The sequence below is a fragment of the Bradyrhizobium rifense genome, from assembly GCF_008123425.1.
Taxonomy (GTDB): Bacteria; Pseudomonadota; Alphaproteobacteria; order Rhizobiales; family Xanthobacteraceae; genus Bradyrhizobium; species Bradyrhizobium rifense.
Genome location: NZ_VSSS01000007.1, coordinates 113,921 through 154,674 on the forward strand (window position 1 = coordinate 113,921; position 40,754 = coordinate 154,674).

The 40,754-nt window shown below is 64.7% G+C and carries 37 protein-coding genes and 1 pseudogene; 19 read left to right on the forward strand and 19 right to left on the reverse strand.

What is annotated here, in order from left to right; translation table 11 throughout:
• Positions 1–123 precede the first annotated feature (123 nt).
• Entirely contained in the window at positions 124–960 is an 837-nt protein-coding gene (mazG, locus tag FXB40_RS02905) for a nucleoside triphosphate pyrophosphohydrolase (RefSeq protein ID WP_148770709.1), read from the reverse strand.
• Between the two features lie 126 nt (positions 961–1,086).
• On the opposite strand from mazG, the gene queC reads away from it, so the two are divergent.
• A complete protein-coding gene (queC, locus tag FXB40_RS02910) occupies positions 1,087–1,800 on the forward strand; it encodes a 7-cyano-7-deazaguanine synthase QueC (RefSeq protein WP_148770710.1) in 714 nt (237 codons plus the stop codon).
• Positions 1,801–1,897: 97 nt separating this feature from the next.
• Here the strand turns inward: queC and FXB40_RS02920 are convergent, their stop codons facing one another.
• Genes FXB40_RS02920 through nthA form a run of 3 tightly spaced genes read right to left on the reverse strand, consistent with a single transcriptional unit; the run spans position 1,898 to position 3,563 of the window.
• Positions 1,898–2,275 carry a nitrile hydratase accessory protein gene (locus tag FXB40_RS02920; RefSeq protein ID WP_187436624.1) on the reverse strand — a complete coding sequence of 126 codons (378 nt, stop codon included), beginning with the start codon at positions 2,273–2,275 and terminating at the stop codon, positions 1,898–1,900.
• The gene (gene nthB, locus FXB40_RS02925; protein WP_148770712.1) at positions 2,275–2,934 is read right to left on the reverse strand and encodes a nitrile hydratase subunit beta; all 660 of its coding nucleotides are present in this window, start codon (positions 2,932–2,934) and stop codon (positions 2,275–2,277) included. The genes FXB40_RS02920 and nthB overlap by 1 nt, the downstream gene beginning before the upstream one ends.
• Entirely contained in the window at positions 2,931–3,563 is a 633-nt protein-coding gene (nthA, locus tag FXB40_RS02930; RefSeq protein WP_148770713.1) for a nitrile hydratase subunit alpha, read from the reverse strand. The genes nthB and nthA overlap by 4 nt, the downstream gene beginning before the upstream one ends.
• 121 nt (positions 3,564–3,684) lie before the next feature.
• On the opposite strand from nthA, the gene FXB40_RS02935 reads away from it, so the two are divergent.
• The 4 genes from FXB40_RS02935 to FXB40_RS02950 all read left to right on the forward strand — a co-directional run bounded on the left by FXB40_RS02935 (position 3,685) and on the right by FXB40_RS02950 (position 8,094).
• Entirely contained in the window at positions 3,685–4,491 is an 807-nt protein-coding gene (locus FXB40_RS02935) for an enoyl-CoA hydratase/isomerase family protein (RefSeq protein WP_148770714.1), read from the forward strand.
• Between the two features lie 107 nt (positions 4,492–4,598).
• Positions 4,599–6,074, forward strand: a complete 1,476-nt coding sequence (locus FXB40_RS02940) for a DASS family sodium-coupled anion symporter (protein WP_148770715.1) — start codon at positions 4,599–4,601, stop codon at positions 6,072–6,074.
• Positions 6,075–6,320: 246 nt separating this feature from the next.
• The gene (locus FXB40_RS02945; RefSeq protein WP_430646476.1) at positions 6,321–7,439 is read left to right on the forward strand and encodes a methionine ABC transporter ATP-binding protein; all 1,119 of its coding nucleotides are present in this window, start codon (positions 6,321–6,323) and stop codon (positions 7,437–7,439) included.
• Positions 7,429–8,094 (forward strand): methionine ABC transporter permease, encoded by a 666-nt coding sequence (locus tag FXB40_RS02950; RefSeq protein WP_148770716.1) that lies wholly within the window; start codon positions 7,429–7,431, stop codon positions 8,092–8,094. The genes FXB40_RS02945 and FXB40_RS02950 overlap by 11 nt, the downstream gene beginning before the upstream one ends.
• 8 nt (positions 8,095–8,102) lie before the next feature.
• On the opposite strand, the gene FXB40_RS02955 is transcribed toward FXB40_RS02950, so the two are convergent.
• The gene (locus FXB40_RS02955; protein WP_148770717.1) at positions 8,103–9,083 is read right to left on the reverse strand and encodes a helix-turn-helix domain-containing protein; all 981 of its coding nucleotides are present in this window, start codon (positions 9,081–9,083) and stop codon (positions 8,103–8,105) included.
• A gap of 183 nt (positions 9,084–9,266) precedes the next feature.
• Between FXB40_RS02955 and FXB40_RS02960 the strand changes: the two genes are divergently transcribed.
• A complete protein-coding gene (locus tag FXB40_RS02960; RefSeq protein WP_148770753.1) occupies positions 9,267–10,463 on the forward strand; it encodes a serine hydrolase domain-containing protein in 1,197 nt (398 codons plus the stop codon).
• 14 nt (positions 10,464–10,477) lie between these two features.
• Positions 10,478–12,472 carry a primary-amine oxidase gene (locus FXB40_RS02965; protein WP_148770718.1) on the forward strand — a complete coding sequence of 665 codons (1,995 nt, stop codon included), beginning with the start codon at positions 10,478–10,480 and terminating at the stop codon, positions 12,470–12,472.
• Here FXB40_RS02965 and FXB40_RS02970 read toward each other — a convergent pair.
• Both FXB40_RS02970 and FXB40_RS02975 read right to left on the reverse strand, forming a co-directional pair.
• Complete coding sequence (locus tag FXB40_RS02970; protein WP_148770719.1) at positions 12,469–12,861, reverse strand: cupin domain-containing protein; 393 nt, start codon at positions 12,859–12,861, stop codon at positions 12,469–12,471. The two genes, FXB40_RS02965 and FXB40_RS02970, sit on opposite strands and share 4 nt — an antisense overlap.
• A 107-nt stretch (positions 12,862–12,968) precedes the next feature.
• Positions 12,969–13,508 (reverse strand): helix-turn-helix domain-containing protein, encoded by a 540-nt coding sequence (locus FXB40_RS02975; RefSeq protein ID WP_148770720.1) that lies wholly within the window; start codon positions 13,506–13,508, stop codon positions 12,969–12,971.
• A gap of 200 nt (positions 13,509–13,708) precedes the next feature.
• On the opposite strand from FXB40_RS02975, the gene FXB40_RS02980 reads away from it, so the two are divergent.
• On the forward strand, positions 13,709–14,524 hold the full coding sequence (locus FXB40_RS02980; protein WP_148770721.1) for a hypothetical protein: 816 nt from the start codon (positions 13,709–13,711) through the stop codon (positions 14,522–14,524).
• A 51-nt stretch (positions 14,525–14,575) separates the two neighbouring features.
• Here the strand turns inward: FXB40_RS02980 and FXB40_RS02985 are convergent, their stop codons facing one another.
• Positions 14,576–15,757, reverse strand: a complete 1,182-nt coding sequence (locus FXB40_RS02985) for a calcium-binding protein (RefSeq protein ID WP_148770722.1) — start codon at positions 15,755–15,757, stop codon at positions 14,576–14,578.
• A gap of 165 nt (positions 15,758–15,922) precedes the next feature.
• On the reverse strand, positions 15,923–17,116 hold the full coding sequence (locus tag FXB40_RS02990) for a M24 family metallopeptidase (protein WP_148770723.1): 1,194 nt from the start codon (positions 17,114–17,116) through the stop codon (positions 15,923–15,925).
• Positions 17,117–17,410: 294 nt separating this feature from the next.
• Here FXB40_RS02990 and FXB40_RS02995 point away from each other — a divergent pair, with 294 nt between their 5' ends.
• Positions 17,411–19,069, forward strand: coding sequence for a carboxylesterase/lipase family protein (locus FXB40_RS02995; protein ID WP_148770724.1), 1,659 nt, complete (start codon positions 17,411–17,413; stop codon positions 19,067–19,069).
• A 12-nt stretch (positions 19,070–19,081) separates the two neighbouring features.
• Here FXB40_RS02995 and FXB40_RS03000 read toward each other — a convergent pair whose 3' ends face one another.
• Positions 19,082–20,059, reverse strand: coding sequence for a LysR family transcriptional regulator (locus tag FXB40_RS03000; RefSeq protein WP_148770725.1), 978 nt, complete (start codon positions 20,057–20,059; stop codon positions 19,082–19,084).
• A gap of 228 nt (positions 20,060–20,287) precedes the next feature.
• On the opposite strand from FXB40_RS03000, the gene FXB40_RS03005 reads away from it, so the two are divergent.
• The 7 genes and pseudogenes from FXB40_RS03005 to FXB40_RS03035 all read left to right on the forward strand — a co-directional run bounded on the left by FXB40_RS03005 (position 20,288) and on the right by FXB40_RS03035 (position 29,566).
• A complete protein-coding gene (locus FXB40_RS03005; protein ID WP_148770726.1) occupies positions 20,288–21,496 on the forward strand; it encodes an ABC transporter substrate-binding protein in 1,209 nt (402 codons plus the stop codon).
• Positions 21,493–22,050 (forward strand): annotated as a pseudogene (locus FXB40_RS50085) (nitroreductase); the annotation flags it as partial. The gene FXB40_RS03005 and the pseudogene FXB40_RS50085, both read left to right, overlap by 4 nt.
• Before the next feature lie 171 nt (positions 22,051–22,221).
• Positions 22,222–22,761, forward strand: coding sequence for a 4-hydroxylaminobenzoate lyase (locus FXB40_RS50090; RefSeq protein ID WP_148770727.1), 540 nt, complete (start codon positions 22,222–22,224; stop codon positions 22,759–22,761).
• Positions 22,762–23,264: 503 nt separating this feature from the next.
• Positions 23,265–24,284: a TRAP transporter substrate-binding protein gene (locus FXB40_RS03020; RefSeq protein WP_148770728.1), complete on the forward strand. Its 1,020-nt coding sequence runs from the start codon at positions 23,265–23,267 to the stop codon at positions 24,282–24,284.
• A gap of 27 nt (positions 24,285–24,311) precedes the next feature.
• The gene (locus FXB40_RS03025) at positions 24,312–26,195 is read left to right on the forward strand and encodes a TRAP transporter large permease (protein WP_148770729.1); all 1,884 of its coding nucleotides are present in this window, start codon (positions 24,312–24,314) and stop codon (positions 26,193–26,195) included.
• 24 nt (positions 26,196–26,219) lie between these two features.
• Positions 26,220–27,869 (forward strand): acyl-CoA synthetase, encoded by a 1,650-nt coding sequence (locus tag FXB40_RS03030; RefSeq protein WP_187436626.1) that lies wholly within the window; start codon positions 26,220–26,222, stop codon positions 27,867–27,869.
• A 245-nt stretch (positions 27,870–28,114) separates the two neighbouring features.
• The gene (locus FXB40_RS03035; RefSeq protein ID WP_148770731.1) at positions 28,115–29,566 is read left to right on the forward strand and encodes an autotransporter outer membrane beta-barrel domain-containing protein; all 1,452 of its coding nucleotides are present in this window, start codon (positions 28,115–28,117) and stop codon (positions 29,564–29,566) included.
• 3 nt (positions 29,567–29,569) lie between these two features.
• On the opposite strand, the gene FXB40_RS03040 is transcribed toward FXB40_RS03035, so the two are convergent.
• Genes FXB40_RS03040 through FXB40_RS03065 form a run of 6 tightly spaced genes read right to left on the reverse strand, consistent with a single transcriptional unit; the run spans position 29,570 to position 36,189 of the window.
• On the reverse strand, positions 29,570–30,367 hold the full coding sequence (locus tag FXB40_RS03040; protein WP_148770732.1) for an MBL fold metallo-hydrolase: 798 nt from the start codon (positions 30,365–30,367) through the stop codon (positions 29,570–29,572).
• Between the two features lie 13 nt (positions 30,368–30,380).
• Complete coding sequence (locus FXB40_RS03045) at positions 30,381–31,157, reverse strand: TatD family hydrolase (RefSeq protein WP_148770733.1); 777 nt, start codon at positions 31,155–31,157, stop codon at positions 30,381–30,383.
• Between the two features lie 12 nt (positions 31,158–31,169).
• Positions 31,170–33,152, reverse strand: coding sequence for a methionine--tRNA ligase (metG, locus tag FXB40_RS03050; RefSeq protein ID WP_148770734.1), 1,983 nt, complete (start codon positions 33,150–33,152; stop codon positions 31,170–31,172).
• Between the two features lie 42 nt (positions 33,153–33,194).
• Positions 33,195–34,241: a DNA polymerase III subunit delta' gene (locus tag FXB40_RS03055; RefSeq protein ID WP_148770735.1), complete on the reverse strand. Its 1,047-nt coding sequence runs from the start codon at positions 34,239–34,241 to the stop codon at positions 33,195–33,197.
• Complete coding sequence (gene tmk / locus FXB40_RS03060; protein WP_148770736.1) at positions 34,238–34,924, reverse strand: dTMP kinase; 687 nt, start codon at positions 34,922–34,924, stop codon at positions 34,238–34,240. Before tmk ends, FXB40_RS03055 begins: the two co-directional genes overlap by 4 nt.
• A 2-nt stretch (positions 34,925–34,926) precedes the next feature.
• On the reverse strand, positions 34,927–36,189 hold the full coding sequence (locus FXB40_RS03065) for a D-alanyl-D-alanine carboxypeptidase family protein (RefSeq protein ID WP_187436627.1): 1,263 nt from the start codon (positions 36,187–36,189) through the stop codon (positions 34,927–34,929).
• A 152-nt stretch (positions 36,190–36,341) separates the two neighbouring features.
• Here FXB40_RS03065 and FXB40_RS03070 point away from each other — a divergent pair, with 152 nt between their 5' ends.
• Entirely contained in the window at positions 36,342–37,298 is a 957-nt protein-coding gene (locus FXB40_RS03070; protein WP_148770738.1) for an alpha/beta fold hydrolase, read from the forward strand.
• A gap of 10 nt (positions 37,299–37,308) precedes the next feature.
• Here FXB40_RS03070 and FXB40_RS03075 read toward each other — a convergent pair whose 3' ends face one another.
• The gene (locus tag FXB40_RS03075; protein WP_148770739.1) at positions 37,309–38,235 is read right to left on the reverse strand and encodes a septal ring lytic transglycosylase RlpA family protein; all 927 of its coding nucleotides are present in this window, start codon (positions 38,233–38,235) and stop codon (positions 37,309–37,311) included.
• Positions 38,236–39,050: 815 nt separating this feature from the next.
• Between FXB40_RS03075 and FXB40_RS49810 the strand changes: the two genes are divergently transcribed.
• On the forward strand, positions 39,051–39,179 hold the full coding sequence (locus FXB40_RS49810) for a hypothetical protein (protein WP_283812866.1): 129 nt from the start codon (positions 39,051–39,053) through the stop codon (positions 39,177–39,179).
• Between the two features lie 16 nt (positions 39,180–39,195).
• On the opposite strand, the gene FXB40_RS03085 is transcribed toward FXB40_RS49810, so the two are convergent.
• The gene (locus tag FXB40_RS03085) at positions 39,196–39,483 is read right to left on the reverse strand and encodes a hypothetical protein (protein WP_148770740.1); all 288 of its coding nucleotides are present in this window, start codon (positions 39,481–39,483) and stop codon (positions 39,196–39,198) included.
• Positions 39,484–39,588: 105 nt separating this feature from the next.
• On the opposite strand from FXB40_RS03085, the gene FXB40_RS03090 reads away from it, so the two are divergent.
• Positions 39,589–40,167, forward strand: coding sequence for a TIGR00645 family protein (locus FXB40_RS03090; protein WP_148770741.1), 579 nt, complete (start codon positions 39,589–39,591; stop codon positions 40,165–40,167).
• On the opposite strand, the gene FXB40_RS03095 is transcribed toward FXB40_RS03090, so the two are convergent.
• Positions 40,168–40,500 (reverse strand): DUF1476 domain-containing protein, encoded by a 333-nt coding sequence (locus tag FXB40_RS03095; protein WP_187436628.1) that lies wholly within the window; start codon positions 40,498–40,500, stop codon positions 40,168–40,170.
• Positions 40,501–40,754: the final 254 nt, after the last annotated feature.

Genomic DNA, 40,754 nt, shown 5'->3' on the forward strand with positions numbered 1-40,754 from the left:
TCGGGCAAGATCTACGAGCGGAAGCTGCCCCCGGATCACGCCGCATCGCGTATGTCTGGAGCGCCGCTCATTCCTGATTTGACGGCAGATATCGGGCTCTGATCCGACCACGGGTGATCTACCTCAGCGCGGATTGGCAGGCTTCTCCTCGCCCTTCGCCGCATTCCACAGCGCGTCCATCTCCGCCAGCGACGCCTGCTCCAGGGTGCGCCCCTGCGCCTCCAGCGCCCGTTCGATGAACGCAAAGCGCCGTTCGAACTTCGCGTTGGTCGCGCGCAGCGCGGCTTCCGGATCGGCGTCGACATGGCGGGCTAGGTTGACGAGGGCGAACATCAGGTCGCCGATTTCTTCCGCCATCTCCTGCTTGTCGTTGCGATCCAGCGCGGCCTCGATCTCGTCGGCTTCCTCGCGGATCTTTTGCAGCACCGCGCGCGGGTCGTTCCAGTCGAAGCCAACGGTGGAGGCCTTGCGTTGCAGCTCCATGGCGCGGGTCAGCGCGGGCTGGCCGGCCTTCACGCCTGACAGCAGCGATTTATGCGGCGGCGTTGCCTCCGGCGGCCGGCGCGCAGCGCGCTCGGCCTTCTCTTCGGCCTTGATGCGGTCCCAGACTTCCTTGACGTGGGAGGAGGCGAGATTGCCGTTCTTGTCGGCGAAGACGTGGGGATGACGCCGGATCATCTTGCGGGTGATGGCTTCGACGACATCGCCGAAAGCAAACGCGTTCTGCTCCGAGGCCATCTGGGCGTGGAACACCACCTGCAGCAGGAGGTCGCCGAGCTCCTCGCGGAGATCGTCGAGATCGCCGCGGTCGATGGCGTCGACCACCTCATGAGCTTCCTCGATCGTGTAGGGCGCGATGGTCGCGAAATTCTGCTCGAGGTCCCAGGGGCAGCCGGTCACCGGCGTGCGCAGCGCCGCCATGATCTCGATCAGGCGGGAAATGTCGCGGGAAGGGGTCATTGCGGGGCAGTCTCCTGGGTCCAAAACCTTATGCCAAAAGCGGGCCGCCGTTCCCAGCGGCGGCAGGCGGAACAGGCCGATTTCCACCGATTGGCTGATACGCTTCACAGTGCTAAAGCGCGGGCCATGAGTGACGGATTTTCATCACAAACCGCGCTGGTGCTGTTTTCCGGCGGCCAGGATTCCACCACCTGCCTCGCCTGGGCGCTGAGCCGCTTTGCGCACGTGGAAACGCTGGGATTCGAATACGGGCAACGCCACGCCGTCGAGCTCGATTGCCGTGACCGGCTGTTCGACGGCATCAGGGGCTTGCGTGCCGACTGGGCCGCAAAGCTCGGCGAGAGCCATACGCTGTCGATCCCGACGCTGGCGGCCGTGTCCGAGACCGCGCTGACGCGTGACGTCGCGATTGCGATGGGGGCCGACGGCCTGCCGAACACGTTTGTGCCCGGCCGCAATCTGGTGTTCCTGACCTTTGCCGCGGCGCTGGCCTACCGGCGCGGCATCACGCACATTGTCGGCGGCATGTGCGAGACCGATTATTCCGGCTATCCAGATTGCCGCGACGACACCATTCGCGCCATGCAGGCCGCGCTCTCGCTTGGCATGGCGAGAGCCTTCGAGCTGCATACGCCGCTGATGTGGATCGACAAGGCCGCGACGTGGAAGCTGGCGCAGGACCTCGGCGGCGATGGGCTCGTCGATCTCATCCGCGAGCAGTCGCACACCTGCTATCTCGGCGAACGCGGCGCGCAGCATGATTGGGGATACGGGTGCGGGGAGTGTCCGGCGTGTAGCTTGCGCGCGAAGGGGTGGCGGGAGTTTGTGGCGGGAAGGTAATTCCGCCGTCATTGCGAGGAGCTCTTGCGACGAAGCAATCCAGATGCCTCTGCGGAAGGATTCTGGATTGCTTCGCTGCGCTCGCAATGACGGAGGTCTACCGAAAATCCTCGTCCCGCAACTCGATCGGCCTGCCGTGCGGCGTCCGATCCGCGGCGTGGTCCCAGGCGTCGCGATATCGATGCAGCGTGTCGATCGACGCGACGCCCTTGCTTGCGACCAACCCTTCAAGCGTGGCAAGCCAGTGCAGATAGTAGGTCTCGCCCGTGTCAGGGTCGCCGGCGGCCTGCGCACGTCTGATCTCGGAGGCCAAGGCTGCGGCCCATTCCGGCCAGGTGAACACGCCGCGGTCATGCAACGTCAGCGCCATCGCAAAGGCGTGCGCCTCCCAAGGCGCACGGAACACCGGGCCGTCGGCATCTCGCGGGATGCTTGGAACGGCCGCTGTCGCTGCGGCGGCAGCGCTGCTGCTCATCACGCGGGGTCCAGATAGGGCTCGAACGCGTCGATCGACACCTTCAGGTTCGGATCACCGTCCGCGCCCCAGAGATCACGACCTTCGAACACCACGGTGTAGAGCCATTGCGGATTTTCGCCGAGCTCCATCGCCGCCGAATCCGGAAACACGTGGCAGCCGTGGTTCAGCTCGACCACGCCGACATGGCCGCGCACATAGCGCGGCAGCCGCGTGTGCGTGGTGGGATGAATGTTCTTGGCGCGGACACGATCGCCGATCTCAAACTTGGCCGCCGCGGGAGCAGGGCGGGCGAACTTGCCGCGCACCATGATGCGCTCGACATTGGCGAGGTCGAACTTGCCGTGCTTGAGCGCCTTGCCGGGCGTCGTCGCATGGCCGGCGGCGACTTCCTCGCGGGTGAGGTAGCCCTTCTCGATCAGCATCTCCTCGAGACCGAGGAACCACTTTTTGTAGTAGGAGCTGGAGAGGTAGACATGCGGCGGCAGCGTCTCGCGATAGAAGCGCGAAGTGTCGATGTTGAACGCGCCGGCAGCGCCCATCGCACGCACCATCGCCAGCACGCGCGACTCCCACACCTCGTGGAACACCGGCTCGTTCGGCTCGGGCTCGACCTTGCCGAAGCCGTCCATGCCGCCCATGTCGTGCACGCCGTTCACGACGGCGCTCCGGGTGTTTTGGGAAAGCCGGTACCGATCATCGAGTCGCGCGTCACGAGGTCGGCGAGTTGCTCCTCGCTCCAGCCTTCCGTGCCTGCGGGGCGCATCGGCAGCACCAGGAAGCGCGTCTCGGCGGTGGAATCCCAGACCCGGATTTCCATGTCCTTCGGCAGCGTGACGTCGAAATCGGCGAGCACGCCGCGCGGGTCTTTCACCGCGCGCGAGCGATAGGGCGAGGCCTTGTACCAGACCGGCGGCAGCCCGAGCATTTCCCAGGGGTAACAGGAGCACAACGTGCACACGACCATGTTGTGCCGCTGCGGCGTGTTCTCGATCACGACGAGATGGTCGCCGACGCGGCTGACATGACCGAGCGTGCCGATCGCCTTGCTGCCGTCCTCCAGCAGCGCCTGCTTGAACGCCGGATCGGTCCAGGCCTTGGCGACGACGCGCGCGCCGTTATGCGGACCGATCTTGGTCTCGTAGGCCTGGATGATGGCGTCGAGCGCGGCCGGCTCGACATAGCCTTTTTCGGTCAGAATCGTCTCGAGCGCGCGCACGCGCAGCTCGGTCTCCGACAATTCCGAATGATCGTGGTCGTGATGATGGTGGTCGTGATCGTGGCTCATGGCCAAAGATTAAGCGAATCCGTCACTGCCTGTCGAGGGTTCGTTGCAACGCAATCCAGCCACGTATTCGTGACGCCGTTTGTGCGCTAGCATCGCCGAAAATAGGCTTTGGAGATGCGCGATGAAAGACTTCGTCAAGATCGAGAAAGGCCTCGGTCCCGAGGGGCGGATCGCGGTGGTGCGGTTCGACCGTCACGACGGCATCAATGCGTTGTCGCCGGAGGCGCTGCGCCAGCTTACCGCGGCGGCGCGCTCCTTCGAGGATGATGCAGCGACGTCCGTCGTGGTACTGACCGGCAATTCGGGCGCGTTCAGTGCCGGCTTCGACCTGAAGGATGCCGAAGGGCGCTCGCGCAAGGAGATGGACCTCGGCGCGCTGCGGCGGCATCTCAAGCTCGGGCCGCGCCTCACCCGTGCCTGGCAGGAGATGGAGCAGATCACGATCGCGGCGATCGAAGGCTTTTGCGTCGGCGGCGGCGTGGCGCTAGCGGTCGCGCTCGACTTCCGCGTCATGGGCAGCGACGCGCATCTGCGCGTGCCCGAGATCGGGCTCGGCATGAACATGAGCTGGCAGAGCATCCCCCGCATGCTGCATCTGATCGGGCCGGCCCGCACCAAGCAGGCCGTGATCCTGGCCGACGAACGCATCTCCGCGGACGAGGCCTATCAATGGGGCCTGGTCGAGCAGGTCGTCGATCCCGGCCATGCCTTCGATGCCGCCATGGAGCTGGCGCGCAAGGTGGCCGCGCAGCCGCCGCTCTCGGTCGCCATGACCAAGCTGACCGTCAACCGGCTCGCGCATGCGCTGGACGATCTCGCCAGCCACATGGATGTCGACCAGTTCGCGCTGGCGAGCCTCAGCGAGGACCACAAGGAGGGCGTCGAGGCGTTCCTCGGCCGCCGCAAGCCGCGGTTCAAGGGACGGTAGACTCCAGGCCATTGATCACGCCGCGGACAATCCGTATACGCCGCGTCGGGACAAAACGGCCCGGCCAACGGGCTGCACGATACCAAGACGATTGAGGGGGAGGGCGCATGACCGCCAGTTCGCAGGCACCTGAGGCGAAAGGCTTTCGCTGGAAACTTGTTGCGCCGCTGGTGGTATGGCTGGCGATCTATCTCTTGCCGGTTCCGGCGGGTCTCAACGTCAATCAGTGGCACTATTTTGCCGTGTTCGCGGCCGTCATCACCGGGCTGATCCTGGAATCGATGCCGGTCGGCGCGGTCGGCCTGATCGGGCTGACGGTTGCCGGCGTCGGCGGCTATATCGATCCCGATCCCAACAAATCGCTGCGCTGGATGCTGGCGGGCTTTGCCGAGAGCACGGTGTGGCTGATCGTCGGCGCCTTCGTGTTCTCGATCGGCTATCGCAAGAGCCAGCTTGGCCGGCGCATCGCGCTGGTGCTGGTGCGGCGGCTCGGCACCAACACGCTCGGCCTCGGCTATGCGGTGGCGATGTCGGACTTCCTGCTGGCGCCGGCGACGCCGTCCAACACCGCGCGCAGCGGCGGCATCGTCTATCCCATCATCAGCAACATCCCGCGCATCTACGGCTCCGAGCCGGGGCCGACTGCCGGCAAGATCGGCACCTACGTGATGTGGACCGCGTTCGCGGCGACCGCGATCACGAGCTCGCTGTTCTTCACCGCACTGGCTCCGAACGCGGCGGCGCTCGCAATCGCCAAGAAGACGGTGGGTGTCGATGTGAGTTGGGGCCAGTGGTTCATCGGCTTCGCGCCGCTCGGCATTCTCCTGATGATCCTTGTTCCGCTGCTCAGCTACGCGATCTGCCGGCCGGAGGTGAAGCACAGTCCCGAAATCTCCGAGTGGGCGGCGAAGGAGCTCGCGGAGATGGGCCCGATGTCGCGCAACGAGTGGATCATGCTGGCGCTGATCATCCTCGCGATGTTCCTGTGGATCGCGGGCTCGAGCCCGGACATCAACCTGCCCCTCCTTGGTTCGAACTTCGTCAATGCCACGACTGTCGTGTTCATCGTGATCTCGCTGATGCTGGTCACCGGCGTCATCGAGTTTGCCGACATCGTCAGCGAGAAGGGCGCCTGGGAAGTGTTCTTCTATTTTACCTCGCTATTGACGCTGGCTTCGGGACTGAACGAGATCGGCTTCATCAAATGGCTCGCCAATGAATTCGCCAAACCGCTCTCGGGGCTCTCGCCGTCGACCGCGATGATCCTGCTGGTCGCGCTGTTCTTCTGGATCCACTATTTCTTCTCGAGCATCACCTCGCATGCGGCGGCCGTGCTGCCGGTGGTGCTCGCGGTCGGCTCCGGCATCCCCGATCTGCCGGTCCCGACGCTCGCCGCGCTCTGCATGTATTCGCTCGGCCTGATGGGCGTGATCTCGCCTTACGCAACCGGGCCGGCGCCGATGTATTACGGCAGCGGCTATATCGGGAAGGGCCAGTTCTGGGGCTTTGGCCTGATCTTCGGGGTGCTGTATTTCGCCGGGCTGCTGCTGATCGTGATGCCCTGGCTCGCCATGGTCCGGTGAGCCCTGCCCAGGCGAATACCCTCGGCAGATGAATTTTCTTCGCTAGGGGAGGATTGGGAAAACTTCGCCCAAGCCTCCGCAAATATCTGAAATTGCAAGAAAGACTGGAAAAGGCGATGGTGTGGTGCAGTGCAGCGTCGCCATTGGGTGCCTGCATTGCTCCACCCTCCGTCGCGTGAATAGCGACCTGGTTCTCGTGCGCCTTTCCGGCGGGCGAGCTAAATATCGTGCATGAAAGCCGCTTCCATGAATGCGCACCCATCGCTGGTAATCGGACAGCCGGTCGAGATCCCTGACGCCGCGGCTGAACCGGAGGCAATGGTTCGTTTCGAGAGCATCTCAAAGACCTATCCGGCCTATCGCGGCAAGCCCGGCGTCGACGCGCTGCAAGGCATCGATTTCGCGATTGCGCGTGGTTCCATTACCGGCGTGATCGGCCGCTCCGGCGCCGGCAAGTCGAGCCTGGTTCGGCTGATCAACGGGCTGGAGAAGCCCACCACGGGCCGTGTCGTCGTCGACAACAAGGATATCTCGGCGCTCACGGGCCGCGAGTTGCGGCTGGCGCAACGCTCGATCGGCATGATCTTCCAGCATTTCAACCTGCTGTCGTCGCGCACCGCCGCTGACAACATTGCGCTGCCGCTGGAGATCGCAGGCTGGTCCAAGGCCGACATCAAGGCCCGCGTGGCCGAGCTGCTCGACCTCGTCGGCATCGCCGACAAGCACGACCGTTACCCCTCAGAGCTCTCCGGCGGCCAGAAGCAGCGCGTCGGCATTGCCCGTGCGCTGGCGACACGGCCGAGCGTGCTGCTGTCGGACGAGGCGACCTCCGCGCTCGATCCGCAGACCACGCGCGCCATCCTCGACCTGCTTGCCAACATCAATCGCGAGCTCGGGGTGACCATCGTGCTGATCACCCATGAAATGTCCGTGGTGCGGCAGCTCGCCAAGGAAGTCTTCGTGCTCGATGCCGGCCATGTCGTCGAGAGCGGCCACGTCGCTGATATCTTCACGCACCCGAAGCATCCAATCACGCAGTCGTTCCTGGCCGAGGTAACCGGCGACAGCCTGCCGGTTTCGCTGGCCAGCCGGATCGTGCAGGAGCCGGGCAGCCACGCCGTGATTCGCGTCCAGGTGCGCGGGGCAGGGGCGGGAGACACGCTGATTGCGCGGCTCGCCCGCGAGCTCGGCCTCGACGTCTCACTGCTCTCGGCGCGCATTGACGAGATCGGCGGCCAGCATGTCGGATCGCTGGTGCTCGGCATTCCTCTTGGCATTTCTGGCGGCGAGGGCGCGACGACGCGCACGCTGGCTTGGCTGTCCCAATATCAATTCCCGGCGGAGCGTCTCGGCTATGTCGCCTGAACTCATCAACCTGATCGTCCAGGCCACCTTCGAGAGCCTGTACATGGTCGGCATCGCGGCGCTGCTCGGCACCGCCTTCGGCCTGCCGCTCGGCGTCTTCCTTGCGACCAGCCGGAAGGGCGAGCTGTTCGCGGCGCCCACCGTCAATCGCGTGCTCGGCATCGTCGTCAATGCGACGCGCTCGACGCCATTCATCATCCTCGTCGTCGCCATCATCCCGTTCACCCGGCTGATTGCCGGCACCTCGATCGGCTCGACCGCGGCGATCGTGCCGCTGGTGATTGCGTCGACGCCGTTCATCGCGCGCCTGGTCGAGGCTGCGATCCGCGAGGTCGATGGCGGCCTGATCGAGACCGCGTCCTCGTTCGGGGCCTCGCCGATCCAGATCGTGCTCAAGGTGCTGATCCCCGAGGCGCTGCCCGGCCTGTTGCTGGCGCTCACCCTCGCGGTCGTCAGCCTGCTCGGCTATTCGGCCATGGTCGGCGCCGTCGGTGGCGGTGGTCTCGGCGATCTCGGCATCCGCTACGGCTACCAGCGCTTCATGCCGGAGATGATGCTGGCCGTCGTGGTCGTGCTCATCGCGTTGGTGCAGCTCGTCCAGAGCGCGGGCGACTATCTGGCGCGCCGGGTCAACCGCCGCCTGCGGCACCGCTGAGACGCGCGTCAGGCTAGCCTGGCGCGCCGCAGCGTCTCCGAGGGCAGTTCGGAGAAATGGCGCTTGTAGTCGAGCGAGAACTGGCTGAAGTGCCAGAAGCCGTGCTGCACGGCGATGTCGTAGACCGACGCCTCGGCGCCGCGCTTGAGGTCACGCCGCACGCGGTTGAGCCGCATCGCGCGCCAATAATGCATCGGGCTCGTGCCCAAGACCTCCCGGAAGCAATAGCCGAGCTTGCGCGGGCTGGCGCCGACCGCCTTGCAGACCTCCAAGAGCGAGAGCGAGCGATCGCCGCTGCCATGCATCCGCGCGCGGGCGCGGTCGACGGTGCGCTTGCGCGTCACAGCGCTCCGGCCGGGATCGGTGGGGCGCGCCGTCGGCAGCATGTCCATGATCTCGACGAGGAGGGTATCCTCCAGCGCCTGCCTTGCGACCGGATCGTTGAAACGTTCGGGGGCGGTCGTGATGGTCTCCTGGATCGCTGCCAGATGCGCGCGCAGCCGCGCGACTGGCGCTTCAGCCATTTCCATCGCACGTAGCTGGTGCCAGACCGCGCGCGGCAGTTCGATCTCGAGATTGGCGGCCAGTTCCTCGATCAGCGCCGCGCTGGTGACGACACCGCGGAATTCGAACGCCTTCGGCGTGCACATGTCGACTTCGGCATCGATGCAGGCGATCACCTGGGAGCCTGCGACGCTGGCGCCGTTGCAATTGACCTCACCGTCGCCATGCCAGGGCAGGCCAATGCCAAAGCTGCCGGCACCGAGCTGGCCGTATTGGCGGACCTGCTGGCTGGTGATTTCGCGGAATACTTCGACGCGGGGCAGGGAGAGCTGGGTAAAGCTTCCCGTGAATGCGCCGGCGCTGATCTGGTCGTAGCTCAGCCGCCAGCGCCCCAGCGCGGCACAATGCTCATCCACATCCGTGCTGCTCGCCTGGAACAGGCTGGCAGCCGAGTCTTGAATCGGAAGAGTTGCGCTTAAGGCCATGACAGCATGTCAGAATTTGTTAGCCGAGCCGCCAGCAAGAACCACGCCAGACTGGCACGGCCACCGGCGCTGTCCAGCAAAATATTGCCGGATCTCGATAACGCCTGCCGCGACCAGAGTGCAGTCTTCCTCACTGCCATTCCCGGCATCGGAGCCGGGATCGCGCTTTGCGGAGGGATCGAGATGCGACCGACCGAGATCATGCGCGGCAGCCCGCCCGCGCCCGAGGCCCAGGTGACGCGCGCCAATTGGCGTAGCTTTCCAGCCATCCGCTGGGGCTTCACCCACACCCGCGAGGTGCTGCCCACCGCCGAAATCCGCCGCTCGGCGCATCCGACGCCAATTGCGAGTGCACCGCGCGAGCTGGCAAAACTCGGCTTCACTGCACCCGACGGCAAGGCGACCACGATCGAGGCGACGCTGCGCGAGACGTTTGCAGACGCGCTGCTCGTCATGCACCGGGGCACACTGATCCACGAATGGTACGGCGACGGCATGAGCGTGACCACGCCGCATCTGATCTGCTCGATCAGCAAGGCGGTCGCCGGCGCGCTCGGCGGCGTGCTGGCCGGGCGCGGCTTGGTCGATCCGGAGGCGAGGGTGGTGCGCTACGTGCCGGAACTCGAGACCTCGGTCTACGGCACCTGCACGGTTCGCAATCTCCTCGACATGGCCGTCGCCATCCAATTCGAGGAAGACTACGAGGACCCGGCCGGCGACGTCGCGCGCTACCGCTTCTCCTCGGGCTGGGATGTGCCGCCGCCCGGCGTCGAGCCCGGCCATCAGCGCGCCTATCTCGCCACGCTCCGCGGCACCGGCAAGCCGCATGGCAAGGTGTTCCACTACGTGTCGACCAACACCGAGGTGCTCGGCTGGGTCTATGAGCGTGCCTGCGGCATGCCTTACCATCGCATCCTCTCCGAATATCTCTGGCAGCCCTTGGGCGCGGAGGAGGACGGCTCCCTCACGCTCGACAGCCACGGCATGGGCCGCCTCGCCGGCGGTATCTCCGTCACCGCGCGGGACCTGCTGCGCTTCGGCGAGATGATGCGCAATCGCGGCGTGGTGGAGGGGCGGCAGGTCGTACCGGGCTGGTGGATCGACGACATCCGCGAAAACGGCGACCCCAAGGCCTGGGCCGACGGCGACCTCGCCGAGTTCTTCCCGGGCGCGCGCTATCGCAGCAAATGGTTCACGATCGATCCGGCGCGCAACGCGCTCACCGCGATCGGCATCCACGGCCAGCACCTCTATGTCGATCTCGAGTCGGACACCGTCATCGTCAAGCTCGCAACGCAGCCCAAGGCGATGGACGTGCCCATCGACCAACGCTGGTTCGAAGCCTTCCGCGCCATCACGACACATCTCGCTCCGCGCTAACGTCAGGACATCACATGCTCGATACCGTCAAAGAAAAATCGTCGACGCAGACCGCGACGCCGCATCCGCTCGATCCGCTGACGGCGGAGGAGATCACGGCAGCCTGCACACTTGTACGTACCGCTGCGACCTCGCCCGAGAACTGCCGGTTCCCGACGGTGCGGCTGGAAGAGCCGACCAAGCAGGAGCTGGCCGCAGGCGGAGTAGGGCGCCGCGCCTTCGCGCTGACGCTCGACGTGGTGACGGGCGAGGCGATCGAGCACATCGTCGATCTCGCCCGCAACGAGATCGTCGCACGAAAGGTCATTCCGAACCGCGAGGCACCGTACGGCCAGCCGTCGGTGATGCTGGAAGAGTTTTTCAAATGCGAAGCCGTGGTCAAGGCCGATCCCGGCTGGCGCGCGGCGATGGTCCGGCGCGGGCTCACCGATGAGGATATCGAGCTGGTCCAGGTCGATCCGTTCTCCTCGGGCTTCTTCGATTTCGAGTTTGAGCGCGGCGCTCGCATCGTCCGCGCCGTCAGCTTCTTTCGCGAGCATCTCCAGGACAACGGCTATGCCCACCCGATCGAGGGCGTGGTCGCCGTCGTCGACCTGATCAGTGGCAAGGTCCTCGACCTCACCGATGCGGACCCGATCGTGCCGATCCCGCGCAAGAAGCGGAACTACGGCGCGCACGAGGTCACCAATCCGCGCACCGACATCAAGCCGCTGCATATCGAGCAGCCGGAAGGCGCAAGCTTCAAGGTGGATGGCTGGAATGTCGAGTGGCAGAAATGGAGTTTTCGCGTCGGCTTCACGCCGCGTGAAGGCCTGGTGTTGCATCAGCTCGGCTATCAGGACGGGATGCGCAAGCGCTCGCTGATCCATCGCGCCAGCGTCACCGAAATGGTGGTGCCCTACGCCGATCCAACCGCGAACCACTTCTGGAAGTCGCCGTTCGATGCCGGCGAATACGGGCTCGGCATGCTCGCAAACGCGCTCGAGCTCGGTTGCGACTGCCTCGGCCACATCCATTATTTCGACGTGCCGGCAGCCGACAACAATGGAAAACCCTTCGTCATGCAGAACGCCATCTGCATGCATGAAGAAGACTACGGAATTGCCTGGAAACACTATGAATTCCGCAACGGCCTGTTCGAGGTGCGGCGCTCACGCCGGCTCGTGATTTCGTTCTTTGCGACCGTCGGCAATTACGATTACGGCTTCTACTGGTACCTCTACCAGGACGGCACGATCCAGCTCGAAACCAAACTCACCGGCATCATCCAGACCGCCGCCGTGCAGCCGGGCGAAAAGTACAAATGGGGCGGCATGGTCGACGATAGTCTGGGCGGGCCGACGCACCAGCATTTCTTCAACGTGCGCCTGCACATGGATCTCGACGGCGGCGGCAACACCGTCAGCGAGCACGATTTCGTGCCGCGACCCTGGGGCCACGACAATCCGCACGGCAACGCGTTCGACACCACGACGCGCGTTCTGTCACGCGAGCGCGATGCCGCGGCGATTGCCAATGGCGAGACTGGCCGCTTCTGGAAGATCAGCAACCCCAGCGAGACCAATTCGGTCGGCAATGCGCCCGCCTACAAGCTCGTGGTCAATCCGAGCCCGCTGATGCTGGCGCAGGAGGGCAGCTACGTGCGCAAGCGCGGCGGCTTTGCCACCAAGCACGTCTGGGTGACGGCCTTCGACAAGGACGAGAAATACGCCAGCGGCGACTATCCCAATAACCATGCCGGCGGCGACGGGCTCCCGCGCTATGCCGCGCAGAACCGCAACATCGAGAACACAGATCTCGTGGTGTGGCACTCCTTCGGCCACACCCACATCTGCAAGCCGGAGGATTTTCCGATCATGCCAGTCGAATATGCCGGCTTCATGCTGAAGCCGACCGGCTTCTTCGCGGCCAACGCCGCCGGCGACATCCCGCCGGAGCGCAACAGCCGCAGCGTGCTCGCGGGCGAGCAGAAGGGGGCGGGCGATGGGGCTTGCTGCCACAAGAGCTAGGCAGGTGGCGGATAGTAGAGAAACTCGATCATCAGGCAGCCATCGCGGGTGAAGAACGGTCCATGCTCGACATGGGCCGGCCTCACGGCGTAGGTGCCGGCCTCCAATAGCCGCGTTTCCTGTGCGGCGGTGCCGATCGACAACGTACCCGAAACCAGAAACACCTCCTCGCACCAACCATGCGAGACCGGCTGGCCCACAGAGGCGCCGGCAGCCCACCGCGACAGCCGCGTCACGGCGCCCGTCCGGCTGGGGTGATCGAAGCGACCGGACAGGATCTTCTCCTCGACCCCGACATAGCCGGGGACAGGGCGCCATCCCTCATCGGCCAGCGCGTTGAAAAACTCCCGGTGGTCCTTCATGAACCGACCGAAGCCGGGCTCCGCCATGCAATCATCTCCCGCGCCGACACTGACACGGGTGCGAGCTTACAGCAGGTGAAAGGCGTTTCCCACATCGACCAGCAGAGCAGGGCGGTCCCGCAACGACAGTGCGTTCAGTCCGCCATCAGTTCGACGTCGCTGGACGCCGGGCCTGCAACGAGACTGTCGAGATCGACCAGCAGCAGATCGGCCATGTGGGTGAGCTGGTGGAGCGGGATGCTGATCTCGCCGTTCTCGGCGCGTGAGACGAACTCGGGCGAGACGCCGACGAGGTTCGCAATCTGGGCCTCGGTATAGCCACGCGCCTCGCGCGCGCCTTTGACCTGGGCGCCAATGTGCTGCCTGTGCAGGGCCTGCTCTTCCTCGGTCATCATGAGGGCCTGCTCATCCGCGCTCGCGACACCATCGGCGAACGCGACGCCGAGCAGCCGGCGCTTCTGCCAGGCCACGCGGCAGGTCTTTCGCAAGCCGTCGGCAAAGACCAGCGTCGCCTCTTTCGGAAATGACAGCGACCAGTCGAGCTTCAGCCGTGCGCCGGTGCCGGAGACATCGGCGATGGTGCAGGGAATGCTCACGGTGCCCCTGGCACCGTCGAATTCGATGATCCCGGTCCTCGCCGTGGACTGTCTGGTCGCCGCGCGCAATTCGCTCATGGACGTCGCCCCCGGATGCCCAGCACTTGCTGAGAATCTGCAGCCGATTTTACCTCTCGGGTTCCCTGCGCTCAATCGAACCCGCAAGCCATGGTGAAGGATTGGTTCTCGAACCGGCAGGGCGCGCCGCCGGGGATGAACCTTCCGGCCCGGCAACGCCACCAAGATTGGAGATCGCCTCCAGCTTTCCGGACATCGCAATGAGATCGCTCGCCTTGCTCTGCCTGCTTGCCTTCGTCACGCCCGCACGCGCGGCTTCTCCCGAGCAGCACTATCTCGATCTGCGCGACCGCTACATCGCCAAATTCTCCAAGGCCAAGGAGAGCGACGAGACCTTCAAGCAGCACGATGCGGCGCTCAACGAGCTGACCGGCGTGCTGCGCGGCCTGGTCGGTCCCGTCACGATCAAGGGGCTGCCGGCCGACGGCAAGTCGAACGCCGACACGCTGTTCAAGGGCGACAGCGGCTTTGGCCATCTCGACGGGCTCGGCTTCGCCACGGAGGGCGACAAGCAGCAGGCCGTGGTGACCACGACCGCGCTGCTCAAGCACTGGCTGCGCGAACACAGCAAGGACGGCATGCCGCAGGAGATCGATTCCGCATTCCGGTCGGACCGCTTCTACTATCAGGCGATCCAGGACTCAGCCTTCGCCAAATATGCGGAGTTGCCGATCACGAAGCCCGCATCCGCGAGCGCCGCAGTCGCCGTGCTCGGCGTGCGCGGCAATGGCGATCTGAAGGGGCCACCGCACGAGATCGACGTGGTCGCGATCCAGGGCGACAAGGTGTTCTTCCTTGCGGCGACCGACGCCATCAAGACGGCCGAGATCCCGGCCTGCGAGAAGGTCTGGAAACAGATGATGGCCAAAAAGGTCCCGGAGGATTCCATGGCGAAGGAAGACCAAGCGATGGATGCCTACACAAAATGCTTTGCCAAGGAGGCGCCGGGCCAGAGCTGGTTCACGGCGGCGGTGAAGAAGGCGCAGGCCCAGTTGGACATGCTGCCGCTGCGGTAAGGCCGAAGCGCGCGCCATGCAGAAACAGTCATCAAAGCAATCGCGGCGCGCTCAGATCGTGAAATCCCTCGCATGGAGGTCTGCCGTGTGGACCCCGGCTAACGTAATCGCGTCGTTGGTCGTCAGATGGATCACGGCATTTCCCGAGCTGTCATCGCTGATCAGGCTCAACAGCGCCTTCCAGCTCGCGAAGCCATAATCATGCAAATTGATCACATCGTGCTCTGGCGCCGTGCTGCCGACGGCGCGATTGCCTTGATCGAAATCATGGATCACATCCAGGCCGGAGCCCTTGTCGAAGACGAACTTATCGTTGTTCGGCCCGCCCCAAAGCTGATCATTCCCGGCCCCGCCGTTCAGGATATCGTTGCCGCCCTTGATCGAGCCGGGCGCGGAAGGAGCGTAGTGCAGGGCGTCGCCGACCAGGGTGTCGTTGTGCGACCCGCCAATGAGGACATCGTTACCGCCGCGCGCATTGCCTGACATGGTATCGGCGTCGCCGATCAGCGCAACGGACTGCGAACCGTTGGGATCACTCACACCGAAAAAAGCCGTGAGAACGTCGTTGCCGCCGCGAGCATCGCCCTCCAGAAAACCTGCATCCCCATACAGGGTGGCGCCTCCGTTCTCGGCATCGCTTCCCACCACGAGGGTGAGGACGTCATTGCCGCCGTGCGCATGATCGGACATGGTGATGGCGTCGCCGTAAAGTCCCGCGGAGCCGTCCTGGTTAGCCTCGAAGGCGAGCAGCGTGTCGTTGCCGCCATGGGTGTGTCCCGTCATGGTGGCGCCATCGCCGACCAGAGTGTTGGACGATCTGCCCCCGAATACCCCGACGATGTTGTCGTTGCCTCCCTTTGCGTGATCCGACATAACGCCTTCGGTGTCTCCATAAAGCGAAAAGCTCGTGAAGACCGAGTTCTTGCTGCTGGCATAGAGCGTGTCATTGCCACCCTTGGCGTGGTCAACCATCGATTGCGCATCGCCGTCGACGATGACGGTGTCCTCGAAGCCGGCCAGGCTAACCGCGAGCGTGTCGTTGCCGCCGTGGGAATGACCGTCCAGCGTCGCGCCGTCGCCGACGAGATCAAGAAAGGTCTGGGTGCCTATGCTCACCGTGATGGTATCGTTGCCGCCGCGGGCATTGGTCGGGAAGTCGGGATCTCCGAACAGCGTTTCGAATTGCTGGTCCCCAATCGCGAGCGTGATCGTGTCGTCAGGCAAATGGCGCATGACAGCAACTCCGAATTCGTTCGCGGAAGCCGGCGGTCGGAAAAAAGATATCGCTCGCGAAACACGGCGACCGTGCGGCGATGATGAAGGCTACCAAGGGTTGATGACGGAGATTTGCCTAGAACTGGACGTCATTGCGGCGGAGCACAAGATGAAGCCGCAGGGCTATGCGCTGAGACCCAAATTCCAGCCGCGCCCGCCTTCGCCAAAAATCTCGTGGCCGGTCGCCGTCACCACCAGCGTATCCTCCAGCTTGATGAAGCCGCGCTTGGGATGCTTCATGGTGGTCTCGATCGAGACCACCAGGCCGGGTTCAAGCGGCAGCCTTGCATCGACATCATCATAGGGAACCGGACCCGTGGCGGTCAGGCGAGGGGCCTCGTGGCTGACGAGACCCATGCCGTGGGCCAAAAACTCCGTGCAGCCACGCTGGCTGATCTGGGCGAGTTGCCGCTCGGCCGCGACGTAGATGTCGCCGCCCATGGCGCCCGGCCTGACCGCGCCGAAGGCGGCGCGCTGGACCGCTTCGATCTCGGCGAGATAATCCTTCAGTTCGGTATCCGGCTCGCCGAGCACGGCCATCCGGGCGAGGTCGCCGATATAGCCGTGATAATTGCCGCCGGAATCGAGCGACAGCACGTCGCCTTGCTCCCAGCGCTGCGACGATGGCGCCCGGTTGTGGCTGCTGCCGCAGGCCAGCAGGCAATACTCAAACGTCAGTCCGCGGTTGGCCTCCGCGACACGCAATGCATCCGACAATTGCTGCTTGGTGGTGCCCGGGCCATGCTGCGAGATCACCTCCAGCATCGATGCGATCACGAGCTCCGAGGCTGTCTTGAGCTTGGCCAGTTCCTCCGCCGACTTCACCGCGCGCAGCCGCTCCAGCACCAGTAGCGCGTCCTTGAGCTCGGCGCCGGGCAGGGCCTCGGCCAGCGCCTTGCCTGCGTCCATCGGCAGGAACGCCATCTCGACGCCGATCCGCTTCATCGGCACGCCGGCGTCCTTCAACGTTGCGACGGCGCGCATCACGGCGTCGACCGAGCCGTTGGACTCGGTCCGAACCTGCGGCACCCAAGGCGGCGCCACCGCGCGCTGGTGGGTTTCCAGCCTGTGGCCGACATAGGCGGCTTTCTCCGGCGCACCCTTGGGATAGACCAGGACCGGGAGATAGCGGCTGATGCCCATGGCATCCATGTAGTCGAAGAAGATCGCGCGCTCCGCGCCGAGCATGTACTGCACATTGTGCTTGGACGTCACGATCAGGACGTCGAGGCCTGCGGCCTCCATCAGGCGATCGAGCTTGGCGGCATCGAACGGAATGGCGCGCGAGTTGCTGGTGCGAGCGATGTTCTCCTGCATGACGAACTCCCAATGGTGGCGCGGCTTGAGTGGCTGCGTCCGTTGTCTGGCATTTCCTGGACACGGATTGTGAGCCGGGAACGGGGTTCTGGATAGCCCTGGCGTCGGCCCAACCCTCCTTCTTCACCTAGGAGTGAGCTTGCCGGCGCTCAGCCGGCCATCCGGTGCAACATACCGTTTTGTTCTCAAACCATTCCGATACGGCATTAGTGCTTAGGCCTGCACTCGTCCAATGTAGTCCGCAAATCAACAAGAGAGCCATTGGCAACGACCGATGGCCGCGCGGAGGAAACCATGAGGCTCAGCAGGCTGCTTTCCATTGTCGCATTGGCAGGGCTGATCGTTTCGCCCGCCATGGCCCAGACGCCAGATGCCGCCATCGCCGTGGAGGGCGGGCAGATCCGCGGTGTTGCGTCCGATGTTGCAGGGGTCACCATCTACAAGGCGGTGCCGTTCGCAGCACCACCGGTCGGCGACAACCGCTGGAAGGCACCTCAGCCCGTGGTGCCCTGGTCGGGCGTCAAGGACAGCAGCGCATGGCCGAACCGGTGCACCCAGCTCGCCAGCGCCAATCCGCCGGGGACGTTCTACTACAATGAATATTATTGGGACCCGGCGAAGGATCCCAAAGACAGCGAAGACTGTCTCTATCTGAACATCTGGGCCCCCGCGAAGCCCGTCAACGGCTCGCTCCCGGTGATGGTGTACTACCACGGCGGCGGCAACCGCCACGGCAACAATTCCGAGGTCGAGTTCAACGCGGCAAAGCTCGCCGCCAAGGGCATCATCGTCGTCTCGGCGGCCTATCGCCTGAACATCATGGGCTTCCTCGCCTTGCCCGGAATGAAAGAGGAGGGCGCTGGAAATTTTGCGATCCTCGACGCCGTGGCGGCGCTGAAATGGGTGCACAACAACATCGGCGCGTTCGGCGGTGATCCCGGCAAGGTGACCATTGCCGGGCAATCGGCGGGCTCGCGCAATGTCAGAAGCGTTCTGTCCACGCCGCTCGCCAAGGGCCTGTTCCAGCGCGCGATCATGCACTCGAGCCCAACCGTGATGGCGCAGCCGGGAAAGCCGAACTACGTGACGCTCGCGGACAAGACGGCCGCGGCCGGTCCGGTCTTCGAAAAATCCTTTCCCGGCAAGAGCCTCGACGATCTCAGAAAGCTGCCGGCCGAAGAGTTCTACAAGGATCCGGCCAAGATCGACGCCATGTACGCCGTGACCAGCAACATGTACGCGGTCATCGACGGTCATGTCCTGACCACGGACTCGGTGGACCTCACGAAGGAGGGCGCCCTCAACGGCGTTGACGTCATCGTCGGCACGGTCGCCGACGAGCGGACGGCGCTGGACGGTGCGCCGGACAAGGTCATGGACATCACGGCCTTCCATGCCTATTGGAAAAAGCTGCTCGGCGAGGAACTCTACGCCAAATATGCGTTCGAGAAGCTCTACCCGGCGTCCAACGAACGCGACGCCTACCGCCAGCACCTCAAGGCCCAGGCTGACCTGCTGCTCGAGCAAAACCGGATCGCGGGTTCGCTCCTCACGGCCAGAAACCCGGCCAGCAAGGTCTACGTCTTCTACTTCAACCATCCGACACCCGGACGCGATCGCGAATTCTACGGCGCGTGGCATTCGTCCGACCTCTGGTACACCTTCAACTCGCTTCGCAACGAGCCCGGTCAACGCCAGTGGGCGTCCTATGATTTCGAGCTGGCGGAGCAGGCCTCCTCGATGTGGGCCAATTTCGTCAAGACGGGCGATCCCAACGGCGAGGGCTTGCCGGCCTGGCCCAAGGCCAGCCGTTCCAACAACGGCACCTACATGTCATTCGCCGAGACATCGACCGGCGCGACCAGCGCCTCGCCGTATCTCGGCACGACAGCCGAACGCCGCAACGCGCTGTTCCACGATTACCAGATGACGTTCTACGGCGTGAGCGAGTGAGAGCCCCTCCAGCTAGCGTCCACGCCTGAGCTCCTCGGTCGCGCGCCGGAGGACGTCGTGAAGCCAGTCGTGCGATGGCTCGCCCTCGATGCGTTCGTGCCACAACAGCCGGACCTCGACCGGGGTCGTGGCGTAAGGCAGCTCGCATGTTGTGATTGCATGCGCGCGCGCGAACGCCCGCGCCAATGGCCTCGGAACGATGGCCGCCAATTCCGAGTCCGCGAGCAGGGCGGGCAGGGCCAGGAAGTGCGGCAACGAAACAGCTATTCGCGGGGGCCGATCGCTTTCGGACAGCGCCCGTTCGAGCGCCGCGCGGTCGTACATTTCCGATCGCCTGGCGAGGCCGCGCTCGGAGATGAAGCCTCCGATCGCTCCCTCCTGCTCGCCGCCGAAGGAGACAACGACCAGCGGCATGCGCGCCAGAGCCGCGTTGTCGATCCGGCCGAGCTTGCGCTTCCCGCCCACGATCAGCACGTCGTCATATTCGAACAACAGCGACGTCCGGAAGCGGCTCGGCGGGTCCGAGAAGACGCCGATCGCAACGTCGATGCGACCAAGGTCGATCTGCTCGGCAAGGTCGATCCGTGTCACCGGTTTGATGATCAGGTCGATCGCCGGCGCCTCATGCCTGAGTATCTTCAGGAGCGGTGAGGCCAGCACCATCGTGGTGAAGTCGTTGGCGGCGAGGGTGAACTGCCTGGTGGAAGCGGCCGGAACGAAGCTCGGCAGTTCGACCGCCGCTTCAAGCGACCGCAGAGCTTCGCGAACCTGCGGCGCCATCGTCAATGCGCGCGCTGTCGGCTGCATGCCGGTCGCGGTGCGCACGAACAAATCGTCTTCCAGCATCTCGCGGAGCCGGGCGAGCGAGTGGCTCACGGCGGATTGACTGAGGGCAACGCGCTGGCTTGCCCGCAGCACGCTTCGCTCCTCCATGACGGCGTCGAAGACCTTGAGCAGGTTCAGGTCCAGGGTCTTGAAGGAAACAGCCACGAGCAGAATACCGTCGCAGGCGGATCGCGCGCCCGTTGCGTACCTGCGATCGTTTCCAGTTAAGGCCATACGCGGCGCCGACGCAACCGAGCAGGGTGCCCGGACCGCGACGCCAGGCCGCGCGCGTCACCAATCTGAAAGCGGTTCAGGATCACTCTGCAAGAGTTTCACTTCCGCAATTGCGCGATCCCGTCATGATCGCGGCGCCGGATTTGGAGGAGACGGGCCATGACATCCTGCGGGATATCGATCGGAATTGTTGGACTAGCACTGGCGCTGTTGACGGCGCCCGCCATTGCGCAGGATGGTCCCGTCAAGCTCGGCGTCCTCACCGACATGTCCTCGCTCTACGCCGACAACGGCGGCCAGGGCTCGGTGGTTGCGGCGCAGATGGCCGTCGACGATTTCAACGGTCAGGTGCTCGGGCGCACCATCCAGATCGTTGCGGGAGACCACCAGAACAAGGCCGATGTCGGCGCGACCATCGCCCGGCGGTGGCTCGAAAATGAAAATGTCGAGGTCATTCTCGACGTGCCGAACTCTGCCGTCGCACTGGCGGTGCAGGGCATCACGCGCGACAAGAAGAAGCTGTTCATCGCCACCGGCGCCGCTACGTCCCGCCTCACCGGCGACGAATGCTCGCCGACCGGGATCCACTGGACGTACGATACCTACGCGCTGTCGCAGGGAACGACGAAGGCGATGTCGCGTCTCGGCGCAAACTCCTGGTTCTTCATCTCGGTCGACTACTCCCTCGGGGCCCAGCTCGAGGCCGACAGCCGCAAGGTCATCGACGCCATGGGCGGCAAGGTGATCGGCGCCGTGAAACATCCGATCAACACGCCGGATTTCTCATCCTTCCTGCTCCAGGCGCAGTCGTCGAAGGCGGACGTGATCGCGCTCGCCGATTCCGGCGGGGACTTCATCAACGCGGTCAAGCAGGCCGGCGAATTCGGCGTTGCGCAGCGGCAGAAGCTTGTCGGGTTGCTCGTCTTCATTGCGGACATTCACAGCCTCGGGCTCCAGAGCGCCCAGGGCCTGATGCTGAGCTCGGCGTTCTATTGGGACCTGAACGAGGACACGCGCGCGTGGTCGAAGCGTTTCATCGCGAAAACCCAGAAGGTCCCAACCATGATCCACGCCGGCACGTATGGCGCGGTGATGCACTACCTCAAAGCAGTGCAGTCGGCGGGCACGCTGGATGGGCCGACCGTCGCCGCCGCGATGCGCGCAATGCCCGTGAACGATTTCATGACGAGAAACGGCCGGATCCGCGACGACGGCCGGCTGGTCCGCGACATGTATCTGTTTCGCGTCAAGGCGCCCGAGCAGTCCAAATACAAGTTCGACTATTACGAGCTCCTGGCGACGATACCGGGAGAAGAAGCTTTCCGGCCGATGGAGCAGGGCGGATGTCCGTTCCTGAAGAAGTCATGATCGACCGGGGCGTCGCGGCCCAGAGCCGTATCGACGAGATCATCGCAGGCCGTTTTGCATGCCGCGACTTCTCGGGCGCGCCGGTCGGGCGAGGGACCATCGAGCAGATTCTGCGCGTGGCGCGGTTTGCGCCAAGCGGTGCCAACATCCAGCCCTGGCGCGTCTACGTCCTGGCCGGCGCCGCCAAGGAGCGGGTGTCGGCGGCGCTGCGCGAGGCGCACGAAACGGCCCGCGACGAGCACGTCTCGGAATACAGCTACTACGCCAGCGACCTGCCCGAACCCTACCTGCAGCGACGACAGGCGTTCGGCCAATTGTTCTACAGCTCGCTCGGCATCGCCCAAACCGATACCGAGGCCAGGAGCGCGCAGACGGCAAAGAATTATGCGTTCTTCGGCGCTCCCGTCGGGCTGATCGTCACCATCGACCGGCGCCTGCAGGTCGGGAGCTGGCTCGACCTCGGCATGTTCGTCCAGAACGTGCTGCTGGCTGCGGCAGGCCACGGGCTTCAGTCCTGTCCGCAGGAGACGTTCTCCAGATATCACCGCATCCTGCGCCCGCTGCTGTCGATCCCGGCGGAGCAAATGGTGGTGTGCGGCATCTCGATCGGCCGAGCCAGGGACGAAACCCGGGGCAGGCTGATGCCGCGTGCGGACATTGCCGAATTCGCCGCGTTCGCGGGGTTCGAAGACCAGTGTGCAACCGAAGTTGAAAAGGACACGGCCATGGGAAGCCGAGAGGACCTGATTCAGAGCAGCATTCCTTTTCTGCGCGAGGTCAAGGATATGACACCGGGCGCAGAGATGGAGCGGTGGCTTAATGAGACATACGGAGAGGACAGCCAGCTCTACCGGCACCTGGCGCGCCTGATCAAACGCGGCGTCGAGGAAGGCTGGGCGGCCAACCAGGAGGTCGATGGTCCCAACTACCGGCGCAGCCGCATCCTGGAGCCAACGCCCGACACGTTCCAGTTCAGCATCACGGCCGTCTACATGAACAGCACCGACCCGCGCCGCTTCAAGGACGAGGACGACCACGACGTGCTGCGCGGGCAGTATCACGGCCATCCCTATGGGGAACTGAACCTGGTCGTGCCGCTGGACAAGGGCGCCGAGCTGAAGGGGCTGCAGGGCTGGCAGGGGCCGGGCTGGACGGCGCCCGATCCCGGCAGCCGCCACTATCCCGAGGTCCGCGGCGGCGCCGTCATCGCGCTGTTCTATCTGCCGGCCGGACGCATCTCTTACGACTTCGCCGCGCCGTCCTGATTGCCGACCGAACGATCTCGCGTGGCGCAATTCGCGGGCGCCATTCGTTTCGAAGCAAGCACAGCCTGAGGCCCGCGCGGCGACGATGCGTCGCGATGGCCGCGGCCTGCGAGGCCGGCCTTGACTGGAGAGGAGGCACTTCAGCGACCAGACGCCAAGTGACCACCGACCCGGACAGCCATATCCGTAATTCGCATAAGGTATATTATGGAATATATTTATACCCAATTGGATCAGTTATTTAGGCGAAGCTCCTGCCACAACGCCTTCGCTGCCAGCTGATCTTTGGCCTGACCATCGATCGTCGTCTCAGCTCTTGACGGCTACTGTGCATGGGGTTGTTTTCGCCTTTTTGAATCCGGCCCATCTGCCGAAAGCCGATATTGCCGTGCCCTTGTCCGGCTGCAATAAGCGAGCTTCGCGAGATCGCAGATGACTGCTGACCGGACGTCCGTATAGGTTTGCGTCTCACAACAAGAACAAACTTCCGAGGAAGCAGACCCATGAGTTTTTCCCGCCGCACGCTTCTCAAGGCCTCCGCCGCGACCGCCGTCTTTGGCGGCGTCAGCGCGCCCTATGTGGCTCGTGCCCAGGCCGCCGAGTTCTCCTACAAGTTCGCCAACAACCTGCCGGAGTCGCATCCGTTCGTGGCGCGCGCCCGTGAGATGGCAGCTGCGATCAAGACCGAGACCAACGGCCGGTTCGACTTGCAAGTGTTCCCGAACAGCCAGCTCGGCTCAGACACCGACATGCTGAGCCAGGTGCGCTCCGGCGGCATCGAGTTCTTCACGCTGTCCGGCCTGATTCTGGCGACCCTGGTGCCGGCGGCCTCGATCAACGGCATCGGCTTTGCGTTCCCGGATTATCCCACGGTCTGGAAGGCCATGGACGGCGATCTCGGCGCCTATGTGCGCGGCGAGATCAACAAGGCCGGCCTCGAGGTCATGGACAAGATCTGGGACAACGGCTTCCGCCAGACCACGTCCTCGACCAAGCCGATCAACGGTCCGGACGATTTCAAGGGCTTCAAGATCCGTGTGCCGGTGTCGCCGCTGTGGACCTCAATGTTCAAGGCGTTCGATGCATCGCCCGCCTCGATCAATTTCGCCGAGGTCTATTCGGCGCTGCAGACCAAGATCGTCGAGGGCCAGGAGAACCCGCTGGCGCTGATCTCGACGGCGAAGCTTTACGAGGTCCAGAAGTACTGCTCGCTGACCAACCACATGTGGGACGGCTTCTGGTTCCTGATGAACCGCCGCGCCTGGGCAGCACTGCCGGACGACATCAAGACCATCGTCGCCAAGAACGTCAACGCCGCTGCCGTCAAGGAACGCGAGGACACCGAGAAGCTCAATATCACCGTCAGGCAGGAACTGGCGGGCAAAGGCCTCACGTTCAATCAGCCCGAGGTCGGGCCGTTCCGCGACAAGCTGCGCGCGGCCGGCTTCTACAATGAGTGGAAGGGCAAGTACGGCGACAAGGCCTGGGATCTGCTCGAGAAGTCCGTCGGCAAGCTGTCGTAACGCGTCAGAAGCAATAGGGGCCCTGCCATGGCTCATGTCGACATGACGCCAGCCGTGGCCGGCGAGGTGGCAACATCCCCTCGCCGCCGGCCTGTGCTCGGCTCCGTCGAGCATACATTGAAATGGCTGGTGGAGATCCCGGCGGCGATCCTGGTCGTCGCCGAGGTCGTGATCCTGTTTGCCGGCGTGGTCTCGCGCTACGTGCTGCATGCGCCGCTGGTGTGGTCGGACGAGCTGGCCTCGATGCTGTTCCTTTGGCTGGCGATGCTGGGCTCGGCGGTCGCGTTCCGCCGCAGCGAGCACATGCGAATGACGGCGCTGGTCGCGAGCGCCGGCCCAAGGCTCAGGGCCTATCTCGACGTGGTCGCGACCTGCGCAGCGTTGGCGTTCCTGCTGCTGATCGTCCATCCGGCCTATGAATACGCCTACGAAGAGAGTTTCATCACCACGCCGGCGCTGCAGATTTCAAATACTTGGCGCGCAGCGGCATTGCCCGTGGGCATCTGCCTGATGGTGCTGTTTGCGCTGTTGCGGCTGCTCCGCGTCGGCAATCTCAAGACCTTGCTGGCGGCGGCCGCCACGGTCGTCGTCCTGATCGCGCTGTTCTGGTTCGCGCAGCCGCTGCTCAAGCCGCTCGGCAATATCAATCTCATCATCTTCTTCGTCGGCGTGGTCGGCTTCTGCGTGTTCGCCGGCGTTCCGATCGCGTTCGCCTTTGGCCTGGCGATCTTCGGCTATCTGGCGCTGACCACGCGGACGCCGCTGATGGTGCTGGTCGGGCGGATGGACGAGGGCATGAGCCATCTCATCCTGCTCTCGGTGCCGCTGTTCGTGTTCCTGGGGCTCCTGATCGAGATGACCGGCATGGCGCGGGCCATGGTGGCGTTTCTGGCGAGCCTGCTCGGCCATGTCCGCGGCGGGCTGCATTACGTGCTGGTCGGCGCCATGTACCTGGTCTCCGGCATCTCCGGGGCCAAGGCGGCCGACATGGCCGCGGTCGCGCCCGTGCTGTTCCCGGAAATGAAGCAGCGCGGCGCCAAGCCGGGCGATCTCGTCGCCCTGCTTGCGGCCACCGGCGCCCAGACCGAAACCATTCCGCCGAGCCTCGTGCTGATCACCATCGGCTCGGTTACCGGCGTGTCGATCTCCGCGCTGTTCACCGGCGGCCTGTTGCCGGGCGTGGTGCTGGCGCTGACACTGTCGGGGCTGGTGTGGTGGCGCTATCGCGGCGAGGATCTGAGCCACGTCACCCGTGCAACGTCGGGCGAGATCGCGCGCGCCTTCGTGGTGTCCATCCCTGCCCTGGCCCTGCCCTTTGTGATCCGCTACGCCGTGGTCGAAGGCATCGCCACCGCCACCGAAGTCTCGACCATCGGCATCGTCTATGCGCTGATCATCGGGCTCTTGATCTACCGCCAATTCGATTGGCGGCGGCTGCTGCCGATGCTGATCGAGACCGCGTGCCTGTCCGGCGCTATCCTGCTGATCATCGGGACTGCGACCGGCATGGCGTGGGGCCTGACCCAGTCCGGCTTCTCGCGCGCGCTGGCGGCGTCCATGACCGGCCTGCCCGGCGGCTCCGCCACCTTCATCGCCGTCTCGATCCTGGCCTTCGTGGTCCTCGGCAGCGTCCTGGAGGGCATTCCTGCCATCGTACTGTTCGGACCGCTGATGTTTCCGATCGCGCGGCTCGTCGGCGTGCACGAGGTGCACTACGCCATGATCATCATCCTGGCGATGGGTATCGGGCTATTCGCCCCGCCGTTCGGCGTCGGCTATTATGCCGCCTGCGCCATCGGACGCGTCGATCCGGCTGAGGGCATCAGGCCGATCTGGGGTTATCTTCTGGCGCTGCTGGTGGGATTGATCATCGTCGCGGTCTTCCCCTGGATCTCGATCGGATTCCTGTAAAGCGCGGCGTCAAGGAGGGTGTCGATGAGCGATCGGCAGAACCAGTACAATATCGGCCTCGACAAGACCCCCGCCAATTACGTGCCGCTGTCGCCGCTGAGCTTCCTCGCGCGCAGCGCCGCGGTGTATCCGGATCACGTCAGCACGGTCTATGAGGGCCGCGGCTTCACGTGGGCGCAGACGCATGAGCGCTGCAAGCGCTTTGCCTCCTGGCTCGCCGGCAAGGGCATCGGCGTCGGCGATACTGTCGCTGCGATGCTGCCGAACATTCCGGCGATGAACGAGGCGCACTTCGCAGTGCCCATGACGGGTGGCGTGCTCAACGCGCTCAACATCCGCCTCGATGCGTCCTCCATTGCGTTTCAGCTCGACCATGGCGGCGCCAAAATCATTCTGGTCGATCCCGAATTTTCCGGCGTGATCACCGATGCGCTGGCGCAGATGAGCGGGCCCAAGCCGTTCGTGATCGACGTCGACGATGCTGCCTTCAAAGGCGGCAAGCGCATCGGCGAGATCGAATATGAAGCCGCCGTCGCGCAAGGCGATCCGAATTTTGCGGCGATCCCGCCGAAGGATGAGTGGGACGCGATTGCGCTGAGCTACACGTCGGGCACGACGGGCAATCCCAAGGGCGTCGTCACGCATCATCGCGGCGCCTATCTCAACGCCGTCAGCAACATCCTCGCAGGCCAACTCGGCCAGCACCCAGTCTATCTCTGGACGCTGCCGATGTTCCATTGCAACGGCTGGTGCTTTCCCTGGACCCTAGCAGCGGCCGCCGGCATCAACGTCTGCCTGCGCAAGGTAGAGCCGACCAAAATCTTCGAATTGATCAAGCAGCACGGCGTCACCCACATGTGCGGCGCGCCGATCGTCTACAACACGCTGATCAATGCGCCCGATGCGCCGAAGGGCAACGCGGCCCGCCGCGTCGTCGGCCTCATCGCCGGCGCTGCGCCGCCGGTCGCCGTGCTCGAAGGCGCCGAAAGCATCGGCATCAAGCTCACGCATGTCTATGGCCTGACCGAGGTCTACGGCCCCGCCTCCGTCTGCGCCGAGCAGCCCGGCTGGGATGAGCTTCCGCCAGCCGAGCGGGCGCGCATGAAGCGGCGGCAGGGCGTGCCCTACCCGCTCGAGGAAGGCGTCACCGTCATCAATCCGCTGACCATGCAGGAGGTGCCGCGCGACGGCGAGACCATCGGCGAGGTCATGTTCCGCGGCAACATCGTGATGAAGGGCTACCTCAAGAACGAGAAGGCCACAAAGGAAGCCTTCGAGGGCGGCTGGTTTCACACCGGCGACCTCGGCGTGCTCGACGCGCACGGTTACGTCATCATCAAGGACCGCTCCAAGGACATCATCATCTCGGGCGGCGAGAACATTTCCTCCGTCGAGGTCGAAGACATCCTCTACAAGCACCCGGCCGTGCTGTTCGCAGCCGTGGTCGCCAAGCCCGATCCGAAATGGGGCGAAGTGCCCTGCGCCTTCGTCGAATTGAAGGACGGCGCCAGCGCGACGGAAGCCGAGATCATCGCCTTCTGCCGGAGCCAGATGAGTGGCTTCAAGACGCCAAAGGCGATCCTATTCGGGCCGATCCCGAAGACGTCCACGGGCAAGATCCAGAAATTCCTGCTGCGCAACGAGGTGGGCTCGGCGAAGGCGTTTTCGGCTTGAACTGACCGCCTGTCTCACATTCCCGTAGAAGCGCGGATTGACACTGCGTCTCCGCGGCCATCGCGATTCGTCTGAAACGGATTGCGCATGTTTGACGACATCGAGACATCACAGGAAAAGATTGGAAAACGTTAGAGACGCATTTACGTTTCTCTCCCGTCGGATTCGCTGTTTCCACCTGATTCGCCGCGCAGGCAGCGCGGCCGGCGACCGGCGCGGTTGGGGCGCTTCATGCGGTTGGTGTCGTGAGCACAGACGTGTGTGCGCGTCTGGCGCTGCTGCTATTGACGGCCGGATTGCTGCTGCCGCGCGCGGCGGACGCGCAGGTCATGCGTGAGTACGGCGCTTTCGCAGGCTCCGAGAATTTTGGCTATCCCGGTCCGAACGCGCCAAGCGGCGGCTTCGGCAATTTCGGCGGCGGCAATAATTTTGGCGGCAATAATTTTGGAGGGACGGGTGGACCGATGTTCGGTCCGCCACCGCAGGCCCCGGGTTTTGGCGGCGCGCCCTACGGCAATGGAACTGGTGGCAGCCCGGGGATGCAGCCGAACTATGGCTGGAACGCCGAGCCGCCGGGTCTCGCCGGCGCAGGCAGGTTCGGCATGCGGCAGACGTTTGGCGGCGGCTCCGCTGCTTCGTCGCAGACCGAGCCGGCGCAAGCTACGTTCCTGGCGATGACGCAATTCACGCAGACCCTGCTGGATCCAGCCATCGACGGACGCGGCATCGGGCGGCCCGAATTCGACTCGGAGCTCTCGGCCTATGCCGATCTCGGCAACGATCGCACGCATGGCGGCATCGGGCGCGAAGCCTATGAGGCGATCTACGGCAAGCCGTCGCTCGCGGCTCCGCACTGGAGCATCTGGGCCGCAGGCTTCGGCGGCTCGCAGACTGCGACCGATGGCAACGGCTCGTCGGCCCGCAGCTTCGCCACCGCTGTCGGCGCCGACTATTCACTCTCACCGCAGACGCGGATGGGCTTTGCGCTTGCCGGCGGCGGCACCGGCTTTGCCAATAATTTTTCCAGCGGCCGCTCCGACCTGTTCCAGGCCGGCACCTTCGTCAGGCACTCCATCGGCGCGGCCTATGTCGCGACCGCGATGGCCTATGGCTGGCAGGCCATCACCAGCGATCATCAGGTCACGCCGGCCGGCAGCGAACCGCTCTCCCCGGCCGTCAACGCCAACGCCTATTCCGGCCGTATCGAAAGCGGCTATCGGATTGCGACGCCATGGCTCGGCATCACGCCTTATGCCGCCGGGCAGGTCACCATGTTCCGGCTCGCTGCCAGCGCAAGCCAGCCGGCTTACGCAGCCGATCCGTCCGCGACGCCCTCCAGCAGCACCAACAGCTTCACCGACAGCCGCAGCGAGCTTGGCCTGCGCACGAGCACGTCCTTCGTGCTCGCTGGCGGCCTGTTCGATCTGCGAGGACGTCTGGCCTGGGCCCATAATTTCAGCGCGACACAGTCGATGCCTGCGGTGTTTCAGGTGATCTCCGGCCAGGGATCGAGCCAAGGATCCGGCCAGGGCTTTGTGATCGGAACCACGGCGCTTGCGCCGAACTCGGCATTGACCGGCGTAGCCCTCGAGCTGCGCGGCATGAACGGATGGTCGGCGAGCGCGAATTTCGACAGCGAGGTTTCGAGCCTGGTGCGCGCCTATACCGGGAAGGCCGTGGTCCGCTACGCCTGGTAAAGGTTAGTTCGTCTCCAGCCGCAGGCCGTCATAGGCCGGCACCACGCCCGCAGGCAGCTTCTGCCGGATCACCTCGTAATCGACGTCGGCCGTCATGTTGGTGATGACGGCACGCTTCGGCTTGAAGCGCTCGATCCAGGACAGCGCGTCGTTGATGCTGAAATGGCTGACATGCGGGGTGTAGCGCAGGCCATCGACGATCCAGAGATCGAGGTTTTCCAGGGCGCCAAAACTCTCGGGCGGGATGTCGTTGAGGTCGGGCGTGTAGGCGGCGTTGCCGATGCGATAGCCGAGCGCGGGAATGTTGCCGTGCTGGACCAAGAAGGCGGTCATCGTCACGTCACCGCCCTTGCCGCTGATGATCTGGCTCCCGCCCGCCTCGATCGAATGCCGGTTGAGGATCGGCGGATAGTCGCTGCCCTCCGGCGAGATGAAGCAATAAGAGAACCGCGCCATGATGTCCTTGGCGGTCGACTGGTTGAAATAGACCGGAATGCGCTTGCGCATGTGGATCACGACCGAGCGCAGATCGTCCATGCCGTGGGTCTGGTCGGCATGCTCGTGCGTCAGGAACACCGCGTCGATGTGGTCGACATTGGTCGAGATCAACTGCTCTCGCAGGTCCGGCGACGTGTCGATCACGATACGCGTAGTGCCGTGGTTGGAGGTCTTTTCGACCAGCAGCGAGCAACGGCGGCGGCGGTTCTTGGGATTGTTGGGGTCGCAGGCGCCCCAGCCAAGGGCCGGGCGCGGCACGCCGGCGGAGGAGCCGGAACCCAGGATCGTCAGCGTCAGCGTCATACGGCTCAGAACCTCAAGCTTTCACCTTGGAGAACAGGCGGAAGAAGTTTTCGGTGGTCTGGCGTGAGATCTCTTCGAGCGACACGCCGCGCGTCTCGGCCAGCACCTTGGCAACCTCGACCACATAGGCCGGCTCGTTGCGTTTGCCCCGGAACTTGCCCGGCGCAAGGTAGGGCGAATCTGTTTCAACCAGAATACGGTCAGGCGGCAGTTCGGCCGCGAGCGCGCGCAAGCTGTCCGACTTCTTGAAGGTCAGGATGCCCGTGAAGCCGATATAGAGCCCGAGCGACACCGCCTTCAGCGCCAGCTCGCGCCCGCCGGTGTAGCAATGCAGCACAGCACGAAACGATCCGCGTGCCGCCTCCTCTTCCAGGATGCGCGCGCAATCCTCATCCGCCTCGCGAGTGTGGATCACCAGCGGCAGGCCGGTGGCGCGGGCCGCGGCAATGTGGGCACGAAAGCCCCTCGCCTGCGCCTCCGGCGAACCGTCATCGTAGAAATAGTCGAGCCCGGCTTCGCCGAGCGCGACCACCTTCGGATGCTGCGTCAGCGCGATCAACTCGTCCGGCGAAATGCCGTCTTCCTCAACCGCATTGTGCGGATGAGTGCCGACCGAGCAATAGACGTCGTCGTAACGCCCGGCGATGGCGAGAAGCTGATCGAGCTTTCGCACCCGCGTCGAGATCGTGACCATGCGGCCGATCCCGGCCGCGCGGGCACGCGACACGATCCCGTCGAGATCCTCCGCAAAGTCCGGAAAATCCAGATGGCAGTGACTGTCGACCAGCATCGTTCGAACGCCTCAGGCCGCCGGCTCGATGTAGCGCGGGAACGCCGGCGTCGGCGCTGGCAGCGTCGAACCAGCAGCAATCCGCTTGTCGCCGCCGAGCGCCGCAAAATCGCGCTCGCCCGCGGGGATGCCGAGGCTGTCGAGCAGCAAGCCTGATGCGGTCGGCATCGCCGGCTGGGCCAGGATCGCGATCTGGCGCACGACGTCGGCGGTGACGTACAGCACCGTCTTCTGTCGCGCAGGATCGGTCTTGGCCAGCGCCCACGGCGCCTCGCCCGCGAAATAGCGGTTGGCCTCCGCAACCACGGCCCACACGGCGTTGAGCCAGTGATGGATCTGCTGCGTCGCCATGGCTTCGCGCGACGCGGCGATCATGCCGTCGGCCATCGCCAAAATCGCCTTGTCGTTGTCGCTGAACGCGCCGGGCTCGGGCAGCACGCCGCCGAGCTGTTTGGCGATCATCGACAGCGAGCGCTGCGCGAGGTTGCCGAGGTCGTTGGCGAGATCGGCATTGATGCGCGCGACGATGGCCTCGTGGTTGTAGTTGCCGTCCTGGCCGTACGAGACCTCGCGCAGGAAGAAATAACGCATCTGGTCGACGCCATACTGGTCGGCAAGATTGAAGGGATCGACGACATTGCCGACCGACTTCGACATCTTCTCGCCCCTGTTGAACAGGAAGCCGTGGGCATAGACCCGCTTCGGCAGCGCAATGCCGGCTGACATCAGGAATGCGGGCCAGTAGACCGCGTGGAAGCGGATGATGTCCTTGCCGATGATATGCACGTCGGCCGGCCAGTAGCGCCAGTTCGTGTCGCTCTCGTCGGGGAAGCCGACACCGGTGATGTAGTTGGTGAGCGCGTCGACCCAGACATACATCACGTGATCTTCGTCGCCGGGCACTTTCACGCCCCAGTCGAAGGTGGTGCGCGAGATCGAGAGATCGCGCAGGCCGCCTCGTACGAAACTCACCACCTCGTTCTTGCGCGAGTCCGGGCCGATGAATTCAGGATGGTCTTCGTAGAGCTTCAGAAGCTTGTCCTGATAGGCCGAGAGGCGGAAGAAATAGCTCTTCTCCTCGACCCATTCGACCGGCGTGCCCTGCGGGCCGAGGCGCACACCGTCGTCGTTCAGGCGTGTCTCGTCCTCGGCGTAATAGGCTTCGTCACGCACCGAGTACCAGCCGGCATAGGTGTCGGGGTAGATGTCGCCGTTCGCTTCCATACGCCGCCAGATCTCCTGGCTGGAGCGATGGTGCTGCTCTTCGGTGGTGCGGATGAAGCGGTCGAACGACACGTTCAGGCGCTGGTCCATCTCCCTGAAGCGATTGGCGTTGCGAGTGGCCAGTGCGGACGGGGTCAAGCCCTCGCTCTGCGCGGTCTGGACCATCTTCTGGCCGTGCTCGTCGGTGCCGGTCAGGAAGAACACGTCCTTGCCGTCGAGCCGCGCGAAGCGCGCCAGCACGTCGGCCGAGATCGCCTCATAGGCGTGGCCGATATGTGGGCTGCCATTGGGATAGGCGATGGCGGTCGAGATGTAGAACACGTTGTCGCGCGCGGGCGCTGTTACGGGCGCCGCCGGCTTCGGGGCGACCACTGGCTTCGGCGCAGGCGGCGCCTTGGGTTTCGACACTTTGGGCTTCACAGCCTTCGGCGGAGCGACGAGAGGGGCCGGCGCGGCGATCACGACGCGCGCGGTCACCCTCGCCTTCTTGGCCGCCTTCTTCACCGGAGCCTTTTTAGCGGAAACTTGGACTGGCTTTTTGGCAGCCGCTTTCTTGGAGGCCTTCTTGACGACCTGCTTCTTCGCAGCCTTCTTGCCGGCCTTCTTCGCAGCGCTCTTCTTCACGCCTTTCTTGGCGGCAGCCTTCTTGGTCGTCTTGACCTTCTTGGCAGCCTTGCGCGCGAGCGCCTTCACGGCCTTCGTCGCGGCTTTCTTGGCAGCCTTCTTCTTGCTGCTCTTGCCCTTGGCGGTTTTCTTAGCTCGTGTTGCCACGATGAATTCCTTTACCGGCTTCTCGAAATTTGGAAACTGCGCCTAGCGCGTTGCGTCCGCCAGCCAGCCGAACACCGAGAAAACCAAGGGCTTTCGCTCCAGATTGTAGGTTTCGGTGTCGCGCGCGGCGCGGATGATCTTTTCCCATACCTCAGCTAGGCGCGCAAGGCGCGGCAGGTTCTGGTTGGCATTGGCCTCGTCGGAATGGAGGCTCTCCGCGATCCAGCGATCGATGCCGTCGATGAAGGCCGCAAGCGCGACGCGGTCGCTGGTGCCAAGCGATTCGCCGAGCGTGTGCAATTCGCGCGGATCGACTTGGGGCAGACGTGCCAGCAGCGCCGCCGTGCGCTGCTGGAGTTTGAGCGCATCGCCGCCGAGCAGAGTCAGTGCCCGTGCGACGCTGCCCTCGGAGGCCTCCGCCGCCTCGCGCAGCGCCAGATCGGTCGGAGCGAGGTCGGCGGCCGTGGCGGCTGCGGCAATCACCTCGTCGGTCGTGAGCGACCGCAAGCGCAGCTTGCGGCAACGCGACTGGATCGTGGCGAGCACGCGCGCCGGCGCGTGGCTCACCAGCAGGAACAGCGATTGCTGCGGCGGTTCCTCGAGGATTTTCAGCAGCGCGTTCGCCGCGTTGGGATTGAGCTCGTCGACGGTGTCCACGATGCACACGCGCCAACCTTCGGCGGCCGCGGTCGAGCCGAAGAACGAGATGGTCTCGCGGGTCTCGTCGACGGTGATGACTGTCCGCATCACGCCACGGTCGTTGGCGGTGCGCTCCAGCGTCAGCAAGCCGCCATGCGAGCTTGCCGCCACCTGCCGCGCCACGGCGTGCTCAGGATCGATCGCGAGGTCCTCGGCGCCCTGCACGGCGGACGACAGCGGCTGGCCGTGGGCGAGCACGAACCGCGCCATGCGATAGGCCAGTGTCGCCTTGCCGATCCCCTGCGGCCCGCCGATCAGCCAGGCGTGCGGGATGCGCCCGCTGCGGTAGGCGGCGAGCAGCGCGGTCTCGGCCTCGCGATGGCCGAACAGAAGGCTTGTCTCGCGCGGATGCGGAATGGCGGATTCACGCTCGACCTGACGCGGGCTCATGCTGAGACCACCGATGCGGGTGTCGGCAGGAGACGATCGCGCAGCGCGGTCCAGACGCGCCCTGCAACCGTATCAGGATCGGAATTGGCGTCGATCAGCACGCAGCGCGCAGGCTCGTCCGCCGCGATCTTGCTGTAGGCCTCGCGCAGGCCCTGATGGAAGGCGAGCTTCTCGCCCTCGAACCTGTCGGGCGTGCCGCTGCCGCGCCGCGCCGCCGCGCGTGCCAAGCCGATCTCGACCGGCAGATCGAGAATGATAGTGAGGTCCGGCTTGAGATCGCCGATCGTGACCCGCTGCATAGCATTGATCAAACCGGCGGGCACGCTGCCGAGGCTGCCCTGATAGGCCCGCGTCGAGTCGGCGAAGCGGTCGCAGAGGACCCAAATGCCCTGCTTGAGCGCTGGCTCGATCACGGTGCGGACATGGTCGTCGCGCGCGGCCGCAAACAGCAGCGCCTCGGCATCGGGGCCGAGCAGCTTGCCCATGCCCGACAGCACCAGATGGCGCATGATCTCGGCGCCCGGCGAGCCACCGGGCTCGCGCGTGACGAGGGTCCGAAGCCTGGCCGCCCCGAGGCGGTCGGCAAGCCTCTTGATCTGGGTCGACTTGCCCGTCCCCTCACCGCCTTCAAAGGTGATGAAACGTCCGCGCCCGGACGGGCGCTGTCCCGTGGTCTCACTCATGATCAGAGCTTCTCGGCGCCTGCGCGGAACATGCCGATCACGAGCTCGCTGGCGCCGTCGATCGCGCGCCGGACGGTCGAGCCGGTGCTGATCGCCTCGGCCGCATAGACGGGCGTCTCCACCGCGATGTTGCCGCTGCGCCAGACCTTGACCACGCCGACCTGCTGGCCGGCCTGGACCGGTGCGCGCACCGGGCCGTTATAGACGACGCGCGCGATCAGCTTGTCGCCGCCGCTCTTGTGCACCATCACCTTCACCGGCTCTTTCGCAACGAGCTTCACCGAGCGGCTCTCGCCGCCAAACACCTTGGCATAGCCGACCTGCTGGTCGGCCGCGATCAGCGTGCGGGTCTCGAAATTGCGAAAGCCCCATTCCAGCATCTTCTTGGCTTCGGTGGCGCGGTCCTCGATGTCCTCAAGCCCGTTGACGACGACGATCAATCGCGTGCCGTTCTGCACGGCCGAACCGACCATGCCGTAGCCGCCTTCCTTGGTGTAGCCGGTCTTCAGTCCGTCGGCGCCTTCCATCGAATTGAGCAGCGGATTGCGGTTGGGCTGGCGGATCTTGTTCCAGGTGAACTCCTTCTCGCCGAACAGTTTGTAGAATTCGGGGAAGTCCAGGATGATGTGCCGGGCGAGCATGCCGAGCTCGCGCACCGTCATCTTGTTGCCGGGGTCCGGCAAACCGTTGGAGTTGGCGAAGGTCGATTTGGCCATGCCGAGCTCGCGGGCGCGCTTGGTCATGAAATCGGATGCAAATATCCGCTCGTTGCCGGCGATGCCTTCGGCGAGCGCGATGCAGGCGTCGTTGCCGCTCTGGATGATCGCGCCATGCAGGAGGTCGTCGACCGAGACCTTGCTGTTGATGGCCGCAAACATGGTCGAGCCGCCGGAGGGCGCGCCGCCCTTGCGCCAGGCGTTCTCGCTGATCCGGTATTCGTCGGTCAGCTTGACGTCGCCCTTCTTGATCGCGTTGAATACGACTTCGGCGGTCACGAGCTTCATCATGCTGGAGGGCGCGCGCAGCTCGTCGGCGTTCTTCTCGAACAGCACGCTGCCGCTGGAGGCCTCGATCAGGATCGCGGTGGGGGCGTCGCCGTCGAAGCCGGAATCCTCGGTCTTCTTGGCGCCCTGAACGCTCTGGTTGGCGGCGTAGAGCACCCCGCCCCAGCCGAGGCTCACTGCAATAGTCGCTGCGACCAGCCCGCGCGCCAATGCTCCGGCCGTGAATCCGGTATGACGGAGCGGGATGAGACGAAATGCCATGGCGAAGCCCTGAGAGCGGCGTTCTAACAGTTGGAACCGGTGCGAACAACACGAGGATCGGTGCTGCCCCCGAGATTGCACGATTCTCATCGCGTCCCTATCGTGGCACCTCATGTTTCCTGACCAAACCCCTGAAACAAGGCGGAAAAGCGATGTCCACCACCCGCGTGATCAAGGCCAATGGGATCGACCTCTTCATCCGCGAGGCCGGCCAGGGGCCGCTGGTGGTGCTGTGCCATGGCTGGCCTGAACTATCCTATTCCTGGCGGCACCAGATCCCGGCGCTCGCGGCCGCCGGCTATCACGTCGTGGCCCCCGACATGCGCGGCTACGGTCAGAGTGCGGCGCCGCCTGACGCGGCCGCCTATTCGATCTTCGATCTCGTCGGCGACGTCGTCGGCCTGGTGAAGGCGCTCGGCGCGACCAAGGCGATGGTGGTCGGCCACGACTGGGGCGCACCGGTCGCCTGGCACGCGGCGCTGTTCCGCCCAGATATCTTTACGGCCGTTGGGGGCCTGAGCGTGCCGCCGCCGTTCCGCGGACGCGGCAAGCCGCTCGAGCTGTTACGCCAGGGCGGCATCACCAATTTCTACTGGCAGTACTTTCAGGCGCCCGGCGTCGCGGAGGCCGAGTTCGAGCATGACGTCGCCCGCACCATGCGCGTCGTGCTCGGCGGCCGCGGACTTGCCGATCCGAACGCCGCGATGTTCGTGCAGGAGGGCAACGGCTTTCTCGGCCGTGCCAGCGCCGAGGAGCCACTGCCGGCGTGGCTGAGCGAGGACGATCTCGCTTATTTCACCGAAGCTTTCCGCAAGTCGGGCTTCCGCGGCGGGCTGAACTGGTATCGCAACCTCGACCGCAATTGGGAGCTGACCGCGCCCTGGCAGGACGCGCAGATCGACCAGCCCTCCCTCTTCATCGCCGGCGCGCAGGACGCAGTCATCACCGGCCTGATCGGCGCCAAGCGCATCAACGAGCTGGAGCGGGTGCTGCCCAATCTGACGCGAAAACTGATCATCGATGGCGCCGGCCATTGGGTGCAGCAGGAGCGGCCGGACGAGGTCAACGCCGCGCTGATCAAGTTCCTGCGTGAGGCGGCTTCGCGCTAATGTGCGGCGGTCAGTACAGGCCGCGGCCGGTCAGGATGCTGCGGGCTTCGGCTGCGCCGCCATCGGAAGCCGCAGGACCGCTCTCGGCGGCATAGCGTCCGTCCTCGTCATAGGACACCTGGCGCGCATTCTGGAGCGCCCGGCCCCGGCTGCGGCTCGAGGCCGACATCTCCGAGGTCGCGTTGAGGGAGGCAACGTCGGCCGAGGTGTTGCCGAGGCTGTACGGCCGCCCCTCCGGCATCGGGACTTCGCCACGGATGGCGCCGCGGCTCGACGACAGCTCCGGCACGAACGGCCGGGCCGAGGCGACGCGGACCATCGAGGGCGACGGCGCCGGAACACCGGTGCGTAAGGTCGCCATCAGCTGGCGGTCGTCGGAGCCTTCGAGCGGCGCGCGGCCGACATATTCGACGCGAACCCTGGCGACGCCATTGCCTTTGAATTCAAGCAGTTCGGCAGCCTTGTTCGAGACGTCGATGAGGCGGTTGCCGTGATAGGGGCCGCGGTCATTGACGCGGACGATCAGCGACATGCCGTTCGACAAATTGGTGACCCGTGCATAGCATGGCATCGGCAGGGTTGGATGCGCCGCCGTCAGCGAGCCCATGTCGAACACTTCGCCATTGGCGGTCTGGCGGCCATGGAAATCGTCGCCGTACCAGGACGCCATGCCCTCGGCGCGGTAGTTGACGTCCTCCTCCGGCACGTAGGTCCGGCCCGCGACCACATAGGGCTTGCCGATGCGATAGGTGCCGCCGCCCTTGGGGACGGGATCGCCCCAGGCCACGACTCGCGGGCTCGAGGACACGCCGTATTTGGGATCGACCCGGCTGGCGAACTTGTTGGACGAGGCGCAATTGGCGAGCGCTAGGCAGGTGGCGACCGCCGCAACGCACCGCGCGGCCCGCACCACCGAATCTGACCGACCGATCCCCATTCGCCCCAAATACCATTTCGCCGGAGGCTGACCTAACCCGCTTGCCTACGGGGAGTGCCTTCCGGGCCACAAGCTCCGAGGCGGCCCACCACCGTCTCAGAGGCGGTAACGATAACGCAACCCGAACACGGCGGAAATGGGGAGCCCACAGCGTTCGCGCCGGGATGGTAAACAGGACGTTTGGCATTCTCCGTTGATCTACGGAGCGCGAGGGCCTCGCGACCGCCTTCTCTGTGCCAGTCCTGCACAAGCTGTTGCGCCAAAAGCTCACTCCACCCCCATTGTCGCCGGCCTCACCGGAATTCTTTTGACTGTGCAAGGCCGCCCGCGTTTTCTCAGCTGCAGGGGCGGGATTGGAATTTAACGATGATCGAGACGGTTTCGGCACTGATGGGTTTGGTAAGCGCAGGGATCTTTCTGGCCCATGCGTTTGAAGGCTACCGCTCGAGGGCCTGACGGCACTCGCGCGGGCGACATTGCATCACCTCTTCACGGCGGCAGGTTCGGATAATTTTAATCAATCCGGTCGAGCATCGAAGACGAGAGCAGCAGGTGTCCCATGCGCAAACATGACTTCGTATCCGACGGCTTTCTGGCACTGACCGCAGGCGGTCTGGTCCTGCTCTGCTCGAGCCTCGTCGCCCTGGCCTTCGGCTAATCCTCAACCGGCATTTTCGAATTTTCCGACCGCTGCGCTACTGCGACGCGGCATGCGTATTGATCCGGGATTGCCCCGCTCCCGTTTAGTTGATTGAATTTTCGCGTCGGCGCCTCGACTCATTTTCACGAGGCCATCACCAACGAGGGTGACGCACATGCTAGCCGAGAAATTCTTCCTGGTCCTGGAATCGCTGATCCGCGGCGGCCGGACCTATCCCGACGGAAGCCCCCGGGTCATCAGCACCTCCCCGCACGTCCCGGTGAAGCTGCCCAACCAGAGCTAGCTCACGCGCGCGCCGCTCAGCGCAGGCCCAGCGGCGATCTGCGATAGAGGCTGCCGCGCGCTTCGGTCTGGCAGACGAAGCTGCCATCGAATCCCTGGCCATAGAGCTTCTGGCCCTTGCGGTAGTAGACGCCCTTCCTGAAATCCAGCCACACCACCTTGTCGCCGGGGCAATGACGCTGGGCCTGCGCCTCGTAGCGGAACGGCGTCAGCGGTGTCGCCGACACCTCGGCCGTGCCGGCCTCCAGCATCGTTGCCGCCGCGATCACCATCTTCCCGAGCACCGAGCCAAAGCTGCGAGACATCCGCGAGCCTCCTGATCCAGGTCGCACGATAGCACGGCCACGTCTTCCGCCAGCCATCTGGCCGGGTTACAGGATAGCCAGATCATCCAGATGGGTGGACGTTGAATGTCGGCAGAACCTGAAACCACGACCCGCCCCCGCCCGCCCTCGCCGCGGCTCGGCCTGTTGCCGATGATCATCTTCGGTTCGCGCTGGCTGCAGCTGCCGCTCTATCTCGGGCTGATCGTGGCGCAATGCGTCTACATCGTGCTGTTCCTGAAAGAACTCTGGCACCTCACCTCGCACGCGCTCGACTTCACCGAGCAGGAGATCATGATGAGCGTGCTGGCGCTGATCGACGTCGTGATGATCTCCAACCTGCTGGTGATGGTGATCGTCGGCGGCTACGAGACCTTCGTGTCGCGACTCGACCTCCAGGGCCATCCCGACGAGCCGGAATGGCTCGGCCACGTCAACGCCAGCGTGCTCAAGATAAAGCTCGCAATGGCGATCATCGGCATCTCCTCGATCGCGCTGCTGCGCACCTTCATCGAGGCCGGCAATCTCGGCTCGAGCCGCGCCACCTTCACCGAGAACGGCGTGATGTGGCAGGTGCTGATCCACATCACCTTCGTGGTCTCGGCGATCGGGATCGTCTTCGTCGACAAGTTCAGCGACGCCACCGCGCGCAAGCAGGCCGAGTAATCAATCGCCAGCTTTGCTCGCTGCGGCTGCGAGCTGCGCCAGCGCCTGGTGCAGGCATTCCTGCAGCTTCTGCGCAACCCGCTCGCGCGAAATCCCCTTCGCTGCGAGATCGCCCGACACCTTGCTCAGGGTCTCGTCCATCGTCTGGTTGGCCAGATTGTCCGTGACCAGCGCCGTCGCGTAAGCGGCCGCCGCATCGCCGCCGAGTCCGAGCTGTCCTGCGGCCCACAGTCCGAGCAGCTTGTTGGACCGGGCCGCGGCCTTGAACATGAGCTCCTCGTCGTGGGCGAATTTGGCCTCGAAGCCCTGCTCGCGCTTGTCGAACGTGGTCATGGTCAGCTCCATTTGCGTTGCGCTGGTGGGATCTGGACTGGGAGCGGATGTCTCGGTCGTTCTCGTCAATTGAGGATGATTTGAATCTTCCGACCGAAGGCGCACGCCGTCAAGCCGCCGGTCGGCCCCTGGCGGCGACAGCGTCAGGCCGGACCGGCGCATGGCAAGCCTGCAACGACGACCGCGCGCCCGCAGTACTGAACCGGGGGCGCGCGGCGATAAGGGTTTAGGGGTTAGCACTACTTTGGCAGATT

Excerpts from the sequence above, each read along its gene's own strand:
- mazG (WP_148770709.1), bottom strand. The coding sequence starts at position 960 with ATGACCCCTTCCCGCGACATTTCCCGCCTGATCGAGATCATGGCGGCG.
- queC (WP_148770710.1), top strand. The coding sequence starts at position 1,087 with ATGAGTGACGGATTTTCATCACAAACCGCGCTGGTGCTGTTTTCCGGC.
- FXB40_RS02920 (WP_187436624.1), bottom strand. The coding sequence starts at position 2,275 with ATGAGCAGCAGCGCTGCCGCCGCAGCGACAGCGGCCGTTCCAAGCATC.
- nthA (WP_148770713.1), bottom strand. The coding sequence starts at position 3,563 with ATGAGCCACGATCACGACCACCATCATCACGACCACGATCATTCGGAA.
- FXB40_RS02935 (WP_148770714.1), top strand. The coding sequence starts at position 3,685 with ATGAAAGACTTCGTCAAGATCGAGAAAGGCCTCGGTCCCGAGGGGCGG.
- FXB40_RS02940 (WP_148770715.1), top strand. The coding sequence starts at position 4,599 with ATGACCGCCAGTTCGCAGGCACCTGAGGCGAAAGGCTTTCGCTGGAAA.
- FXB40_RS02945 (WP_430646476.1), top strand. The coding sequence starts at position 6,321 with ATGAATGCGCACCCATCGCTGGTAATCGGACAGCCGGTCGAGATCCCT.
- FXB40_RS02950 (WP_148770716.1), top strand. The coding sequence starts at position 7,429 with ATGTCGCCTGAACTCATCAACCTGATCGTCCAGGCCACCTTCGAGAGC.
- FXB40_RS02955 (WP_148770717.1), bottom strand. The coding sequence starts at position 9,083 with ATGGCCTTAAGCGCAACTCTTCCGATTCAAGACTCGGCTGCCAGCCTG.
- FXB40_RS02960 (WP_148770753.1), top strand. The coding sequence starts at position 9,267 with ATGCGACCGACCGAGATCATGCGCGGCAGCCCGCCCGCGCCCGAGGCC.
- FXB40_RS02965 (WP_148770718.1), top strand. The coding sequence starts at position 10,478 with ATGCTCGATACCGTCAAAGAAAAATCGTCGACGCAGACCGCGACGCCG.
- FXB40_RS02970 (WP_148770719.1), bottom strand. The coding sequence starts at position 12,861 with ATGGCGGAGCCCGGCTTCGGTCGGTTCATGAAGGACCACCGGGAGTTT.
- FXB40_RS02975 (WP_148770720.1), bottom strand. The coding sequence starts at position 13,508 with ATGAGCGAATTGCGCGCGGCGACCAGACAGTCCACGGCGAGGACCGGG.
- FXB40_RS02980 (WP_148770721.1), top strand. The coding sequence starts at position 13,709 with ATGAGATCGCTCGCCTTGCTCTGCCTGCTTGCCTTCGTCACGCCCGCA.
- FXB40_RS02985 (WP_148770722.1), bottom strand. The coding sequence starts at position 15,757 with ATGCGCCATTTGCCTGACGACACGATCACGCTCGCGATTGGGGACCAG.
- FXB40_RS02990 (WP_148770723.1), bottom strand. The coding sequence starts at position 17,116 with ATGCAGGAGAACATCGCTCGCACCAGCAACTCGCGCGCCATTCCGTTC.
- FXB40_RS02995 (WP_148770724.1), top strand. The coding sequence starts at position 17,411 with ATGAGGCTCAGCAGGCTGCTTTCCATTGTCGCATTGGCAGGGCTGATC.
- FXB40_RS03005 (WP_148770726.1), top strand. The coding sequence starts at position 20,288 with ATGACATCCTGCGGGATATCGATCGGAATTGTTGGACTAGCACTGGCG.
- FXB40_RS50090 (WP_148770727.1), top strand. The coding sequence starts at position 22,222 with ATGGGAAGCCGAGAGGACCTGATTCAGAGCAGCATTCCTTTTCTGCGC.
- FXB40_RS03020 (WP_148770728.1), top strand. The coding sequence starts at position 23,265 with ATGAGTTTTTCCCGCCGCACGCTTCTCAAGGCCTCCGCCGCGACCGCC.
- FXB40_RS03025 (WP_148770729.1), top strand. The coding sequence starts at position 24,312 with ATGGCTCATGTCGACATGACGCCAGCCGTGGCCGGCGAGGTGGCAACA.
- FXB40_RS03030 (WP_187436626.1), top strand. The coding sequence starts at position 26,220 with ATGAGCGATCGGCAGAACCAGTACAATATCGGCCTCGACAAGACCCCC.
- FXB40_RS03040 (WP_148770732.1), bottom strand. The coding sequence starts at position 30,367 with ATGACGCTGACGCTGACGATCCTGGGTTCCGGCTCCTCCGCCGGCGTG.
- FXB40_RS03045 (WP_148770733.1), bottom strand. The coding sequence starts at position 31,157 with ATGCTGGTCGACAGTCACTGCCATCTGGATTTTCCGGACTTTGCGGAG.
- FXB40_RS03055 (WP_148770735.1), bottom strand. The coding sequence starts at position 34,241 with ATGAGCCCGCGTCAGGTCGAGCGTGAATCCGCCATTCCGCATCCGCGC.
- tmk (WP_148770736.1), bottom strand. The coding sequence starts at position 34,924 with ATGAGTGAGACCACGGGACAGCGCCCGTCCGGGCGCGGACGTTTCATC.
- FXB40_RS03065 (WP_187436627.1), bottom strand. The coding sequence starts at position 36,189 with ATGGCATTTCGTCTCATCCCGCTCCGTCATACCGGATTCACGGCCGGA.
- FXB40_RS03070 (WP_148770738.1), top strand. The coding sequence starts at position 36,342 with ATGTCCACCACCCGCGTGATCAAGGCCAATGGGATCGACCTCTTCATC.
- FXB40_RS03075 (WP_148770739.1), bottom strand. The coding sequence starts at position 38,235 with ATGGGGATCGGTCGGTCAGATTCGGTGGTGCGGGCCGCGCGGTGCGTT.
- FXB40_RS49810 (WP_283812866.1), top strand. The coding sequence starts at position 39,051 with ATGCTAGCCGAGAAATTCTTCCTGGTCCTGGAATCGCTGATCCGCGGC.
- FXB40_RS03085 (WP_148770740.1), bottom strand. The coding sequence starts at position 39,483 with ATGTCTCGCAGCTTTGGCTCGGTGCTCGGGAAGATGGTGATCGCGGCG.
- FXB40_RS03090 (WP_148770741.1), top strand. The coding sequence starts at position 39,589 with ATGTCGGCAGAACCTGAAACCACGACCCGCCCCCGCCCGCCCTCGCCG.
- FXB40_RS03095 (WP_187436628.1), bottom strand. The coding sequence starts at position 40,500 with ATGACCACGTTCGACAAGCGCGAGCAGGGCTTCGAGGCCAAATTCGCC.